53 protein-coding genes and 1 tRNA gene are annotated in these 57182 nt (G+C 67.1%); 39 read left to right on the forward strand and 15 right to left on the reverse strand.

Annotated features, from left to right (window positions below):
- The coding region (locus tag B447_RS12020; RefSeq protein ID WP_232431616.1) for a DUF3047 domain-containing protein at positions 1–1213 on the reverse strand (1213 nt) is incomplete at its 3' end.
- 171 nt (positions 1214–1384) lie between these two features.
- Between B447_RS12020 and B447_RS12025 the strand changes: the two genes are divergently transcribed.
- Complete coding sequence (locus B447_RS12025) at positions 1385–2836, forward strand: sensor histidine kinase (protein WP_002940302.1); 1452 nt, start codon at positions 1385–1387, stop codon at positions 2834–2836.
- Positions 2833–3462: a response regulator gene (locus tag B447_RS12030; protein WP_002940303.1), complete on the forward strand. Its 630-nt coding sequence runs from the start codon at positions 2833–2835 to the stop codon at positions 3460–3462. Before B447_RS12025 ends, B447_RS12030 begins: the two co-directional genes overlap by 4 nt.
- Before the next feature lie 34 nt (positions 3463–3496).
- Here B447_RS12030 and B447_RS12035 read toward each other — a convergent pair whose 3' ends face one another.
- Positions 3497–3985, reverse strand: a complete 489-nt coding sequence (locus tag B447_RS12035) for a tetratricopeptide repeat protein (protein ID WP_002940304.1) — start codon at positions 3983–3985, stop codon at positions 3497–3499.
- Entirely contained in the window at positions 3982–4833 is an 852-nt protein-coding gene (locus B447_RS12040) for a tetratricopeptide repeat protein (protein ID WP_002940306.1), read from the reverse strand. Before B447_RS12040 ends, B447_RS12035 begins: the two co-directional genes overlap by 4 nt.
- A 309-nt stretch (positions 4834–5142) precedes the next feature.
- Between B447_RS12040 and B447_RS12045 the strand changes: the two genes are divergently transcribed.
- Together B447_RS12045 and B447_RS12050 are read left to right on the forward strand one after the other, a co-directional pair.
- On the forward strand, positions 5143–5823 hold the full coding sequence (locus tag B447_RS12045; RefSeq protein WP_002931285.1) for a DUF3334 family protein: 681 nt from the start codon (positions 5143–5145) through the stop codon (positions 5821–5823).
- Positions 5824–5965: 142 nt separating this feature from the next.
- On the forward strand, positions 5966–6388 hold the full coding sequence (locus B447_RS12050) for a hypothetical protein (RefSeq protein WP_002940307.1): 423 nt from the start codon (positions 5966–5968) through the stop codon (positions 6386–6388).
- Between the two features lie 128 nt (positions 6389–6516).
- On the opposite strand, the gene B447_RS12055 is transcribed toward B447_RS12050, so the two are convergent.
- Positions 6517–6900 (reverse strand): hypothetical protein, encoded by a 384-nt coding sequence (locus B447_RS12055; protein ID WP_002931277.1) that lies wholly within the window; start codon positions 6898–6900, stop codon positions 6517–6519.
- A 255-nt stretch (positions 6901–7155) separates the two neighbouring features.
- Here B447_RS12055 and B447_RS12060 point away from each other — a divergent pair, with 255 nt between their 5' ends.
- From B447_RS12060 to B447_RS12070, 3 genes are all read left to right on the forward strand, one after another.
- Complete coding sequence (locus B447_RS12060) at positions 7156–8271, forward strand: patatin-like phospholipase family protein (RefSeq protein WP_002940308.1); 1116 nt, start codon at positions 7156–7158, stop codon at positions 8269–8271.
- Between the two features lie 64 nt (positions 8272–8335).
- The gene (locus tag B447_RS12065; RefSeq protein WP_002940310.1) at positions 8336–11311 is read left to right on the forward strand and encodes a hypothetical protein; all 2976 of its coding nucleotides are present in this window, start codon (positions 8336–8338) and stop codon (positions 11309–11311) included.
- Between the two features lie 11 nt (positions 11312–11322).
- Positions 11323–12438, forward strand: coding sequence for a ComEC/Rec2 family competence protein (locus B447_RS12070; protein WP_002931271.1), 1116 nt, complete (start codon positions 11323–11325; stop codon positions 12436–12438).
- 29 nt (positions 12439–12467) lie between these two features.
- Here B447_RS12070 and B447_RS12075 read toward each other — a convergent pair whose 3' ends face one another.
- Positions 12468–12950, reverse strand: coding sequence for an acyl-CoA thioesterase (locus B447_RS12075; RefSeq protein ID WP_002931268.1), 483 nt, complete (start codon positions 12948–12950; stop codon positions 12468–12470).
- Positions 12951–13131: 181 nt separating this feature from the next.
- Positions 13132–14178, reverse strand: coding sequence for an AraC family transcriptional regulator (locus B447_RS12080; protein WP_002940314.1), 1047 nt, complete (start codon positions 14176–14178; stop codon positions 13132–13134).
- Positions 14179–14337: 159 nt separating this feature from the next.
- Here B447_RS12080 and B447_RS12085 point away from each other — a divergent pair, with 159 nt between their 5' ends.
- The 12 genes from B447_RS12085 to qhpG all read left to right on the forward strand — a co-directional run bounded on the left by B447_RS12085 (position 14338) and on the right by qhpG (position 27988).
- On the forward strand, positions 14338–15519 hold the full coding sequence (locus B447_RS12085) for an isovaleryl-CoA dehydrogenase (protein WP_002931264.1): 1182 nt from the start codon (positions 14338–14340) through the stop codon (positions 15517–15519).
- Between the two features lie 14 nt (positions 15520–15533).
- On the forward strand, positions 15534–17141 hold the full coding sequence (locus B447_RS12090) for a carboxyl transferase domain-containing protein (RefSeq protein ID WP_002931262.1): 1608 nt from the start codon (positions 15534–15536) through the stop codon (positions 17139–17141).
- A gap of 9 nt (positions 17142–17150) precedes the next feature.
- Entirely contained in the window at positions 17151–17942 is a 792-nt protein-coding gene (locus B447_RS12095; protein ID WP_002931260.1) for an enoyl-CoA hydratase/isomerase family protein, read from the forward strand.
- 68 nt (positions 17943–18010) lie between these two features.
- On the forward strand, positions 18011–20014 hold the full coding sequence (locus B447_RS12100) for an acetyl/propionyl/methylcrotonyl-CoA carboxylase subunit alpha (protein WP_002931258.1): 2004 nt from the start codon (positions 18011–18013) through the stop codon (positions 20012–20014).
- A 210-nt stretch (positions 20015–20224) separates the two neighbouring features.
- A complete protein-coding gene (locus B447_RS12105) occupies positions 20225–21916 on the forward strand; it encodes an AMP-binding protein (protein ID WP_002925631.1) in 1692 nt (563 codons plus the stop codon).
- A 16-nt stretch (positions 21917–21932) separates the two neighbouring features.
- A complete protein-coding gene (locus tag B447_RS12110; protein WP_002940316.1) occupies positions 21933–22874 on the forward strand; it encodes a hydroxymethylglutaryl-CoA lyase in 942 nt (313 codons plus the stop codon).
- Between the two features lie 66 nt (positions 22875–22940).
- On the forward strand, positions 22941–23141 hold the full coding sequence (locus tag B447_RS22190) for a DUF1289 domain-containing protein (protein ID WP_083485734.1): 201 nt from the start codon (positions 22941–22943) through the stop codon (positions 23139–23141).
- Complete coding sequence (locus tag B447_RS12115; protein WP_002940317.1) at positions 23138–23332, forward strand: DUF1289 domain-containing protein; 195 nt, start codon at positions 23138–23140, stop codon at positions 23330–23332. Before B447_RS22190 ends, B447_RS12115 begins: the two co-directional genes overlap by 4 nt.
- Positions 23329–24249 (forward strand): MBL fold metallo-hydrolase, encoded by a 921-nt coding sequence (locus B447_RS12120; protein ID WP_002925637.1) that lies wholly within the window; start codon positions 23329–23331, stop codon positions 24247–24249. Before B447_RS12115 ends, B447_RS12120 begins: the two co-directional genes overlap by 4 nt.
- Positions 24250–24252: 3 nt before the next feature.
- Positions 24253–25974 carry an ABC transporter ATP-binding protein gene (locus B447_RS12125; protein ID WP_002940325.1) on the forward strand — a complete coding sequence of 574 codons (1722 nt, stop codon included), beginning with the start codon at positions 24253–24255 and terminating at the stop codon, positions 25972–25974.
- On the forward strand, positions 25975–26667 hold the full coding sequence (gene qhpE / locus B447_RS12130; protein WP_002940327.1) for a subtilisin-like serine protease QhpE: 693 nt from the start codon (positions 25975–25977) through the stop codon (positions 26665–26667).
- Positions 26657–27988, forward strand: a complete 1332-nt coding sequence (qhpG, locus tag B447_RS12135) for a flavin-dependent monooxygenase QhpG (RefSeq protein ID WP_002925640.1) — start codon at positions 26657–26659, stop codon at positions 27986–27988. Before qhpE ends, qhpG begins: the two co-directional genes overlap by 11 nt.
- Positions 27989–28052: 64 nt before the next feature.
- Here qhpG and B447_RS12140 read toward each other — a convergent pair whose 3' ends face one another.
- Complete coding sequence (locus tag B447_RS12140) at positions 28053–29039, reverse strand: helix-turn-helix domain-containing protein (RefSeq protein WP_002940329.1); 987 nt, start codon at positions 29037–29039, stop codon at positions 28053–28055.
- 322 nt (positions 29040–29361) lie between these two features.
- Here B447_RS12140 and peaA point away from each other — a divergent pair, with 322 nt between their 5' ends.
- The 13 genes from peaA (at position 29362) to B447_RS12205 (ending at position 44588) form a co-directional block, all read left to right on the forward strand.
- On the forward strand, positions 29362–30945 hold the full coding sequence (gene peaA / locus B447_RS12145) for a quinohemoprotein amine dehydrogenase subunit alpha (RefSeq protein ID WP_002940340.1): 1584 nt from the start codon (positions 29362–29364) through the stop codon (positions 30943–30945).
- Positions 30946–31015: 70 nt separating this feature from the next.
- Positions 31016–32446, forward strand: coding sequence for a quinohemoprotein amine dehydrogenase maturation protein (gene peaB / locus B447_RS12150; protein ID WP_002925647.1), 1431 nt, complete (start codon positions 31016–31018; stop codon positions 32444–32446).
- The gene (qhpC, locus tag B447_RS12155) at positions 32443–32769 is read left to right on the forward strand and encodes a quinohemoprotein amine dehydrogenase subunit gamma (protein WP_002925648.1); all 327 of its coding nucleotides are present in this window, start codon (positions 32443–32445) and stop codon (positions 32767–32769) included. Before peaB ends, qhpC begins: the two co-directional genes overlap by 4 nt.
- A 10-nt stretch (positions 32770–32779) precedes the next feature.
- On the forward strand, positions 32780–33916 hold the full coding sequence (gene peaD, locus B447_RS12160; protein ID WP_198291797.1) for a quinohemoprotein amine dehydrogenase subunit beta: 1137 nt from the start codon (positions 32780–32782) through the stop codon (positions 33914–33916).
- Between the two features lie 113 nt (positions 33917–34029).
- A complete protein-coding gene (locus B447_RS12165) occupies positions 34030–35346 on the forward strand; it encodes an alginate export family protein (RefSeq protein WP_002940347.1) in 1317 nt (438 codons plus the stop codon).
- Between the two features lie 70 nt (positions 35347–35416).
- On the forward strand, positions 35417–36919 hold the full coding sequence (locus tag B447_RS12170) for an aldehyde dehydrogenase family protein (RefSeq protein WP_002925651.1): 1503 nt from the start codon (positions 35417–35419) through the stop codon (positions 36917–36919).
- 94 nt (positions 36920–37013) lie between these two features.
- Positions 37014–37880 (forward strand): hypothetical protein, encoded by an 867-nt coding sequence (locus B447_RS12175; RefSeq protein WP_002940353.1) that lies wholly within the window; start codon positions 37014–37016, stop codon positions 37878–37880.
- The gene (locus tag B447_RS12180; protein ID WP_002940360.1) at positions 37877–38890 is read left to right on the forward strand and encodes a U32 family peptidase; all 1014 of its coding nucleotides are present in this window, start codon (positions 37877–37879) and stop codon (positions 38888–38890) included. Before B447_RS12175 ends, B447_RS12180 begins: the two co-directional genes overlap by 4 nt.
- Position 38891: 1 nt before the next feature.
- The gene (gene ccsA, locus B447_RS12185) at positions 38892–41090 is read left to right on the forward strand and encodes a cytochrome c biogenesis protein CcsA (RefSeq protein WP_002940372.1); all 2199 of its coding nucleotides are present in this window, start codon (positions 38892–38894) and stop codon (positions 41088–41090) included.
- A 93-nt stretch (positions 41091–41183) separates the two neighbouring features.
- On the forward strand, positions 41184–42638 hold the full coding sequence (locus B447_RS12190) for an alanine/glycine:cation symporter family protein (protein WP_002925655.1): 1455 nt from the start codon (positions 41184–41186) through the stop codon (positions 42636–42638).
- Positions 42639–42710: 72 nt separating this feature from the next.
- Positions 42711–43655, forward strand: coding sequence for an RNase adapter RapZ (gene rapZ, locus B447_RS12195; protein WP_002940374.1), 945 nt, complete (start codon positions 42711–42713; stop codon positions 43653–43655).
- The gene (locus B447_RS12200; protein WP_002925657.1) at positions 43652–44041 is read left to right on the forward strand and encodes a NusG domain II-containing protein; all 390 of its coding nucleotides are present in this window, start codon (positions 43652–43654) and stop codon (positions 44039–44041) included. The genes rapZ and B447_RS12200 overlap by 4 nt, the downstream gene beginning before the upstream one ends.
- Positions 44022–44588, forward strand: coding sequence for a Gx transporter family protein (locus B447_RS12205; RefSeq protein WP_232431617.1), 567 nt, complete (start codon positions 44022–44024; stop codon positions 44586–44588). The genes B447_RS12200 and B447_RS12205 overlap by 20 nt, the downstream gene beginning before the upstream one ends.
- Positions 44589–44843: 255 nt before the next feature.
- On the opposite strand, the gene B447_RS12210 is transcribed toward B447_RS12205, so the two are convergent.
- The 3 genes from B447_RS12210 to B447_RS12220 all read right to left on the reverse strand — a co-directional run bounded on the left by B447_RS12210 (position 44844) and on the right by B447_RS12220 (position 47041).
- The gene (locus B447_RS12210; RefSeq protein WP_002940379.1) at positions 44844–45734 is read right to left on the reverse strand and encodes a dienelactone hydrolase family protein; all 891 of its coding nucleotides are present in this window, start codon (positions 45732–45734) and stop codon (positions 44844–44846) included.
- 196 nt (positions 45735–45930) lie between these two features.
- Entirely contained in the window at positions 45931–46197 is a 267-nt protein-coding gene (infA, locus tag B447_RS12215; protein ID WP_002925671.1) for a translation initiation factor IF-1, read from the reverse strand.
- Positions 46198–46594: 397 nt separating this feature from the next.
- Positions 46595–47041 carry a YaiI/YqxD family protein gene (locus B447_RS12220; protein ID WP_002925673.1) on the reverse strand — a complete coding sequence of 149 codons (447 nt, stop codon included), beginning with the start codon at positions 47039–47041 and terminating at the stop codon, positions 46595–46597.
- A 285-nt stretch (positions 47042–47326) separates the two neighbouring features.
- On the opposite strand from B447_RS12220, the gene B447_RS12225 reads away from it, so the two are divergent.
- From B447_RS12225 to B447_RS12255, 7 genes are all read left to right on the forward strand, one after another.
- Complete coding sequence (locus B447_RS12225; protein WP_002940381.1) at positions 47327–48718, forward strand: tyrosine-type recombinase/integrase; 1392 nt, start codon at positions 47327–47329, stop codon at positions 48716–48718.
- 100 nt (positions 48719–48818) lie between these two features.
- Complete coding sequence (locus B447_RS12230; protein WP_002940383.1) at positions 48819–49556, forward strand: hypothetical protein; 738 nt, start codon at positions 48819–48821, stop codon at positions 49554–49556.
- Between the two features lie 90 nt (positions 49557–49646).
- The gene (locus B447_RS12235) at positions 49647–49853 is read left to right on the forward strand and encodes a hypothetical protein (RefSeq protein ID WP_002940386.1); all 207 of its coding nucleotides are present in this window, start codon (positions 49647–49649) and stop codon (positions 49851–49853) included.
- On the forward strand, positions 49854–50222 hold the full coding sequence (locus tag B447_RS21845) for a hypothetical protein (protein WP_002940388.1): 369 nt from the start codon (positions 49854–49856) through the stop codon (positions 50220–50222).
- Positions 50223–50337: 115 nt separating this feature from the next.
- Entirely contained in the window at positions 50338–52329 is a 1992-nt protein-coding gene (locus tag B447_RS12245) for an AAA family ATPase (protein ID WP_002940391.1), read from the forward strand.
- Between the two features lie 160 nt (positions 52330–52489).
- Positions 52490–52864, forward strand: coding sequence for a hypothetical protein (locus B447_RS12250; protein WP_002940394.1), 375 nt, complete (start codon positions 52490–52492; stop codon positions 52862–52864).
- On the forward strand, positions 52861–53055 hold the full coding sequence (locus B447_RS12255; protein WP_002940396.1) for a hypothetical protein: 195 nt from the start codon (positions 52861–52863) through the stop codon (positions 53053–53055). Before B447_RS12250 ends, B447_RS12255 begins: the two co-directional genes overlap by 4 nt.
- A gap of 630 nt (positions 53056–53685) precedes the next feature.
- On the opposite strand, the gene B447_RS12260 is transcribed toward B447_RS12255, so the two are convergent.
- The 5 genes from B447_RS12260 to ybgF all read right to left on the reverse strand — a co-directional run bounded on the left by B447_RS12260 (position 53686) and on the right by ybgF (position 57172).
- Positions 53686–53761 (reverse strand) — tRNA-Lys (locus B447_RS12260).
- Between the two features lie 88 nt (positions 53762–53849).
- Positions 53850–54959 carry a YeeE/YedE family protein gene (locus B447_RS12265; protein ID WP_002940402.1) on the reverse strand — a complete coding sequence of 370 codons (1110 nt, stop codon included), beginning with the start codon at positions 54957–54959 and terminating at the stop codon, positions 53850–53852.
- 79 nt (positions 54960–55038) lie between these two features.
- Positions 55039–55731: a 7-cyano-7-deazaguanine synthase QueC gene (gene queC, locus B447_RS12270; protein WP_002925677.1), complete on the reverse strand. Its 693-nt coding sequence runs from the start codon at positions 55729–55731 to the stop codon at positions 55039–55041.
- 44 nt (positions 55732–55775) lie between these two features.
- Positions 55776–56447 carry a 7-carboxy-7-deazaguanine synthase QueE gene (queE, locus tag B447_RS12275; RefSeq protein WP_002940405.1) on the reverse strand — a complete coding sequence of 224 codons (672 nt, stop codon included), beginning with the start codon at positions 56445–56447 and terminating at the stop codon, positions 55776–55778.
- Between the two features lie 5 nt (positions 56448–56452).
- Positions 56453–57172 (reverse strand): tol-pal system protein YbgF, encoded by a 720-nt coding sequence (gene ybgF, locus B447_RS12280; RefSeq protein WP_002925682.1) that lies wholly within the window; start codon positions 57170–57172, stop codon positions 56453–56455.
- Positions 57173–57182 lie beyond the last annotated feature (10 nt).

Consider the following 57182-nt stretch of genomic DNA (forward strand, 5'->3'; position numbering starts at 1 on the left):
GGCGCATGAAGAGCGAGTTCGCGATCAGCCAGATCCTGACGACGCGGGTGGCCTGGCCACCGACCAGACGCTGATAGTCGCGGAACAGGTCGCAGCGCTCGTGTAGTTCCTGTCCCAGCGTGTCCGTCCCGCTGCGCTGCACGACGTGCGTCTCGATGGCGTTCCAGCCCGGGATCGGGCAACGGAAGGCCGTGCCGACCGGCAGGGTCGAGCTCCACATGTAGGTGATGTCCTGGCCGTCGTCGAACTCGACGGCGATCGACAGATAGTCGTGGTTCAGCAACGCGTCCTCGGGCAGGGCCGAAGGCAGGCGGTCGACCACCCAGGTCCATTCCAGCTGCAGCCCGGGGCGTAAAGGCTGGTCGGCGAGCGGGTACTGCAGGATGCCGACGTTCTTGTGTGTTTCGCATGCGATGTCGCCCCTTGGCGCCTCGCTGAAGATTCCGCCATCGCCAAAGGCGAAGAAGTTGTGCCAGCCCTTGGGCATCAGGCGTTCCTGGCGCATGCGCTGCAATTCGGAACGAATCATGCCATGCGCGTCGCCGCGCGCAGACAGGGCGAGCAGGCCTTCATGCGCGTCGCCGCTCCATGCGATGGCGACGCCTTCCACCTGGCCTTGAGCCGCGAGGTACTGTTCGAGCGGCACCCACAGTTCGCCCTGCGGGCTTGCAAACTCGCCGACGGAGCGCGCGATCTGCAAGGTTCCGGCCCTGTCCGCGGTCAGTGTTCCGGTGTTCTGCATGCAGTTGTGGATGGCGCTGTTGCCCGTTGTTCCAGCTACGCGGGCGAAGAACACGAAGCCCGGCTCCAGCCAGCGTCCATGATCCTTGCTGAACCACCACAGCCCATCGAGGAAAAAGGACACCTGTTGCCCGGCACCAAGCAGCCCCAAGGCCTGCGTCCAGGGCAGATCGGCTGGCGTGATGGTGAACGGCTCGATGCGTGCTACGGCGGAAAGGCCCTCGGCGAGGCTGGTGAAGCGGGCCGCCATCGCCGCTGCGCTCAAGGCGGGCCCCTCTTGAGGCTCGAGGCTGCCAGCATAGGCTTGCACGCAGGGCCCAGCCAGGAGTGGCGCGGCGACCAGCCCCTTCGCCCATTGGCGGCGGCTCGCACTGACGAGGCCGTGGCGGGCATGGTCGTGAGTGCAGGGCTCATGCGCGCGCCCATGTGTCTGGGCGGCTGACGGCGGGGCGGTGTTCGCGTGCAGTGGCATCATGTGTCTCCTGGGCGTGGGCTCGGTCCTAGTCGGTATGCATCCGAGGTGGCGCTGATCATAGCGTCGGGCCGGTGGGCCGTGCCCCGCACGGCCTGCGGGCGGGCAATTTGCCTGTGCTGCGCCGGTAGCATTGGGCGCCGATGCCGATCAGGGGGAAAATGACGCACCATGCCGCCCGAAGCCGAATCCACGAATCGACTCGATAGGACACCGCCGCCTGCGCCGGATGCGGCCAGGCCGCTTGTCGGCCCCACCCGGGCGGCCCTCGATCTGCAGCGGAGCCTGCTGCAACGGCTACTGGCCTTCGCATGCCTTTTGACGCTGCTGTTGCTGGCAGCGCACGGCTGGCAGATCCGGCAACAGGCGCTGGCGGACACGCCCGACACTGCAGCCGTCATCCAGCAATTGCTGAACCAGGATCAGCCCCGCCAGGCCGATGTGTTCAACCGAGAATCCATCCGGGTGGATCTTGCCGTGCTGGAACCCCTCGCACGTCGGCTGGCGTTCTGTGTGCAAGTGGAAGACCTGTGGTCGCGGCAGATTGGTGCTGCCTGCGTGCGCCCCGCGCCCCCTCGCTCAGGCGCCGGGGTCCTTGCCCGCTGGCTGGAGGCCCTGCATACACCAGCTGACACCAGCGTCCGCCCCTTGCTGCGTGCGCCCGGCGTCGCGGTGGGCCATATCCATGTCCGCCCGGACTGGCACACCGAAGCCTCACACTGGCTGTCGTCGATGTATCTGGTGCTGGTCGGCTGGGCCGCATTGGCGATGCTGGCAGCGGTGATCGTGCGCCCCGTCCGCCGCGCCTTGCGCCCCGCCGACCAGATCCTTGCCGCCATAGGCCGGCTCGAGGGCGGCGACACCACGGTGCGCCTGCCCGCCTTCGAGCTGGATGAATTCCGCCGGATCGCAAACGAGTTCAACAGTCTTGCCGCCCAACTGGCCACGACCCGAGCCGCCGAGCGCAGGCTTGCAACACATCTGCTCGATGTCCGCGAGGACGAGCGCCACTACCTGGCCCGCGAACTGCATGACGACATGGGGCAACACCTGACCTCGCTGCGTGCCGACGCCGCCTACCTCAGACAGTCGCTAGCCGCGTCGACCGCTCACGCCCCGCTGACGTCCGTGCTGGACAGCCTGGGCGAAACCCTCGCCCGCATGCACGAGAGCATCCAGAACATTGTTCACCGTCTACGTCCGCCGAGGCTGGAGGCCTTCGGTCTGATCGCCGGACTGGAGCAACTGATTGCCGACTGCAAGCGCATGCACAGTGGCACGCCCAGCATTCAATTCCATCATCAGGGCCTGTTCGACACGCTCGAACCGACGCTGACCATCCACCTGTACCGCATCGTTCAGGAAGGGCTGACCAATGCCCTTCGCCACGCCGATGCCAGCCAGATCGAGATCGATCTTCAACGCAATGGCGAGCGCTTGAGCCTGTCCATCCGCGATGACGGCAAAGGCGACACCGCCGGTCCGGCACCGGAGGGCCATGGGCGACTGGGTATCCGCGAACGGGCTTCCGCACTGGGCGGCACGGTGGAGTGGATCAGCGCGCCGGGACGAGGCACGCAGTTACGGGTCGAACTCCTGGCAGGCACGCGGGGCGCCACATGATCCAGTTGCTGCTGATCGACGACCATGCCGTCGTCCGGCAAGGGTATCGCCGCTTGCTGGAACTGCAAGGCACGATGACGGTGATTGGTGAGGCGGGTACCGGCGAAGACGGCATGCGCCTGTGGCGTGAGCGCCAGCCCGACCTCTGTATCGTCGACCTGGCGCTGCCCGATCTTGGCGGATTGGAAGTGATTGCGCGTATCCGCCAGCGCGACCACACCGCCCGCCTGCTTGGCTTCAGCATGCATCGTGATGCACTGTGGGCACTCCGTGCGCTGGAGGCCGGCGCTCTGGGTTATGTCACCAAAAGCAGTCCGCCAGAGGTATTGCTACAGGCCGTCAACACCGTGGCCGGACGGCGCACCTTTATCAGCCCCGACCTTGCGCAGGAAGTTCGCCAACTGCGCGGAGAGGGCGAACGCGGTCCTTCCGACCAACTGACACCACGCGAAAGCGAGATCCTGCGCCTGCTGCTGGACGGCCGGTCGGTTGCCGACATCGCCACCACCTTGTCACTCAGCCCCAAGACCGTGCATAACACCCACTATCAGATCAAGACCAAGCTCGGCGCTGCCAACGACTTCGAACTGGTCCGCCTCGCCCGTCGCATCGGCTTTGGCAACTGACGGGCAGATCACGCGGATACCGATCCGACCGCGCTCAATCCGCTTCGCCCCAGCGCAGCAGGGCGTCTGCGGCCAATAAATCGCCCTCGTCCGCGGCGCGCTGCAGCCAATGTCTTGCGCGTGCCGGGTCGGCATCCACGCCTCGTCCCTGCGCCAATGCCATCCCCCAGTGATAGCGCGCCAGGGTCGCATAGCCACCCACCTCATCGCTCATGGCCCCGCGCTCCATGAGCCGCGCGGCACGGGCTTCGTCGCGGGCAACCCCTACGCCCGATTCCAGCATCTGTGCCAGCCAGATCATCGAATACACATCGTTCCAGCGCGCAATGCAGTCCTCGAAAATCCTGACTGCAGATACGTGGTCGCCCGTTTTTTCGGCGACGTAGCCATACAGACACTTGATCCGACGTGGGCTGTCCACAAAGTGGCGGTAGCTGAGATCCCCCTCATCCTCGGCCAGTGCGACGGGCGCCTGCAGCAACAGCAACCACGCAAGCACGCCACGCAGGGCAACGGTTTTCATGGCCGCAGTTCTACGAAATCCGGGTCACGGAACAGGCGTCCATCGATGCGTCGCCATGCTGAATGCGTGCCGGTTCGCAGAAACTCGTCCGCCGCACTGTCACCAAGACTTGCAGCCGTCTGGAACAAGGCCAGCGCGCGGGGCCGATCCACCGGCACGCCAACACCAAAATACAAGGCCGTGGCGTACAGCGTCTTGGCACTGATGTGATACTCGGTATTGTCTGCCGAGGCCGCCCGCGCCAGAAAATGCGTCGCACGTTCTGCGCGCCGGGGCACGGCGGCACCGATCTCGTATAGCTGGGAAATACGCACCAGACCACCTGCATGATTCTGATGCGAACACAGGCTGAGCAGCTTCAGCGTGGTCTCATGATCGCCACATTTCTCCAGTTCGAGCAATGCGGACGAAAAATTGCCAGTGCTCAGCCCGCAATCGGTCGCGGCCTCGAGGCTCGGTTCCGGCACCTCGTCATGACGCGGATCGGGCTGCAGACCACGACAGTAGCGGTTACGCTGCACCTGCTCCAGCGCGACCCGCTCAACCCCCTCGACCCACCGCCGGAATCCGTCGGAATCTGCGGACGCCCCCATCCCCGCCAGGCGCGTGCCTCCGTCCACCTCATCCCAATCCACCGATACGCTCACTGGCAAGGCGTCGTCCAGCACAATGGTCGCCTCAAAACGCTCATGATCGACCGCCAGCACGGGCACCCCGCTGCCCAGGACCGCAGTCCACACACGCGCCGGTCCGGCGCTCAGCGTACGCTCCACCGTTGCCGCGCCAACCGCCTGCGTCAGCATGGACAACATCGCACCCAGCACCCCTGCCACCTTGATTGCCTTCATCGCCGCCTCCCTGGATCGACGCACCGATTCTAGGAAGCCGCACCGCGTCACGTCCCGGGCAAATCGCCCGCACAATACCTCCCGGCTTCTGGCCCCGCTTCATGGTGTGGATAGGTCATGGCCCTGACGGAGCCAGCCTTTTCGTCGTCATGCCGCCAGCAGTATTTGTTCGCCGATAGCGTCGCAATACACCTGGTCGGGAGTGCGTCTCTGGTGAGCGCCGTGACGCCGCCCATCCGAACCGCTGACAGCTCGTGCAGTGTGGTATAGAGTGGGTTTCGCCATTCCATGCGCACAAGGATGCCACCGATGAGCAGATCTCGAGACAACGCCGTCGTTTTCGGTACCGAAGACCTCCTGAAAAGCCTGTGCGATTCGGTCGCCAAGGTGCTCACGGCGGCGACGCAAAGCGAGATCCGCTACTCCGGGATGGTCCAGCGCATTTCCAAGACCTGCCTGAAGCCTGACATCGGCTGTTTCGTGCTCTTCGATGGCGGTTTTTCCGGTTTGGTCGTCATTAATTTTTCGGCTCCGGCAGCCATGGAGCTGTACCAGAAGTATCTGCTCAGCATGGGAATGGCGTCGAGCGAACTCGCCGCATCGCACACGTCGGACGAGGTCAGCAATGTCATGGGTGAGCTCATGAACCAGATCGTCGGCGACTTCACCGGCAAGGTGGGGCGCCAGCTCCAGACCCATATCACGCAGAACCAGCCCAAGATGCTGGTGCTCAACAAGCAGGTCATTCTCAGCGTCGACACCAAGCTCGACAACCCGGAGGCACGCCGGGTCACCTTCTACACCGGTGGGCACAACGTTTTCTACCTCGAGCTTGCCGTCGATCGTGCGGAGTTCATCCAGCTCAACGACTTCGATGCCCACGAGGTTCTTGATCCGGATGCGCTGCTCGAGCAGGCTGCGCAGCCTGCCCGCGTTCCGGTTGCGCCCGCGAATGATCACGACGATTTGTTGAAGTCGCTGGGCATGTAGTGCGCAGTGACCGTGACGCCCTTATCGGTCACGGGCGTTCGCGATATGTCACACTGGTAACACATGTTCCTGGGCGCGCGCCTGCCACGAGCGGGCCGGGCATTCGAAGTGCAGGGAAGCAGACTACAGGAGGGGGTAGGCCATGGATGCGATCAATACTGCGACGGGACTCGCCGTCCGCGATGCAGCACGGCTTCCCGAACTGCGCCAGGCGCAAGCCATGCCGCAGGAAGGGCAGGCTGGGCGTGCCGCCGATGCCGCGTTGGCAGATGCCGCCAGAGCCAGTTCCCCAAGCGCCGTCGTGTCCCTCAGTGCCGAGGCACGAAGCGAGGCTGTTCGCCAGTCGGCGCCCAGCCCGGACAACGGCACCCAGGAGGCGCGTACGGTTGAGCAGGCGCGCGCCGCCGCCGCGAATGCCGATATCCGCAACAACTATTCGGCCCAGCGGGCGTTGTCCAGCTATGAAGCGATGGCGCAGGTCGGTGCAAACGCGGCCGCGCGTCCGGCTCCGCCCGAGCAGACGACGGCGCCGGGCCAGCAGGACCCGAGCGTGCTGCGTACCTGATTCCTGCGCCTCCGGGCGGTACGCCTGGTCCTGAGTGCGGCCATCCTTTGCCCGTCGCCGCAGACGCTTGAAACGCAGTGCCGCGCCCTTGGTGGCGCGGCACGCTTGCGATCAGGCTGGCGCGTCCCTCAGACGGGGCCACCCGAGCCTTCGCCGCCCGAGCCTTCCCCACTCGGCGCGGCGCTGCGGCGCTTGCTGCGTGTGTCCACATAGCCGCCGCTGACGACCGGCGATTTCAGCAGCACGTCATAGCCCACGATTGCCGCCGCGTCCTTCCACTGGTAGCCGACGCCAACCGGCAGTCCAACCTTGCTGCCGGTGGCGAACGGGTGGTAGCTGAGGCCGGCGGCCAGGATGCCGCGGTCCTGCTTGCGCGTCGAAGTCGCCTGCACGGTAAAGCCAATACCTTGATTCGAGCCGAAGGCATAGGTGATGCCGACGAACGCCCCGACATCGGCTTGCGCCGTCCCGGTGGCGAGAACGAATGCGCTGGCGAGGAAGACTCTTTTCATGATCACTCCTTGTCATGGTCGATGGGAAACGCTGCTGACCGCCACTACGCCATGGTCGTGCCCAGAAGGCCCCCAGGCGTGTCGGCAAATACCTAAGCTCTCATGTCCAGCATAGACCTGCCGTCGCCCCATGTCATTGCCTGGCCGCTTTGCACGGCGCCGTCTTACTGCTCGTGCTGACGCGGCGCCTGGGCGGGCCTATATTGGATCGAGGCGCGGGCGCCTGCCGAGCGCTGCAGCCAGGAGGGGACGGAGATGAGCAGGGGAGACGAAGCAAGGGTGGGGCTCGCCCTATCGGGCGGGGGGTTTCGCGCAACGCTGTTCGGCCTCGGGAGCCTGTGGAGGCTCAACGAAGCAGGCCTGCTCGGGCGCCTGGCGCGGGTCACGAGCGTTTCCGGCGGGTCGATCCTCGCGGGCGTGCTTGCCCACCGCTGGCGCGCGCTCGCGTTCAGCGAGGGGCGCGCGGACAACTTCGAGACCGTGATCGCTCAGCCGGTGCGTGCCTTCTGCAGCCAGTCCATCGACGTCAAGACGGCCGCGCTGGGCCATCTCGTACCTTTCGTCACCTCGGGAGACTTCCTCGCCCGTCGCTACGCCAAGGACCTGTTCGGCGACACGCTGCTCAGGGAGCTGCCGGATCCAGCGCTGGAGGCTGCGCCGCGTTTCATCTTCTACGCCACCAACATGCAGACCGGGCGGAGTTTCCGCTTTCGCCAGGACTACATCGCCGACTACTACCTCGGTCTGTCGCGCAGTACCGACGTCAGACTGGCGGAAGCCGTTGCTGCATCGAGCGCCTTCCCGCCGATCTTCTCGCCGGTGGTGCTGAAGTCCGACCCTGCCACCTGGGTGCAGCCCGAGCGCGAGCTGCCGAACCTTGAGGCACTGCGGCGGCGAATTGTGCTCGCAGACGGCGGGGTGTACGACAACATGGGGCTGGAGGCCCTGCTGCGCGAGATCGACCTCATTCTCGTGAGTGATGCCGGGGCGCCGTTCGAGATCGACGAGTCGCCGTTCGAGGACGATCTGCTGCAGCTCGGTCGCGTGCGTGACATCCTCATCGACCAGACGCGCGCGCTGCGCAAGCGCTGGCTGGTGGAAGATATCCAGGCCGGTCGCCGCCGTGGTGCCTACTGGGGGATCGGTACCCGGATCGGCGATTACAAGGATCCACGGGCATTGGTTGCCGACAACACCCTCACCACGACGCTCGAGCACATTCCTACCCGGCTCAAGAAGTTCGAGCCTCGCGACCAGGGCCGCCTGATCAACTGGGGTTATGCGCTGGCCGATGTTGCCCTGCGCATGCGGGCAGGGCTCGCCATTCCCGCCGCGCAGGGCTGGCCCGTACCGGAGTGGCCGCTGGGCTGAACGCAGCGGCCGGTGCGCCCGCTGGCGCCGGTCGCATTGCAGTTACTGACAGGAGCGCGCCGCCATGATCGATCGCGATCGCCTTGCCGCCTGGGGCTTGGGGCTTGATGACGACGACTTTGCGCGAGCGTGTGCGGCCCTCGGGGCGCTCAACGCCGCACAGCGCCGCTTGCGTCGCCGCGTATCGGCGCAGCGCGTGTCCGCGGGCGGCTCGTTTGCGCGGCCGAGGGCGGCCGAATGGTCGATTGCCCAGGCGGCGGACCGCCGCGATGGAGCGCCGCTGGTGGCGTGGGAGCTGCCAGCCCTGCAACGCCTGCCCGCCTTCCCGGCGGCGCTCGAACTTGCGCAAGCCTGGCAACGCTACCTCGACGACGCGCCCTGGGGTACTCGGCTCGCGGTGTATGGCCGCGGACGGGACTGGCAAGCCCTGCTGCCCTTGCTGCGCGTCCTGCAGCAGCCCGCGGTGAGTGCCGCGGCAGTCTTCGTGGCCGACGCCTTCGCGGCCGACGGTCGCGTGGACTGGGCCTTGCCTTTCCGCCTCTGTGTGCTGGCTGATGATCCGCTTGCCAACGCCTTCGGCGCGTTTCGCGCGCACTGGAGGGAGCCGTGGCCCTACCGTTTCATGCGTGCGGATCGCGCCGTACCAAGGGTGGAGGTGATGGTCTTCAGCGGCTCGCTGCGTGCAGTGGCGGCTCGACTGCTGGCCCGGGGGGCGCCCTGTCGTGCGGCGTTTGCGCTCGTGCTTGGGGGCACGGATGTCGAGGGCGGGCAGGACGGAGGCCAGCTCGAGCGTCTGGTGCGCGTCGTGGCGGACGTGCTGGCGGCCGAGGGTGTTGCCTGCGTGCGCTCGCTCGGCACCGCCGGCGTGGATGTCGAGCAGCGCATGCCTGCCCTGGTACGCCTGGGCGATGAGCTCACCCACAACCTGCCGCTCGATATAGCGCTGCGGCAGGCCTTCGGTGCCGATGTCTTGGCCTTTCTCAATCGCGACCTGATCCGACTCAGTCATCTTGCCAGCGCAGTCGACCGCCTTGCAGGGCGGTTGAAGGCGGCTCCCGCCCACGCCTCGCTGGCGCTCAGCGAGCGTACGCTGGCGCAATTGATCGGTACGCCGGGCGTGGTCGAAGCGCTGGAGCAGGTTCGCCCCAGCCAGGCCCGCGGTCTGGGGCGGGTGGCGCAGGCTGTTGCGGGCGCGGGCGAGAACTTGCGCAGCGTGGCGCCACGGGCGCTCGCGCGTGGCATCGATGCGTCGCGCGAGCGCTACCGCTACGTCCGTGAGTCCGACGAAGCTTCATCCCTCACCGAAGCTGTGGCTGCGCTGGCTGCCGTGGAAGCCGTGCAGGCGGCCGAGCAGCCCGAGACACGCTACGTCCAGCACGGCTTCTGGCGCCGGGAGGGTGAAGGTCTCGTCGAGGAGCACGAGTGCCTCAGGGTTGGCGAGCAGGTGCTGCTGCGGCTGCGCATCGGCCCGCCGGGTGAAGGCTGGCAGACCGCTTCCGAGGCCTTTCCCGCACATGAGCTGCCGCCCCGGCGACGGCGCCACCGCCTGCAGGTGGTCTTTCACGAGCCGCTCCAGCTCGATGCGCCGCTGACGGGTGTGCTTTGGTTGCCCCGTTCCGGGCCGAGCAGCGTGCTCGAGTTCGTGCTCACGCCGCGCATGGCGGCGGCGTTCGAAGGCCGTATCAGCGTGCTGCACCGTGGGCGTGTGCTGCAGACGGTGCTGATCCATGCCCAGGTGGTCGAGCAGGGGGGGCTGACCGGTCCCCGCCCGGCAATCACCCAACAGGTCGAGGCGCGGGTGCGCGAGCATTGGAGCGACCTCGGTTCGCGGCGGCGCTTCGATGCGTCGTTCGTGCTCAATCACACGCATGGGGCACGCCCGCTGCTCACCGGCATCGCTGGCCGGCGTGCATGGGCGACCGACCTCAGCGGCATCCAGGAGCCGGTCGATGCCATCAACCGACTACTCTCCGAGGTTGCCTACAGCGTGGCCGACTACAGCGCCGGACTGACCACGGGTGACAACCTCACGCTGTTCTTCAGGCTTGCCCGGCTCGGGGGCGACCTCTACTCCGCGCTGGTCATCGACCATCTGCAGGCCCTCAATAGCGGTGGCATGGATGTGGACGAGGCGACCCACATCCAGATTGTCAGTACGCGCGCAGATGCCGTGGTGCCCTTCGAGTTCATCTACCAGTATGTGCCGCCGGACGATGAGGGCGATGTGCGCTTCTGTCCCGACGCGCTCGAGGCCCTGGCCGCGGGCGCCTGTCCGGGCCATTGCGCGGGCCAGCAGGACCCCCGCCGGCATGTATGCCCGATGGGCTTCTGGGGGCTGCGCAAGGTGATCGAACGCCATGTCTTCAATCCCGCGCTGGGCCGGCCGGGAGATGCCGAAGTGCTCGTCCAGGCCGAACCGGCGGGTGACCGCCTGCGCCTGCAGCTCGACCGCTCGGCGCTGGTGGGCTATAGCGCGGAGCTGCGGCAGGAAGAGGTGGGGCCGCTCATCCGCCTGCTCGAGGGCAGGATGCAGGGCGCGGTGCGCGAGGTGAAGGATTGGGACGAGTGGCGGGCTGCGGTCGGCGGGGAACATCCAACATTGCTGGTGGCGTTTCCTCACAACACGGGCGACAAGCAGGATGTCGCGCTCGAGATTGGTGGCAAGCCGTTCAAGACCTTGCGCCTGCCGCGCGAATACGTGCACATCGATGGACCCTACCCGCTGGTGCTGCTGCTGGGGTGCGATGTCGCCAGTACGGCGCAACAGTACGCCAGCCACATACGCTATTTCCGTCAGGCCGGTGCGGCGGCCGTCGTGTCCACCATCGCTACCGTATTCGGTCCGCATGCCGTCAAGGTGGGCGAGAAGATCCTCGATGGCCTGCTGGCCGCGGCCGCAGGGCTGGATGAGGGCGGGGGTGCCGAGGGCTCACGCTGCCTTGGTGAAGTGCTGCGCGCGGTCAAGCGCCAGGCCCTGCTCGACAGTCTGCCGATGGCGCTCTGCGTGGTGGCGTTCGGCGACGCCGACTGGCGCTTGTGAGCCTGCAACCCATGAGCGCCGCACCATTCTTTCGCATCGAGATGCTGCCGGCACGACACGGTGATTGCCTGTTCGTCGAGTACGGCGATGCGTCGCGCACACGGCGCATGTTGATCGATGGCGGCCCGATCGCGACCTATCCTCACCTGGAGGCCCGCCTGGATGCGCTGCCGCAGGGTGACAGGCGCTTCGAGCTGGTCGTGATGAGTCACGTCGACACCGACCATGTCGAGGGGCTCGTGCGCCTGTTCGCCAACAAGCCCGTACCGGTGCGCGTGGTCGACATCTGGTTCAACGGCTGGAGTCATCTGCAGGCAGGCGGCCGCGTGCTGGGCGGCAAGCAGGGCGAGTTCCTCAGTGCGCTGATCGTGCGACGGTTCGACGCCGGACAGTGGAACAGGGCGTTTGCTGGCAATGCGGTGGTGGTGCCCGATACGGGGGTGTTGCCGGAATGCACCCTGGCTGACGCGCACGGCATGCGTCTTACCCTGCTGTCGCCCACCCGGGCCAAGCTCGACCGCATGCGGGAGCGCTGGAAGAAGGATCTCGGCGCCGACATCAACCCCGGCGACCTCGAGTCGGCGTGGACGAGCCTGTCCAGGCGCAAGGCCTACCTGCCTGGCCAGGGCTTGCTGGGCACGACCGCGGAGCTCGACGCGGTGCTCAGGCGCCAGCTCAAGGTCGACAAGGCTGCCGCCAACGGCAGCTCGATTGCCTTTCTCGCCGAGTTTGGCGGCAAGTCCTGCCTGTTTCTCGCCGACGCCCATCATGATGTGATCACCGCCTCGCTTCGCCGCCTGCTCGCGCAGCGCGGCGAAGCGGTGTTGCGCGTCGATGCGGTCAAGGTGTCGCACCACGGCAGCGCGGGCAACATCAGCGACGAGCTCCTCGCCCTCATCGACAGCCCGCGCTTCCTGTTCAGCACCAATGGCAGCCAGTTCCGCCACCCCGATGCCGAAGCCGTGCAACGCATCATTGCGCGTTCGGTGCATCAGCCGCCAACGCTGTGCTTCAACTACGAAAGCCAGACGACGCTACGCTGGGCTCCGGCGGAAAGGCAGGCCGGGCTCGGCTACATCGCCGAGTACAACCCGACCCCAGGGGAGCCCTACGTGATCGAGCTGTGAGGGGGCAGCAGGCGCCGATCGGGCTGATCTCATTCTCCGCCGCGCACCTCGGCGAACTTGCGCTCCATCTCGCGCCGCATCGCGCGGCGCACTTCGGCTTCGGCGAAGCGGCGGCGTTCGTCCGGCGTATGGGGTTCGAGCGCCGGCACCTTGGTCGGCCGGCCTTCGTCGTCGACCGCAATCATGGTGAAGAAGCAGCTATTGACGTGGCGTACGACCTTGGCGCGGATGTCCTCGGCAACGACCTTGATGCCCACCTCCATCGACGAGTTGCCGGTGTGGTTGACCGAGGCGAGGAAGCTGACCAGTTCGCCAACCTGGATGGGCTGGCGGAACATCACCTGGTCGACGCTGAGGGTGACGACATAGTGGCCGGCGTAGCGCGCAGCACAGGCGTAGGCCACCTGGTCGAGCAGCTTGAGGATGGCGCCGCCGTGAACCTTGCCTGAGAAGTTGGCGGTGTCGGGCGTCATCAGGACGGTCATGGTGAGCTGGTGGGCGGGGAGGTCCATTGCAATGTCTCGCGCTTGAGTGGCTGATCGGGTAGGGGCAGTGTCGGCTTCGGCGAAACAGGGTGCAAGGCTAGAATGCGTGCCCCGAGCCAGCCCGTCCGCACCGATGCACAAGACCCTCACTGCTTTCGCTCACGCTGTTCGTGAGGTGAGGCGAGATGGGCTGCGCGCTGCGTGCCCGCTATGCTGCGGAGCCTGCGCCCGTTCGATAGGCACTTGGCGCAGCCCCTGTCCACTCGCGGAATGCCCGCGCAAAGCTCTTCTCGCTGTCGAAACCGACGGCCGCCGCGACCTGCTTGACCGGTTTGCGGGTCTGCAGCAGCAGCCGGGTCGCGTGCTCGCGCCGGGCTTCGTTCTTGAGCTGTTGCAGCGACACGCCTTCCTCCTTCAGTTGCCGGTGCAAGGTTCGTACCGACAGGTTCAGCTGTGCAGCGACGTCCTCGGCGGTGTGTGCGGCCGCTGGCGTGGCAGCAAGGAGCTGGGCGACGCTGTGCACGAGCAGGCGGTCGCGGCGGTATTGCAGCACGGTGAGCGGGAGCGCGCGTTGCAGCATGGCCTGCAGCGCCTTCTCGTCGCGGCGTACCGGCAGGGTGAGGTAGCGGGCGTCGAAGCTGATCGCTGCAGCAGGGGCCGAGAAGCTTGCAGGCCCGGCGAACAGGTAGGCGTAGGCGTCGGCATGCGCCGGGGCGTCGAAGGGGAAGGCGGCTGCGGTCAGTGCGATACGCGAGTCGACCAGCCAGCAGGCGTAGCCGAGCAGGTAGCGCAGCGTGCTGACCAGGCAGAACTCGCGCAACTCACCCAGTTCGGTGTGTTCGGCAACCCGGATAGTCGCCACGCTGCGCTGGGGCACGAGCTCGAACACGATGTCCTCGGTCAGCAAGCGGTGGTGGCGGCACCAGCGTTTCAGCGCTACCTCCAGCGTCGGCGAGGTGAGTGACGCCCGGCACAGCATGCCATAGCTGCCCCAGGGCAGGCGGCGCGAGAACCAACCCAGCGCTTCGTCGTCGAGCGCCTGCATGGCGATTCCCGAGAGCAGTTCCATCTGTGCAGCGGTGACCCGTGCTGCAGGGTCTTCCAGCACTGCTGCCGGGATCTGCGCCTGCGCAAGTGCGCTGGCCGGATCCATGCCCCGCAGCCGGTACCCGAGGACGATCGCACGGATAAAGGCGATCGGCGTGGCGGCGCGGCCCCGAGTGAGGTCGGCGGGTGAGGGGGCGAGGATCTTCATGTGCTGGAATGCTAGCGGGCATGGCACGAATTGCAACCTCGATGGCACTCGGCGGGCGCACGCTGCGCTTAATCTCGTCCTATCTTCGGGCATGCGCCGTCCATAATGGATCTGCGCACTGCCCGCCGCGCCAGGACAACCTCGAGAAGGAGACACCCCATGAACGTGCCCAGCCTGAACTTCAACCTCGGCGAGACCATCGACGCCCTGCGCGACACCTTGCAGGCCTTCTGCGCTGCCGAGATCGCACCGCGCGCGGCCGAGATCGACCGCGTCAACGAGTTCCCCGCAGACCTGTGGAAAAAGCTCGGCGACCTCGGCGTTCACGGCATGACGGTGAGCGAGGAGTACGGCGGTACCGACATGGGCTACCTCGCCCACATCGTGGCGATGGAAGAGATCTCGCGTGCCTCGGCCTCGGTGGGCCTCTCGTACGGCGCGCACTCCAACCTGTGCATCAACCAGATCCGCCGCAACGGCACCGAGGCGCAGAAGCAGAAATACCTCCCCAAGCTGATCTCGGGCGACCACGTCGGCGCGCTGGCGATGTCCGAGCCCAATGCCGGCTCCGACGTGGTGAGCATGAAGCTGCGCGCCGACCGCAAGGGCGACCATTTCGTGCTCAACGGCGCCAAGATGTGGATCACCAACGGCGGCGACGCCGACACCCTGGTGGTGTACGCCAAGACCGACATCAATGCCGGCCCCAAGGGCATCACCGCCTTCATCATCGAGAAGGGCATGAAGGGCTTCTCCTGCGGCACCCACCTCGACAAGCTCGGCATGCGCGGCTCCAACACCTATCCGCTGTTCTTCGACGACGTCGAGGTGCCGGTCGAGAACGTGCTCGGCGGTGAGGCCAACATCGGCCGCGGCGTGCAGGTGCTGATGAGCGGCCTGGACTACGAGCGCGCCGTGCTGTCGGGCGGCCCGCTCGGCATCATGGCGGCGTGCATGGACGCGGTCGTGCCCTACATGCACGAGCGCAAGCAGTTTGACACCCCGATCGGCGAGTTCCAGCTCATGCAGGGCAAGATCGCCGACCTGTACTCCACCTGGAGCGCCTGCCGCGCCTACGCCTACGCCGTGGGCCAGGCCTGCGACCGCGCCGACCACGCGCGCACGCTGCGCAAGGACGCCGCCGGCGTCATCCTCTACACCGCCGAGAAGGCGACCTGGATGGCGGGCGAGGCGATCCAGGCGCTGGGCGGCGTGGGCTACACGAACGAGTATTCGGTGGGCCGTCTGTGGCGCGACGCCAAGCTGTACGAGATCGGCGCCGGCACCAGCGAGATCCGTCGCATGCTGATCGGTCGCGAGCTGTTTTCCGAAACCCGCTGAGCGGAGCGTCTGCGATGAGCGTGATCAAGTCCAGCATCAACACCCGCAGCGAAGACTTCCAGGCCAACGCCGCAAGCCTGCGCGCCCAGGTCGAGGATCTGCGCGCCAAGGCCGCCCAGGTCAGCCTCGGCGGCGGCGAGGCCGCACGTGCCAAGCACACTGCGCGCGGCAAGCTGCTGCCGCGCGACCGTGTCGGTCACCTGCTCGACCCCGGCACCCCCTTCCTCGAAGTCGGCCAGATGGCCGCGTACGGCATGTACGACGACGAGGCGCCGAGCGCCGGCGTGATTACCGGCATCGGCCGCGTGCAGGGCGTCGAATGCATGATCGTGGCCAACGACGCCACGGTGAAGGGCGGCACCTACTACCCGATGACGGTCAAGAAGCACCTGCGCGCGCAGGAGATCGCCGAGCAGAACAACCTGCCCTGCATCTACCTGGTCGACTCGGGTGGCGCCTTTCTGCCGAAACAGGACGAGGTCTTCCCCGATCGTGACCACTTCGGTCGCATCTTCTTCAACCAGGCCAACATGTCGGCCAAGGGTATCCCGCAGGTCGCGGTGGTGATGGGCTCGTGCACCGCAGGTGGCGCCTATGTGCCGGCGATGTCGGATGAGACCGTCATCGTCAAGAACCAGGGCACCATCTTCCTCGGTGGACCGCCGCTGGTGAAGGCGGCGACCGGCGAGGTGGTGAGCGCCGAGGACCTGGGCGGCGGCGATGTGCACACCCGACTCTCGGGCGTGGCCGACCATCTGGCCGAGAACGACGCCCACGCGCTCTACATCGCGCGCCGCATCGTCTCCAACCTCAACCGCACGAAGCCGATCAACATGGCGCTCGGGCAGGGCGAGGCGCCGCTTTACGACCCGGAAGAGATCTACGGCATCATCCCCACCGACACCCGCAAGCCCTTCGACGTGCGCGAGATCATCGCCCGCGTGGTCGATGGCTCGCGCTTCGACGAGTTCAAGGCGCGTTACGGCGCCACCCTGGTGTGCGGCTTCGCCCAGCTCCACGGCTACCCGGTGGGCATCGTCGCCAACAACGGCATCCTGTTCGGCGAATCGGCGCAGAAGGGCGCGCACTTCATCGAGCTGTGCGGCCAGCGCGGCATCCCGCTGCTGTTCCTGCAGAACATCACCGGCTTCATGGTCGGCCGCAAGTACGAGAACGGCGGCATCGCCAAGGACGGCGCCAAGATGGTGACCGCCGTGGCGACCGTGCAGGTGCCCAAGATCACCATGCTCATCGGCGGCTCCTTCGGCGCGGGCAACTACGGCATGTGCGGCCGTGCCTACTCGCCGCGCTTCCTGTGGATGTGGCCCAACTCGCGTATCAGCGTGATGGGCGGCGAGCAGGCGGCGAGCGTGCTGTCCACCGTGCGCCGCGACGGCATCGAGGCCAAGGGCGGCAGCTGGAGCAAGGAGGAGGAAGAGGCCTTCAAGGCGCCGATCCGCGACCAGTACGAGTTCCAGGGCCATCCCTACTACGCCACCGCGCGCATGTGGGACGACGGCGTGGTCGACCCGGCGCAGTCGCGTCGCATCCTCGGCCTGTCGCTGTCGGCCGCCCTCAATGCACCGATCCAGCCGACCAAGTTCGGCGTGTTCCGGATGTAAGGGGGCGAGATGAGCTACGAGACCCTGGAGATCGTCCGCGCGGGTGGTGTGGCGACGATCTGGATGAACCGTCCGGACGTGCATAACGCCTTCAACGCGCAGCTGATCGCCGACCTCACTGCCGCCTGCATCGAGCTCGATGCCGACAACGCGGTGCGCGCGGTCGTGCTGGCGGGACGCGGCAAGAGTTTTTCGGCCGGCGCCGACCTCAACTGGATGAGGGCCGCCGGCGAGGCGAGCGAGGCGGAGAACTTCGCCGATGCGATGAAGCTCGCCGGCATGCTGCGCACCCTGGCGGAGATGAACAAGCCCACCATCGCCCGCGTGCATGGTGCGGCTCTGGGTGGCGGCATGGGGCTGGCGAGCGCCTGCGATATCTGCATTGCCGGTGACAAGGCGGTGTTTGCGACTTCGGAGGTCAAGTTCGGGATCATCCCGTCGGCGATCAGCCCCTACGTGATCCGTGCCATCGGCGAGCGCCAGGCCTACCGCTACTTCCAGACTGCCGAGCGCATCAATGCGACACGCGCGGCCGAGCTGGGGCTGGCCCATGAGGCAGTCGCCGCCGAGGCGCTGGATGCCAAGGTCGAGGAAGTGGTCGATGCGCTGCTGCAGGGCGGCCCCAAGTCGCAGGCTGCGGCCAAGGATCTGATCCGTGCGGTGGCCAACCGGCCGGTGAGCGATGCGCTGGTGATGGATACCGCAGGCCGCATCGCCAGCCTGCGCGCCACCCCGGAGGCCAAGGAAGGCCTGGCTGCCTTCCTCGACAAGCGCCCTGCAGCCTGGATCGCGCAGGGCTGAATGCCGGAATTGGGCCGAAATTGCGCCTGGCCTCGCGCCGAACCGACACAAGACACGCTGGAGACAACATGTTCGACAAGATCCTGATTGCCAATCGTGGAGAGATCGCCTGCAGGGTGATCAAGACCGCCCGCCGCATGGGCATCAAGACCGTCGCGGTGTATTCCGAGGCCGATGCCAACGCCCGCCACGTACGCCTGGCCGACGAGGCGGTGCTGATCGGCCCCGCGGCGGCGCGCGAGAGCTACCTGGTGATCGACAAGATCATCGCTGCGGCCAAGCAGACCGGCGCCCAGGCCATCCACCCGGGCTACGGCTTTCTGTCCGAGAACGAGGACTTCTGCCACGCCTGCGAGCGCGAGGGCATCGTCTTCATCGGCCCGCCGGTGTCGGCGATTCGCGCCATGGGCTCGAAGTCAGAGGCCAAGAAGCTGATGGAAGCGGCCGGCGTGCCGCTCACCCCCGGCTACCACGGCGACGAGCAGGCGCCGGCTTACCTGCACCAGCAGGCCGACGCCATCGGCTACCCGGTGCTGATCAAGGCCGCGGCCGGCGGTGGCGGCAAGGGCATGCGCCTGGTCGAGAAGTCGGAGGACTTCATCGACCTGCTCGCCTCCTGCAAGCGCGAGGCCATCTCCAGCTTCGGCGACGACCATGTGCTGGTCGAGAAGTACATCACCAAGCCTCGCCACATCGAGATCCAGGTCTTCGGTGACACCCACGGCAACGTGGTGTACCTGTTCGAGCGCGACTGCTCGGTGCAGCGCCGCCACCAGAAGGTGCTGGAAGAAGCGCCCGCGCCCGGCATGACGCCCGAGCGGCGTGCGGCGATGGGCAAGGCGGCGGTCGATGCGGCCAAAGCGGTGGGTTACGTCGGTGCCGGCACGGTGGAGTTCATCGCCAACCAGGACGGTTCCTTCTACTTCATGGAGATGAACACCCGCCTGCAGGTCGAGCACCCGGTCACCGAGATGATCACCGGGCTGGATCTGGTCGAGTGGCAGCTGCGCGTCGCCTCGGGCGAGAAGCTGCCGCTGGAGCAGGAGCAACTGCAGATCCGCGGCCATGCACTCGAGGCGCGCATCTACGCCGAAGACCCGGCCAAGGGCTTCCTGCCCTCCACCGGCAAGCTGGTGCACCTGGCGCCGCCCGCCGAGTCGCTGCATGTGCGCGTCGACACCGGCGTCGAGGAGGGTGATGAGATCAGCCCGCACTACGACCCGATGATCGCCAAGCTGATCGTATGGGACATCAACCGCGACCGCGCGCTCGCCCGCATGCTGCAGGCGCTGGCCGACTACCGCGTGGTGGGTGTCGCCAACAACATCGAGTTCCTGTCGCGCCTGACGGCCTGCCCGGCGTTCTCGGGTGCCGACCTCGACACCGGCCTGATCGAGCGCGAGAAGGCCTATCTCTTCCCCGCCGACGTCGGGGTGGCGGACGAAGTGCTGCAGATTGCCGCGCTCGCCGAGCTGCTGCGCGAAGCGGCCCTGGCCGACAAGCGCGCGCAGCGCACGGCGGATGCGCGCTCGCCCTGGCATGCGCGCGACGGCTGGCGGATGAACGCCACCGCACGTCGCACGTTGCTGTTCCGTCATGCCGATACCGACCACGCCGTCGATGTCGCCTACCTGCCGGGGGCCTGGCGGCTCTCCATCGACGGTCGCAGCGTCGAGGCACGCGGTGAGCTGAACGAGCGCGGGCTGCTGCGCGTCGAGCTCGACGGCACGCGCATGGACGCCACCGTGATCGCCGCCGCCGGCCGCCGCCACGTCTTCGCCAAGGGACGCGCCTGGCAACTTGCTGCAGTCGATCCGCTGCACCACGGCGGCGAGGGTGGCGGCGCCGAGGGCGGCCTGCTGGCGCCGATGCCCGGCAAGGTCATCGCGCTCGTTGCCGCTGAGGGTGCCAAGGTAGAGAAGGGCGCGCCGCTGCTGATCCTGGAGGCGATGAAGATGGAGCACACCATCACCGCGCCCGCCGCCGGCACGGTCAAGGCCTTCCGCTTCGGCGTCGGCGACCAGGTGGGCGACGGCGCCGAGCTGGTGGATTTCGAGGCCGCCGCGGCCTGATTCACGCAAGGCCGATTGCTGTAGGAGCGGCGACAGCCGCGAGGGGTTGAAGGCGATGGCGTACGGGTCAGGTGCTTTAAAGGCTCGCGGCTCGCGCCGCTCCTACGGCAAGCCCCGCACGCCTGCGCCCTCCCTGCAGGAGCGGCGCCAGCCGCGAGCCTTTTGTAGTCGAAGTGGTACGCACACAAGAACAGGAGCGAGGACGACACGATGAGCAGCACCGCAAGCTATGTGCACGGCGCATCCGAAAAGCAACTGATCGGCCAGACCATCGGCCGCTTCTTCGACGAGGCCTGCGCCTCCCATGCCGAACGCGAGGCGCTGATCGTGCGCCACCAGGACGTGCGCCTGACCTACGCCCAGCTCAAGCTCAAGGTTGACGCGCTGGCCTGCGGATTGATGCGGCTTGGCCTCGAACCGGGCGATCGCATCGGGATCTGGTCGCAGAACAACATGGAATGGGCGCTGACCCAGTTCGCCACCGCCAAGGCCGGGCTGGTGCTGGTGAACATCAACCCGGCCTATCGCCGCTCCGAACTCGAGTACGCGCTCAACAAGGTCGGCTGCCGTGCGCTGATCCTGTCGCCCGCTTTCAAGACCAGCAACTACCTCGAGATGATCGCCGACCTCGCACCCGAGCTCGGCCACTGCGAGCCCGGCCTGCTGCGCAGCCACCGCCTGCCCGCGCTCGAGATGGTGATCCGCATGGGCGCGGACAGGTCGCCCGGCATGCTCAACTTCGACGAGCTGCTGCGTGCGCCCGCTCGCGAGGAGTTCGCTGCGCTGGCTGTATTGTCCGAGAGGCTGCAGTTCGACGACCCGATCAACATCCAGTTCACCTCCGGCACCACCGGCCATCCCAAGGGCGCGACGCTGTCGCACCACAACATCCTCAACAACGGCTACTTCGTCGGCGAAGCGATCAAGCTCGTGCCGGGCGACCGCCTGTGCATCCCGGTGCCGCTGTACCACTGCTTCGGCATGGTGATGGGCAACCTCGGCTGCCTGACCCACGGCGCGACCATGGTCTACCCGGCCGAGGCCTTCGAGCCGCTGGCCGTGCTGGAGACGGTCGCGCAGGAGCGGTGCTCCGCGCTTTACGGCGTACCGACGATGTTCATCGCCGCGCTCGACCATCCGCGCTTCGCCGAGTTCGATCTCTCCAGCCTGCGCACCGGCATCATGGCTGGCAGTCCGTGCCCGATCGAGGTCATGAAGCGGGTGATCGGCAAGATGAACATGTCGGAGGTGACCATTGCCTACGGCATGACCGAGACCTCGCCGGTGAGCTTCCAGAGCGGTACCGACGACCCCATCGACCGCCGTGTATCGACCGTCGGCCGCGTCCAGCCCCATCTGGAAGTGAAGATCGTCGATACCGACGGCCGCATCGTGCCGCGTGGCACGCCGGGCGAGCTGTGCACGCGCGGTTACTCGGTGATGCTTGGCTACTGGGGCGACGAGGCCAAGACCCGGGAGGCGATCGACGCGGGCGGCTGGATGCATACCGGCGACCTTGCGATCATCGACGACGAGGGCTATTGCAACATCGTCGGTCGTATCAAGGACATGGTGATCCGCGGTGGCGAGAACATCTATCCGCGCGAGATCGAGGAGTTCCTCTACGCTCACCCCAAGGTGCTCGATGTCCAGGTGGTCGGCATTCCCGATCAGAGGTTCGGCGAGGAACTGTGCGCCTGGATCATCGTGCGCGAGGGCGAGGGCCTGACCGAGGACGAGGTGCGCGCCTATTGCCAGGGGCAGATCGCGCACTACAAGATCCCGCGCTACATCCGTTTCGTCGACAGCTTCCCGATGACGGTGACCGGCAAGATCCAGAAGTTCCAGATCCGTCAGAAGATGAAGGAGGAACTCGGCCTCGACGAAGCGAAGACCGCCTGACCAGGAGCGTGCATACATGACCACACCGAAGCTGCCCAACGCCGTGCGCATTGTCGAGATGGGGCCGCGCGACGGCTTGCAGAACGAGAAGCAACTGGTTCCCACCGAGACCAAGGTCGAACTCGTGCGTCGTCTTGAGCGTGCCGGGCTCAAGGCGATCGAGACCACTTCCTTCGTGTCGCCCAAGTGGGTGCCGCAGATGGGTGACAACGCCGAGGTACTCGCGCGCGTGCTCGCGCAGCCAGCGGCTGGTGTCGCGTATCCGGTGCTGACGCCCAACCTCAAGGGCTTCGAGGCGGCGCTTGCTGCCGGGGCGAAGGAGGTGGCGGTGTTTGGCGCCGCGTCCGAGTCCTTCAGCCAGAAGAACATCAACTGCTCGATCGCCGAGTCGCTGGCGCGCTTCCGTCCGGTCACCGAGGCGGCGCACGCGGCCGGCGTGCGCGTGCGCGGCTACGTGTCCTGCGTGGTCGGCTGCCCCTACGAGGGTGCAGTGGTGCCGCAGGCAGTGGCCGAGGTCGCGGCCACCCTGCGCGACATGGGCTGCTACGAGATCTCGCTTGGCGACACGATCGGTGTCGGTAACCCGGCGAGCATCCAGCGCATGCTCGAGGCCGTGGCGATGCGTGTGCCGGTCGAACTGCTTGCCGGCCACTATCACGACACCTACGGCATGGCGGTCGCCAACGTGCATGCCTCGCTGCAGATGGGCGTGGCGGTGTTCGACGCTTCGGTTGGTGGCCTGGGCGGCTGCCCGTATGCAGCGGGGGCATCGGGGAACGTTGCGACCGAGGATGTGGTCTGGCTGCTGCACGGCCTGGGCATCGATACCGGCATCGAACTCGACGCCCTCGTCGACACCGCGGCCTGGATCAGCGGTCAGCTCGGCCGCGAGCCGGCATCGCGCGTGGCGCGTGCGGTGCTCGCCAAGCGCGCGCAGCGCGCGCCGGCTGGTCCATAATCCAGGCTTTGGATCATGAGCCTGCCCGCACGCACGGGCGGCCGACCTGCCAACAGAGAGCTTCGCATGAGTGTTCCTTCCCCCTGTATCAACATCTGCCGCATGTGTCCGGACACCGGCTGGTGCGAGGGCTGCCAGCGCACGATCGACGAGATCACGCGCTGGAGCCGCAGCAGCGACGACGAGCGCCGCACCATCCTGGCCGCGGTTGCCGAGCGTCGTGAATGGCTGGGTGCGACTGCGCCGATAGCGGAGACACGTGCATGAGCGGCGACGCCCTGTGTGTCGGCGTGTGCATGATCGACTGGGATTCCGGCGTCTGCCTCGGTTGTGGGCGCACCGCCGACGAGATCAACGGGGTGCCGGTTGTACCGCCGCCGCCGGCACTCAAGGCCGATGACGCGCCGGTACCGCTGCCGGCCAATGTCGCCGCCGAGCTCGGGGAGGGCAGCGATTGACCCAGCGCCCCCGTCTGCCGCGTACGCTGCAGGTGCTCGAGCGTGGCTGGCTGTCGGCGAACAACGTGGTGCTGGTCGACGGCGACGAGGCGACGCTGGTCGACTCAGGCTACGTGAGTCATGCCGCGCAGACGGTAGAACTGCTGCGCGACGCGCTCGATGGCCGCAGGCTGGGTCGGCTGCTCAACACGCACTCGCATTCGGACCACATTGGCGGCAACGCCAGCGTGCAGCGTGCCTTCGGCTGCTCGATCACCGTGCCCGTCGGCATGGCGCCGGCGGTGAATGAGTGGGACGAGCAGGCCTTGCTGCTGAGCACTGCAGCGCAATCGGGCGAGCGCTTCCATGCCGATGCCACGCTCAGCCCGGGCGAGCGCTTCGTCGCCGGCGAACTCGAGTGGGAGGCGATTGCAGTCCCTGGGCACGACATGGATGCGCTGGCCTACTACAACGCCGAGCGCCGCATCCTGATGTCGGGCGACGCGCTGTGGCGCGACGGCTTCGGCATCCTGTTCGCGGACGTGCTCGGCACCGGAGACGGCCTTGGCGAGGCGCGGCGGACGTTGGAGGAGATAGGCCGGCTGGCGGTGGATGTCGTCATCCCCGGCCACGGCGCACCGTTTGCCGAGTTCGACGATGCGCTCGGACGCGCCTTCGCCCGCTTGCGCGCCTTCGAGGCCGACAGCGCGCGCATGGCGCGCAACGCCATCCGCGCATGCATGACCTTCAAGCTGCTCGAGGTGCGCAGCATGGCGCTCGACGAGTTGCCGCGGCATCTTGCCGAGACGCCGCTCTACCGCGAGGCCAATGCGCGTTTTCTTGGACTGGACCCGGATGCGCTTGCTGCCTGGCTGGTGAAGGAGCTGGAGCGTGCCGGCGTTGCCCGCCGTGAGCATGGTGAGCTGGTTGCGCACTGAGCCATGCTTGCCCGCCTGATCCGCTCCGATCGGCCCGACGAACTGCAGCGCGGCCTGCGCTGGCTCTACGGTTTCGTGCGGCCGCAGCGACGCGCGATCGCGGGCCTGCTGTTGCTGTCGTTCGCAGCGACGCTGCTCGTGCTGCTGCAGCCCTGGCTGATCAAGCTGCTCATCGACGAAGGCCTGCTCGCGCGGGACTACGGCATGCTGCTGGCCGTCGCCGGGACGATGGTCTTGGTCGGCATCGTCGGCACCGTCCTTGCCGGCATCAACCGGCTGCTCCACACGCGGCTCTCCGGCACCATCCTGTTCGCCTTGCGCAGTGATCTCTACGGCCACCTGCAGCGCCTGTCGCCCGCATTCTATGGTCGTCAGCGCATGGGCGACCTGATGTCGCGCATCGATGGCGACGTCGCCGAGATCCAGCGCTTTGCGGTCGATAGCCTGTTCGCGGCCGTCAGCAGTCTGATCGGCCTCGCCGGGGCGGTGTTGCTGATGCTCAGCCTGTCCTGGGAACTGTCCTTGCTTGTTCTGGTGCTGGTGCCGCTCGAGGTGGTATGGCTGCGCTGGATGCGGCGCAAGGTGGAGGTCGATACGCGGCGCGTACGCGAGCGCGCTGCCGATGTGTCGAGCTTCCTGGTCGAGACCCTGCCGGCGATGAAGTTCATCCAGGCCTCCAGCCGCGAGGCCGACGAACGCGCACGTTTGGACGCGCTGGGCGCGCACTACCTGGGCGGGCTGCTGCGTCTGCAGCGCACCGAATTCCTGACTCATGCCGTGCCGGCGACCCTGACCTCGCTGACACGCGCTGCCGCATTCGTGATCGGCGGCTGGTGGGTGATCAACGACGCCTGGCAGCTCGGCGCGCTGATTGCGTTCTCGACCTACCTCGGCATGGCGACCGGCCCGGTCAACAGCCTGCTCGGCCTGTACGTGGCAGTGCAGCGCATGAGCGTGAGCCTGATGCGGGTGAGCGAGTTGCGCGAGGCGCCGGTGGACGTCGAAATGCGCGTCGGGCTGCGTGCGCCGGACGCCGCATGGCGGGGCGGGATCGAGCTCGACGGTGTGGTCTTTCGCCACCCTGGGCGTCAGGAAGCCGTGCTCGATGGCGCTTCGGTGAGCATTCCGGCCGGCAGCAAGGTGGCGCTGACCGGCGCCTCGGGCGTGGGCAAGTCCACGCTCATCGATCTGTTGCATCGCCATTACGATCCTGCCGCCGGTGCAATCAGGATCGACGGCGTGGACCTGCGCGCGCTCGCCCTCAATGAGCTGCGTCGCGCGGTGGCGGTCGTCAGCCAGGACATCGTGCTGTTCCGCGGCTCGCTCGCGGCCAACATCCGCTATGCCGCGCCGCAGGCCGACGATGCCGCTGTACGCGAGGCGGCGCGGCGGGCGCAGCTCGATGTGCTGATCGCGCAGTTGCCGCAAGGGCTCGATACGCCCTTGGGCGAGCGCGGCCAGCAGTTGTCGGGCGGCCAGCGCCAGCGTATCGCGATCGCCCGTGCGCTGTTGCAGGACCCCTGCGTCCTGGTCCTCGACGAGGCGACCTCGGCGGTCGACGAAGCGACCGAGGCCGCGGTGATCGCCGAGGTCGATGCCCTGTTCGCTGGGCGTACGCGCATCCTGATCAGTCATCGTGCAGCCACGCTGTGCGGGTGCGATCTGCGCCTGCGCCTGGAGGGCGGCCGGATCGACGTCCTCGACCTGCCTGCGGAGCTCGCCTAGGTGGCGGCCGCGGCGCTGCGGGTGGCGTTCGTCGATAGCGGCTGCGCCCCCAGACACCAGAATTGCGTTGCGGCCGCGGCAGCCTTCGTGCTCGATGACCGCGGCGTGCGGCGCATCGAAGCGGCGCCCGACGCGCTCGGACACGGCTGCCGCGTCGCCGATATCCTGCTGCATTGCGCACCCCGGATCGACCTCCTGGTCGCCCAGGTTTTCCGCGAACGTCTCGGTACCACGCCGCTGCAGGTGGCTGCCGCGATCGACTGGGCGGTCGAGTGCGGTGCCGGCCTGATCAACCTCAGCCTTGGCCTGCGTGAGCCGCGCCCCGTGCTCGCCGCCGCCTGTGCGCGCGCGCGCGCCGCGGGCGTGGTGCTGTGTGCGGCTGCACCGGCACGGGGCCCGGCGGTGTATCCAGCAGGCTTCGCGGGTGTGCTGCGGGTGACCGGCGATGCGCGTTGCGCGCCGTCCGAAATCGCGGCCCTGGGCGCGGAGCATGCCGATTTCGGCTCCCATGTGCGGCCGCTAGACGGCACACTGTCCGGCGCCGGCGCCAGCATGGCTTGTGCCTGGCTGAGTGGCCTCGCTGCCCGTCACCTGGCGGCGGCAGGCAGTGCCGACCAGCTGCATGCATGGTTGCGTGCGCAGGCTCGCCACCATGGTGTGGACAATCCGGGGAGCAGGACGCATGAGCAATGAGGGAATCGTGGTCATCGGCGCCGGGCCGGCGGGTGCGGCGACCGCGCTGGGGCTGGCCCGGCTCGGCGAGCCCGTCGTGCTGGTCGGCGAGCCGCGTCGGTTTGCCGCTGTCGAGGGGGTGTCGTCGCGGGTCATCGAGGCCCTCCGCAGTCTGGGTTTCGAGCGCGCGCTCGATGCCTTCGCGCCGCCCTCCCCGCGGCGAGCGAACTGGAACGGGGTGCATGCCGAGGCCAACTCCGAGAGCCTCGTCGATCGGCAGTGCTTCGATCGCGCCATGCTCGTGGATCTGGAGCGCCTGGGGGTGCAGGTGGTGCGCGGGCGCGTTACCGCCGTGCACGCGGAGCAGGGGCGCTACCGGATCGGCGTGGACGCCGCCGATCGCCGTCTTGCCCTGGCTGCGGACTTCGTGGTCGAGGCCCGTGGCCGTGCTGCCCCTGCAGGCGGGCGGCCGCGGCTGCGTGGGGTGGAGACGGTGTCGCTGCTGCAGTACTGGAGAGGCCCGGAAACCTCACCGGGTTCGACGGTGCAGAGCTGCGAGGATGGCTGGATGTGGATGGCTGCACTGGCAGATGGGCGGCGCTATCTGCAGCTGACCCTGGATGTCGCCACCGCAAGCCTGCCTGCCAAGAAGGCGCTCGGCGACTACTGCCGTGCGCGCTTCGAGGCTGTCGACGCGGCTGCAGCCTTCATGGCCGATGCGGCGCCGGTCGGCGAGCCCCATGCGCGTACCAGCACGGCCGTGCTCGGTGGCGAGGTCGCCGGCGACGACTGGCTTCGCGTCGGCGATGCGGCGATGGCGGTCGATCCGCTATCGGGCAACGGCATCTTCCAGGCGCTGTCTTCCGCCTTGCAGGCGCCGGCGGTGGTGGCGACGCTGCGCCATGACCCCGAGCATGGCGGACTTGCCCGGCGCTTCCACCAGCAGCGCATCGAACACCTTTTTCACCGCTTCGCCCGCATTGGCCGGGACTTCTACGCGCAGGAGTCGCGCTGGTCCGATGCGCCATTCTGGGCGGCGCGGCGCAGCTGGCCCGACGCCGCACCAGTGCACGCGGCGGTGACGCCGGAGACGGTGGGCATCGACAGCCGTCCGGTGGTCAAGGACGGCCGCATCGTCGAGCGGACGGTGGTGGTGACGCCCGAGCAGCCGCTCGGCGTGTGGCATCTGGACGGGGTGGAGCTTGCGCCGGCGCTGTGCGCGCTGCGTGCGGCGGGCGCGGGGGTGTCTCCTGAGGCGGTGCTGGAGGCCCGGCTGGGCCTTGCCGCGCCCCGGGCTTCGCAGATCGTGGGCTGGATGAAGGGTCAGGGGTGGATTTCCTGAGGCTGCGCGTTGCCAATTTGGGCTAATGGGCGTAGCAAAAAAACTAATTGGCGTGCAGCCAGAGTCAGATCCGGCGCTTGAGCGTTTCGGAGGGCAGTTCGTCGAACATGGCCTTGTACTCGGCGGCGAAGTGCGACAGGTGCCAGAACCCCCAGCGTGCGGCAATGTCCGCGACCGTCTCGCGGCCGTTCGCGTCTGCGCTCTTGAGTGCCCGCCGCACGGCGTTGAGTCGGATCGCGCGCAGGAACTTGACCGGGTTGAGGTTGAGCACGTCCTGGAAGCTGTACTGCAGCGTGCGGCGCGATACGCCGAGCTCGATGCACAGGTCGGCCACCGTGATCGGCTCGTCGATGTGGGCCTCCATGTAGGCGCGTGCTTGTGCGACCACGAGCTGGCGGGTGCGACATGATGCGGGGCTGGCCGATGCGGTGGTGGCGGACGCAAGGGTGTCGAGCAGCGTGGCGAACAGGGCTTGCTCCATCGCCTTGCGCATCTGCGCGTGGTGGAGGAGCGCAGGCGTGGCCCGCAGGCTTGCCATCATCGTCGCCAGCAGCTTGCCGAGGGCGGTGACCTGCTCGGGGCTGGCGGGCGCAATGCTGCGTGCCGCGAGTTCGGCCTCGATGTTGCGGTGATCGACCTGCTGCGCGTAGTCGCATAGTGCCCTGGCGTCCGCCGTACAGGCCAGGATCTCGAGCCGGCGGGGAGTGCGGAAGTCCAGCTCGTCGGAGCCGCCCAGCGTCAGCATCGAATGCGCGTCATAGACCTCGCCGCCAAACCAGCCCGTGCCTTCGATCACAACCGGTACCGCGAAGGTGCGCGATCCAGGCCAGGCGATCCCGGATTGGTGAACGGACTGGTTCAGCCCCTCGCGGAACAACTGAACGTTGCCGAAGCAGAATTCCTCGAACACGCCGGAAAAGCTGCCGGCGCTCAGTTGATCGTAGCGCTGTTGCCAGTTGCTCAGGCATGCGGCGTGATCGTCCGCGTCTTTCGTTTCGCGTGAGGAATGCGAGTAGGGGAGGCGGTCCGTCCTGGTGGCGGCCGGGCTCATTGCCGGTACTCCCCCGGGGGGCTCCCGGTGGTGCTGGCCAACATGTCTCTTCCTTGTCCGATCGGTGTGCGATCGCCATTGTCGTTATGTGATCCAGTCAGGGGCGGGCGTGGCCTTCACCGCAGCCTTGCCCCCGGTCTGTGCCTGGAGCATGGCACGTCGGTGTCCGCGATGGCAAGCCGGAGCCCGAGCCTGCCCTTGCCGTTTTCGGATAACAGGACCGGCGGTCCGACGCCTAGGATGAATCGAACCCTTCACAGGAGCCCGGCGGCGATCGGGTGCGGCAAGGGCTTCATCAGAGGACACAAGAGGAGATCCGGTCTTGAAGATCAAAACGATTACGGCTGCGCTGGGCAGCCTGGCGGCCCTTGGTGCAGCGCTGGCGCCGGCGCCGGCCCTGGCATCGGCCGAGGCGCTGATACGTGCGAAGTGCCTGCCCTGTCACACCGAGGGCAATGAGGGAATCAGTCGTATCAGTCAGCAGCGCAAGAGTCCCGAAGGGTGGCTGATGTCGGTGGCACGCATGCAGATCGTCCATGGCCTGAAGGTCACGGACGACGAGCGGCGCACCGTGGTCAAGTACCTCGCCGACACGCAGGGCCTGGCGCCCTCCGAGACCGACGGCGTGCGTTACGCGCTCGAGCGACGCTTGAATGCGGTCGAGCAGTTCGAATCCGAGCAGTTCACCCAAATGTGCGCGCGCTGCCATTCCGGCGCCCGGGTGATGCTGCAGCGCCGGCCTGCGGAAGAGTGGGAGCATCTCGTGCATTTCCATCTCGGTCAGTACCCGACTACCGAGTACCAGGCGCTGGGGCGTGACCGCGACTGGTTCGGCATCGCGCTCAAGGAAATGGTCCCCGAGCTGGCGCGCACCCTGCCCTTGCAGACGGAGGCCTGGACGCAATGGCAGGCGCGTGCACCGCAGGTGGTGAAGGGCGAGTGGAGCATGAGCGGCCACATGAGCGGGCGCGGCGGCTTCTCGGGTGTCATGAAGGTCAGCGCCGCCAAGGGCAAGGACCTGTACGCGCTGAGCTTCGACGGGCGCTGGGATGACGGCAGTGCGATGAGCGGCAAGGGGCAGGCGCTGCTGTACACCGGTTATGAGTGGCGCGGCGATCTGGTCGTCGATGGCACGCCGATGCGCCAGGTGTTTGCCCTCGAGGACGGCGTGCTGCGCGGACGCATGTTCCTGCGGGATCAGGACGAGATCGGCGCCGATGTCGTGGCCAGCCTGCAGCAACCCGGCAACAGCCGTGTGCTGGCGGTGCACCCGGCCCACCTCAAGGCCGGCATGGCGGCCGAGTTGCGCATCGTCGGTTCCGGCCTGCAGGGTGAGGTGAGCCTGCCCCCGGGGGTGCGCTTGCTGGAGACGATCCGGCGCTCCAATGCCGAAGTCGTGTTGCGCGTGGAGGCGGCGGATGACGCGCGTGGCGTGCACCAGGTCGCAGTGGGTGAGGCGCGTGGCGGCACGCTCGCTGTGTATGACAGCATCGCGGCGGTGAAGGTGATGCCGGCGTTCGCGGTGGCCCGCATCGGTGGCAATGGCACACCGACGGCGAAGGTGGAGGCCCGCTTCGACGCCGAGGCCTGGGCGGCCGGGCCGGATGGAAAGATCGGTACCGAGGACGACTTCCGCATCGGTTTCGTGCCGGCGAACTGGTCGGTCGAGCCCTTCGACGAGGTTGCCGTGCGCGACGAGGACGTCAAGTTCGCCGGCTTGATGGACGCGGCGAGCGGCGTGTTCGTGCCGGGTGACGCCGGGCCCAATCCGGCGCGCCGGATGTCGGCCAGCAATGTGGGCAATCTCAAGGTCGTGGCCGAGGTGGCTCAGGGTGCCGAGCGCCTGCGCGGCGAGGGCCAGGTGATCGTGGCGCCGCCGCGCTGGAACAACCCGCCGATTCCGTGAGCGGGTCCGCTGTCCGTGCCTGCAGGCGTTTGCCTGCACCCCGAAACCCGCGATTCACGAGGAGTTCCCCATGAGTGCGGTCCTGAATCTCGTGCATGACAACCTGCACGAAGTGCGCGTCGATGGTACGCGCATGCTGTTCCATATCCCGAGCAGTTCGCTGTTCGCGCTCGACACGCTGACCGCGGCCTTGCTCGACCGTATCCGCCGCCAGAGCCTGAGTGCCGAGGCCCTGATCGACGGCCTGCGTACGGAGTTCGAGGCCCATGAGGTGGCCGAGGCGATCCGCGAGCTGGTCGCGCTCGAGCTCATCGACGACGGCCGCCCGGCCGGCGCCACCGCGCTCGCGCACACCTTCGAGCGTTTCCCGCTCACCACGGTGGTGCTCAACGTCAACACCGGCTGCAACCTGAGCTGCACCTACTGCTACAAGGAAGATCTCGACAAGCCCTCGGCGGGTCGCAAGATGGCCTTCGAGACCGCACGCGACGCGATCGAGATGATGCTGCGCGAGTCGCCCGACGAACCCCGCTACACCGTCGTCTTCTTCGGCGGCGAGCCACTCAGCAACCTGCCGCTGATCAAGGACGTGGTGGCGTACTGCGAGACGCGCTTCCCCGAGCTCGGCAAGCAGGTCGATTTCGTCATGACGACGAACGCCACGCTGCTTGCAGACGACACCATCGACTGGCTCAACGCCCACCGCTTCGGTCTGTCGATCAGCATCGACGGTCCCAAGGCGATCCATGACCGCAACCGGCTCACGGTCGGCGGTCAGGGCACCTACGAGACCGTGCGCCGCAAGGCCGAGCGCCTGCTGTCGCGCTATCGCGCGCGGCCGGTCGGCGCGCGTGTCACGCTGACCCATGGCACCACCGAAGTCGAGCGCATCTGGGATCACCTGTTCAACGAGCTCGGCTTTGCCGAAGTCGGCTTCGCGCCGGTGACCTCGGGCGACATCAGCACCTTCAACCTCACGGGCGAGGAGCTGGTCGAGGTCTTCGCCGGGCTCAAGCGGCTTGGCCAGCGCTACCTGGAGGCAGCGCTGGAAGGTCGCAACATCGGCTTCTCCAACATGCACCAGCTGATCACCGACCTGCACGAAGGCCACAAGAAGGCGCTGCCCTGCGGCGCCGGGCTGAAAATGCTGGCGGTCGATCACAAGGGCGAACTGAACCTGTGCCACCGCTTCACCGGCTCCACGCTGCCGACTTTCGGCGATGTGAAGAACGGCATCAAGCGCGAGCAGCTCGGCGACTTCCTGTCCCAGCGCCTGGATCGCACCGATACCGGCTGCGCCAGCTGCCGCATCCGCAACCTGTGCTCGGGCGGCTGCTACCACGAGAGCTACGCGCGCTACGGCGATCCGGCACACCCCACCTACCACTACTGCGATCTGATGCGCGACTGGGTGGACTTCGGCATCGAGGTCTACAGCCGCATCATGGCCGGCAACCCGGCCTTCATCGAACAGCATATTTCCCCGAGGAGGGCGTCATGAAACATCTCAAGGCGATCAATAACAAGGCGCGGCTGCTGGACAAGGCGGTTGCGGAGGACCGGATCGAGGAGGTGGTGGCGATGAGCGCCCTCGCCGGCTGCACGGCGACGGTGGACCCGGGCTGGGAAGTGGACGCCTTCGGCGGCGTGGCCTCGCTGTGCCAGCCGATGGAGTCCGACCTCTACGGCTGTGCTGATCCGTGCTGGTGGCCGGCCCAGGTGCCCGATGTGATGAACACCTACCCGGATTGGAACAAGGACGCGGCCAACACCCGCGAGGACTGGCGCAATCTCGGCTCGGTCTTCCCGGGCGACAAGCTGTAAGGGGGCGGACATGAAGACAACGATGACCGGCGGCGCGCTGCGCCGCACCGCGGCCGCGCTCGCCTGCCTGGCCGCCAGCGCCCTGCCTGCGGCTGCAGGCAACGAGGCGCTGGCGCTCAAGCCCGGCAACGAGTACCTGATGGTGGCGAACTATCCGAACAACCTGAACGTGGTCGACCTGGCCAGCGACAGTGTCTACAAGACCTGCAAGCTGCCCGACGCCTTCGGGCCGGGGATCACGCAGATCGCACCTGACCGCCGCACGGCCTATGTGCTCAACAACCGCTTCGGCACGATCTACGGCGTAGACCTCGATACCTGCAAGGTGACTTTCCGCGCCGAGATGTCGCAGGGCGAGAACGAACGCGCCAAGTCGATCGGGTCGTTCACCATCAGCCCCGACGGCAAGGAGCTGTACGCGGTGCAGAACCCCACCCGGATCAACCGCGACCACTATCGCGTCGGCGAGCCGCGCTTCGTCGCCTATGACACCCAGGCCGGTCTTGAGGCCAAGCCGGTACGTACGTTTCCGGCGCCGCGCCAGCTCAACATCATGCTTGCAGGTGACGACGGTGCCGTCTATGTGGCGGGTCCCAGCCTCTACAAGGTGGATGTGAAGACGGGCGAGATGACGGTCGCGCTGCCGATCCGCGACTGGCAGCGGCCCACCCATGCCCCGCTCGACGTGCTCTACCTGTGGCCGGTACAGACGCCTACGCGCGACTTCACCATCCTCTACACCACGGCGAAGTTCCAGGACGACAAGCAGGACATGGAGACGGCCGAGTACCAGTACGGCTTCCTCAACGTCGACCTCAAGAGCGGCGAGACCGAGGCGCGCGAATTCGGCCCGCTGACCGAGATCTATTTCACCGGGATCCGCTCGCCGAAGGATCGCAACATCATCTACGGCCTGCTCCATCGCCTCACCAAGTACGACATCGCGCAGCAGAAGCTGGTGGAGGCGACCGAGCTCGATCACACCTACTACACGTTGCTGACCAACCAGGCGGGGAGCCGGCTGTATCTCACCGGAACCTTCAACGACATCTCCATCCACGACGCCGACACGCTGGCGAAGGTCGGCCAAGTGAAACTGCCAGGCGGCGACATGTCGCTCGGCACCGGGCAGGTCTTCGTGCGCTGAGTCCGCACACCCAAGCACTGATCCGCTGATCCGCGAGGCGGGGCGTTCATCGGGACCTCACGGGTCCTGAGGGGCCCCCGCACGCCAAAACAATCAATCAGGAGACGAACATCATGCGCATTCACACGACCGTGGTCGCCTTGCTCGCAGGGCTGGCCACACTGGGCAGCGCACAGGCCGCCGACTTCTACGAGCGCGACGGCACCACCCTGGGCTTCAACGTCGACGGCATGGCGGGTGCCTTCTCGACACGCGAGGACTACCTCGGCGAGGGCGGCAAGAAGTGGCGAGAAGCCTTCGTGCACGGCGTCCTGGTCGGCAAGACTCGCGCCGGCAACGGTGAACTGTACGGCGGGTTGGGCGCGATCGCCCAGGGCTCCTGGGGCGACGGCGATGCTGGCGGCTATACCACCGGGCGTGAGCGCGACATCGACCTCGAGGATGCCTACCTCGGCTGGCGCAGCGCCGGCGGCCTGCTCGACTTCTCCTTCGGCCGCCAGCAGTTCCAGCTCGGTGACGGCTTTCTGATCGCGGGCGACCGCATCAACCTCGGCAAGGGCCTCGACGTACTCGGTGTCGATGTCGATCGCGGCGGCGCCTACTACCTTGCTGCGAAGAAAAGCTTCGGCAATACCGCCATCCTGCGTGTCGACCCCGACGGCCCGTTGCGCGGCGACGCGTTCTGGCTGCAGTCGGACAACCCCTATCACCAGGACACCGAGCTCGGCGGCCTGAACGTGGAGTACGTGTCGGAGACGCATGGCACGCTTGGCCTGAGCTGGATGAAGGTGCTCGATGTGGACAAGGGCACGGGGCTGGGCATCTTCGACCGCCGCGATGGCATGCGCATCACCAGCGTTCGCGGTCAGGGCAGCCTGGGGGTGGAGAACCTGTTCCTGTCCTTCGAGTACGTCGACCAGCGCGGTGGCAGCACGGATGTGAAGAACGACGCCGACGCGTGGACCGTCGAGGGCGGGTGGACCTTTGCCGATCTGCCGTGGAGTCCGACGCTCAACTACCGCCATGCGCGCTTCTCGGCCGACAAGGCCGGAACGGCCCGCAACGAGGCCTTCGATCCGCTGTTCTTCGGTCTCAGCCGAGGCCTGGGGACCTGGTTCCAGGGCGAGGTTGCCGCCAACTATGCCGGACCGGCCAACAGCGGCAACAAAGTGGACCGACTTGAGCTGACCCTGTCGCCGCGTGCCGATCTGTCGGTGACCCTCCAGTACTGGGACATCAAGTCCATCGGTGATGGCGCCGAGCTCGATGGGCGCGAAATCGACCTCTTCGCCTTCTGGCAGATCAACGACAACTTCACCTTTGTGCCGCTGCTCGGCCTCTATGAGCCGCGCGGCGGGGACGTGAAGGCGCTGCAGGGCAACGACCGCCGCAATGTCTATCTGCAGGCCGTGCTGCTGTTCAACTTCTGAGCGCGCCGCAGTTCGCGCCCAAACCGATACCTGATCAAACCAGACCCAAACCTACATACGGAGACGAACGATGGATCGATACAAGGGTGAGTTGCTGAGTGCCAACACGCGCCGCTTCCTGGCCCAGCCCAAGCGCATGCTGATTGGCAGTGAGTGGCTGGAGGCCGTCGGCGGTGGTGTGCTGGAGGTGGTCGACCCGGCCAGCGCACAGGTGTTTGCCAGCGTGCCGGCCGGCGAGGCGGCCGATATCGACCGCGCAGTGGCAGCGGCGCGCAAGGCCTTCGAGCAGGGGGAGTGGCCGCGCATGCGTCCGGTGGACCGCGAGCGCCTGCTGCTGCGCCTGGCCGACCTGGTCGAGGCGAACGCGCAGGAGCTGGCCGAGATCGAGGCCCTCGACAACGGCAAGCCGGTGACCATGGCGCGCGCGGTCGACGTGGCGCTGGTGGTGGATTTCCTGCGCTACATGGCGGGCTGGGCGACCAAGCTGGAAGGCTCGACGATGGAAGTCTCGGTGCCGCTGGTGCGCAACCGCGAGTTCTTCGGCTTTACCCGGCGCGAGCCGGTGGGGGTGGTGGGTGCGATCATCCCGTGGAACTTCCCGCTTCTGATGGTGGCCTGGAAAGCGGGGCCGGCGCTGGCCTCGGGCTGCACCATGGTGCTCAAGCCGGCCGAAGAGACGCCGTTGTCGGCGCTGCGCTTTGCAGAGCTGGTGCTGGAGGCGGGCTACCCGGCCGGCGTGTTCAACGTGGTCACCGGTCATGGCCATACCGCGGGCGCAGCGCTGGCCTCGCACACCGGCATCGAGAAGGTTGCCTTCACCGGCTCGACCGAGATCGGCAAGCTGGTGGGCAAGGCGGCGCTCGACAACATGACGCGGGTGTCGCTGGAACTCGGTGGCAAGAGCCCGGTGATCGTGCTCGACGACGCCGATCCGGCGGTGGCGGCGGCGGGTGCGGCGCAGGCGATCTTCTTCAACCAGGGGCAGGTGTGCTGCGCGGGTTCGCGCCTGTATGTGCACAAGAGCCGCTTCGAGCGCGTGGTCGAGGGCCTGTCCGAGATCGCCGCCGGCATGAAGCTCGGTGCCGGCATCGATCCCACGACCCAGATCGGTCCGCTGGTGTCGGCCACCCAGCAGCAGCGTGTGCTCGGCTACATCCGCAGCGGTTTCGAGCAGGGCGCGCGCGCCCTGGCGGGCGGTGCGGCAGGCGAGGGCGAGGGCTACTTCGTCAAGCCCACCGTGCTGGTGGACACCCGCGACGACATGAAGGTGGTGCGCGAGGAGATCTTCGGTCCGGTGGTGGTGGCAATGCCGTATGACGACCTCGACGAGGTCGCCCGCCGCGCCAACGACACCCCGTTCGGCCTGGGCGCCAGCATCTGGTCGAACGACCTGTCGCGGGTGCATCGGCTGGTGCCGAAGATCAAGGCCGGAACGGTGTGGGTCAACTGCCACAACATCCTCGACGCCTCGATGCCCTTCGGCGGCTACAAGCAATCGGGCATCGGTCGCGAGATGGGGCGCGCGGTGCTCGATCTCTACACCGAGAGCAAATCGGTGATCATGGCCCTGTAAGCACCCTGTGCGCCGTCGGCCTTGCCGCGGCGCACAGGACGGGGGCCTGCGGGCTGGTTGCCCGCGACCCCTGCGGCCGCGAGGAGGAGCGGGAATGAATGCCCCTGAACTGGCGGTGGCGGTCTGCCATGCGCTCGATCTGGCGTGGACAGCGGCTGCAACTGCGGAACGCGCAGAACACTGGCAGCGTCTCCATGGCGATGCGGAGCTTGCGACCTGGCTGGCGCCGCTGCAGCCCACCCATCTGTATTTCGGCAGCGAGTTCTGCGAGCACCTGCTGCCTTCCGCACGGGCGTTGCGCGAGGCCCTGAGCCAGGCTAAGAGCGCCGGGCTGCGTCTGGTCCTGCTCACTCCAGTGGCCTCGCCCGAGGTTCTGGCGCAGCTCGATGTGCTGCTGCCGACGCTGCCCGCCGGCAGCGAGGTGGTGGTCAATGACTGGGGTGTCGCACACGAGCTTGCGAGCCGGTTCGGGGACTTGCGTCCGGTGGCCGGGCGCGTGCTGTGCCGCATGACCAAGGATCCCCGTATCGACGCGGGCTGGGCGGGGCGCTGCGGCCATGGCCTCGCCGCACCGACGATGCACGCCCTTTTCTCGCGCCTGGGCATTCGGCGCCTGGAGATCGACGTGCCCTTGTTCGCCGATGAGGAAGTATTCGCCGACCTGCCGCTGCCTGCCGCGGTACATCTGCCCTACGTCTATGTGGCCAAGGGCCGGATGTGCCGGGCGGGTTCGCTGTCGGTGACAGGAACGGAGCGCTTCGCCGTCGGGCGGCGCTGCCAGAAGGAATGCCTGCGCTTTTCGGCGCTGGCGTCGCGGCCCGGGCGGGCGGATGCGGCTGCCAGCGTGCAGCTTGGCAACACCTTGTTCAGCCGCCATTCGGCGGCGATGGCGAGCAGTCTGCGGCAGGCGGTCGACAGCAAGCGTGTCGCCCGCCTGGTCGTTCCGGGAGCGCCGCTATGAGGATCGTTGCCCCGGTGTCGCGCGTTGCCGAGATCGAGCCGCTGGCGCAGGCGGGCGCCAGCGAGTTCTACTGCGGCCTGGTGCCGTCCGATTGGCTCGGCCGTTTTCACGCCATCAATGCCAATCGTCGCCCGTCGGGCAACCTGACTCGCTACGAGGACCTGGCGCGTGCGATCGACATTGCCCACGCCCATGAGGCCACCGTGTCGCTCGTGCTCAACGCCCAGCACTATTCCGCCGCCCAGATCGGTGCCGCGGAGGATATCGCCGGGCGCTTCGCGGCGCTGGGCGGCGATGCGCTGATCGTCAGCGATCTCGGCCTGCTCCATGCGCTGGCGCTGCGCTTTCCGGCGCTGCGCATGCACGTCAGCTCGGTGGCGACCTGTCGCAACGCCGGTGCGGCGCGGCTGTGCCGCGAGCTCGGCGCGCAGCGCCTGATCCTGCCGCGTGACGTCACCCTGGCCGAGGCCGCCAGCATTGCCGCCGAGGTCCCTGACATCGAGATCGAAGCCTTCGTACTCAACGACGGCTGCATCTTCGAGGAAGGCGCTTGCCACACCATTCACCTGCCGGGCCAGCTCGGCGGCCCGATCTGTCTCGACCGCTTCGAATACCGCTACCGCCGCCGCGATGGCGGGGCGGTGTCGCCGCGGCTGGCGGCGCGCCTGCAGCAGAATGACGCAGAGTACGAGCGCTGGCTGTGGTACCGCTTCTCCTGCGGCTTCAGCACCACGCCCGAAGGCCTGCCCTACGGGCCGTGCGGCCTGTGTGCGGTGCCGGTGCTGCGGCGCGGGCGGGTGGCGGCGATCAAGATTGCCGGGCGTGAAGCGCCCACCGCGCGCAAGCTGGCGAGCGTGCGCATGGTCCGGTCGGTGCTCGAGCGCGTGCGTGCGGGCGAGGACGATGCGGCGGTGCGCGCGTTCGCAATCGGGCTGCGGCCTTCCGAGTCGCACTGCGCAACGGGCTACATGTGCTATTACCCCGAAGTGCTGTGCGCGGAGGGGCGCTGAGATGGACGCCATCTCCCGCCGCACGCCGAGCGGGGCGGTCATGGCACTGGCCGCGCTCGCGGTCGCGATCTGGCCCGAACTCGGCCAGCCGGTTCTCGCAGTAGTGGTGGCGCTCGCCGTACATGCCGCGCTGAGGCCGCGTGGGCGGGCTCTTGCGTTGACCCTGTCGGCGGCGCTGGCGTGGGCGTGTGTGTTGGCCCTCGGCTGGCATTTTGCCAGCGACCGTTTCGAGGTGCGCTATGTCTGGCTGTACAGCAGCGCGGAACTGCCGCTCCACCTCAAGCTCGCCAACCTGTGGGGCGGTGATGAGGGCACGACGCTGCTGCTCGCAGCCCTGTGCATCAGTCTCGCGGCAGGCGGTGCGCTGCGTGCGCGCGTCGGGCCCAACCTGTCGCCGACCGCGGCGATCTCGGCGTGGCTTGTGTTGACCGCGCTGTGGCTCGCGCCCTTTGCGGAGACACCCCCGGAATGGTTGGTGCAATCGGCATCGCAGGGCATGAATGCGCATCTGATGAAGCCGTGGATGCTGTTCCATGCGCCCCTCGTGCTGGCAGCCTACGCCTGGACGCTCGCACTTGCGGAGCCGGCGCTCGAGGCGCTGTGCGGTCGCCCGGCGCCATGGCCGATGCTGGCCAGAACGCGGGCGCGGCGGGCGTGGGTGGTGCTTACCGCCGGCATTGGCTTCGGCATGCTGTGGGCGTTCGAGGATGCGATGTATGGCCAGGTCTGGCACTGGGATCCGGTGCAGACTGCGGTGTTCTGCACCTGGTGCCTGCTGGGCGCTCACCTCCACGGATTCGGGGGCTGGGCAGTCGGACGGCGGCGCTGGCAGGTCATGCCGTGGGCGGCGGTGCTTGCCGCAGTCACGATACCGCTTGCGATGGCCGTGACGCGCAACCCGCTGCTTGCGAGTTCGCACCGTTACGTGGGTGCAGACTCGTGGGTCAGCCATGTCGTTCTCGCTTCGATCCTGCTGCTGGCGGCGGTCGGCGCGGGGATTGCGGGCAGGCGGGGCCGCGCCGACCGCCTGCCGGCTACCGACCGTGGCACGCAGCGGCTGGGGATGTGGCTTGTGCAGATCTGCTTTCTGGGCGCGGCCGCGATTGCCGCTGCGCAACTCTTGCTCGCTTTCGGCGCTACCGCGCTTGATCTGCCACGAGCGGAACATCACAAGCCCTTCCTCGCGATGCTTGCCAACCTGACTACCGGTGCCGAGCTCGCGGCCCTGCGCGCGGCCTTCGAGCAGTGGGATGTCGACGGTCACGCCGTTGGGCGCATGCTGTCGCTCCCGCTCGTGGCCGTGGGGCTGATCGGCGGCTGGTACTTCTGCCGCCGGGCATCTGCGCGGGTGGCTGCGGTGTCCTTGCCGCTTGCGGTCGCGGTGGTGGCAGGAAATGCAGTGTCTGGCGGTCTGCTGACGGGGGGCTACCAGGGCACGGGTGTCCTGTCGCAGCAGATCGTCGCCGTCCTGCCCTTCCTGGATGCCGGATTGGCCAGTGGCGCCTACTTCGCGCTCGGGTGTGGCGCCTGGCTGCTGGCGAGTCTGCGCCGGCAGGGGGCAAGGGGGGTGTCGGCAGCATTGCCCGTGGTCGCGATCCATGCCGGGCTGGTTCTTGCACTTTGGGGCGGGCTGCTGGCAACCGCGCTCAACAGCTACACGCAGCATGAGATCGTCTTCGCTGGCGAGCCGACGGAGTGGGTTCGGGATCGCCATGGCCTTGCCTTGCGCCTGACTGGCCTTGACATGGCACCGCTGCGCGATGGCGGGGTCGGAACGACTGGCGGTGTGCATGCGCTTACCCGCATTGAGCTGCGCGAGCCGGGAGGTGCGCTGGTGGATGGGCAGACGCTGTATCGGGACAGTCGTGCGCCGCCCGAGCGCTACGATGGCCCCCTGCGCCAGGTCTGTGAATTGCTCGACTACCGCTATGCGCGCCATACGGCAACGCCGGGTTACCTGTTGCAGCCCCTGGTCGACCAGGGCTTGTGGCGCACGACCCAGTTCTGGATTGCCCCGGGTGCGGTGGTCGAGTCGCTGGCTGCGGGCGGCAGCGGCGGGGAGGTCATCGTCGTGGTGAAGACCTTCCCCTTCCTGTCGCTGCTGTGGGGAGGGCTGTTGATCATGCTGGCGGGCAGCGCCTGGCTCGCTTTCCGCACCCCTGGCACGGATGGTCCGACGCCACAGGCGCGGCCGAGGTGATCGCATCGTCGTAAGCGCCGTCGATAAGAAGCCTTTTCATTGACCTGCAACAAGCGGATACAATCGAGCCTTCAATTTTTGGCAAGCGTGGTCATGCAAGAATCCGTCGATTGGATCAATGGCTGGGTGTGGAGCCCGGCCCTAGTGTATCTGTGCCTTCTGGTCGGGCTTTACTTCTCGATCCGCACGCGCTTCATGCAGGTTCGCCATATCGGTGAGATGGTGCAGGCGATGTTCCGCGGCAAGAGCTCTGCAGCCGGGGTGTCGTCGTTCCAGGCCTTGACGATCGCGCTGTCGGGCCGTGTTGGCACCGGTAACATCGCCGGCGTGGCGACGGCGATCGGTTTTGGCGGTCCGGGAGCGATCTTCTGGATGTGGATGGTCGCCTTCCTGGGCGCGGCGACGGCCTATATCGAGTCTGCACTCGGCCAGATCTACAAGACCGAGCAGCATGGGCTCTACCGCGGCGGACCGGCCTACTACATCGAGAAGGGGCTGGGCTGGCGGGTGTATGCGATCGTGTTTGCCGTCGCCACGCTCTTTGCCTGCGGCGTCCTGCTTCCTGGGGTGCAGACCAACAGCATCGCAGCGGGCATGCAGAACGCCTTCGGCGTTGCGCCTGCAGTGACCGGCACCATCATCGTCATTCTGCTCGGCCTGATCATCTTCGGTGGCGTGCGTCGTATCGCGCAAGTGACCCAGGTGGTGGTGCCCTTCATGGCGCTGGGCTACATCCTCGCTGCAGCGGTGGTGGTCGCACTCAATGTCGAGAAGGTGCCCGAGGTCGTGCGCCTGATCGTGTCCTCGGCCTTCGGTCTGGAGGCTGGGTTCGGCGCCATGATCGGCCTGGCGATCCAGTGGGGCGTCAAGCGCGGCGTGTATTCGAACGAGGCCGGCCAGGGCTCCGGCCCGCATGCCGCAGCCGCGGCCGAGGTGCCCCACCCGGCGGCGCAAGGCCTGGTGCAGGCCTTCTCGGTCTATGTGGATACCTTGTTCGTATGCTCGGCAACCGCCTTCATGATCCTCGTGACTGGCACCTACAACGTGATGGGCGCGGACGGCCAACCGGTGTTCACCGGGCTTGCCAACATCGCCGCCGGTACCGGCTACACCCAGGCCGCGATGGAAGCCGTACTGCCCGGCTTTGGCGCGGTGTTCGTCGCCGTGGCGCTGTTCTTCTTCGCCTTCACGACGGTGCTTGCCTACTACTACATTGCCGAGACCAATCTCGCCTACCTCACCCGCAACCTGCGCTCGGATGCACTGATCTTCGTGCTCAGGGTCGCGCTCATCGGCTCCGCCCTGTACGGCTGCGTGCGCACCAGCGACCTGGCCTGGGGGCTTGGCGACATCGGCGTGGGCATCATGGCCTGGCTCAACATCGTTGCGATCCTGGTGCTGCAGAAGCCGGCCCTGCTTGCGCTCAAGGACTATGAGTCGCAGCAGGCCAAGGGCCGGCTCGTGCCCGAATTCGATCCGCGCCCGCTCGGTATCGAGAATGCCGATTTCTGGGTGCGGCGTGCGGAGCGGCGCAAGCACGAGGGCTGACACCCAGCCTCAGGTTCAGGCCCGCCCTCACTGCGCTATAGTGTCGGCGGGCCTTTTCACATGTGCAGGACCATGCAGATCGTACTCATCAGCGGCTTGTCCGGCTCGGGCAAGAGCATCGCGCTCAACGTACTCGAGGATGCGGGCTATTACGTCGTCGACAACCTGCCCGCAGCATTGCTGCCGCAGTTGGTGGCACACCTGCGCGGAGCAGGGTGGCGGCGGGTGGCGGTCGCGGTGGACATGCGCTCCGGCGCCAGCATCGCGGCGCTGCCGCAGCAGGTGGAGGCACTGCGCGCCACGGTGCGCGACCTGCGGGTGATCTTCCTGGAGGCACGTGACGATGCCTTGATCGCGCGCTTTTCCGAAACGCGGCGCAGACACCCGCTGGCAATCGACGACGTCAGTCTCGAGGAGGCCATCCAGCGCGAGCGCGATGCCCTCGAGCCCATCGCCGCGCTTGGTCACCGTATCGATACCAGCGAGCTGCATCCCAATACCCTGCGTGCCTGGGTGAAGGATTTCATCCAGATGTCGGCGGGCGAGGGCATGACGCTGATGTTCGAGTCCTTCGGCTTCAAGTACGGCATTCCGCTCGATGCCGACCTGGTGTTCGACGTGCGCTGCCTGCCCAATCCCTACTACGATCCCAGGCTGCGCCCACTCACCGGGCGTGACCAGCCGGTGGTGGATTTCCTCGAGAAACTGCCCGAGGTCGAGCGCATGGCGGGTGATATCCGTCGGTTCATCGCCGACTGGTTGCCGGCATACATGCGTGACAACCGCAGTTATCTCACCGTGGCGATCGGCTGTACCGGCGGCCAGCACCGCTCGGTGTATCTTGCCGAGTGGCTGGCCGTACAGTTTCGTGACCAGGTGGACGTGCTCGTGCGCCATCGTTCGGCGGCGCGCCGCGCCGCGGATCGCGCGGCGGGCAGTGTCCATGACGCGGCGTCTGGCGCAGGCGATGCCCGGGGAGGCGGGGCGGCCGGGGCCGTACGCGGCGCCAGCGTGTGAAGCGCAAGCTTGGCGACTGGTGGGCGCTGCTGCGTCCGGGCGATGTGCTGGTCGTGCTTGCCGGCCTGATGGTGTGCGGGCTCGCAGTGCGCAGCCTGTGGCAGGGCGGTGCGCCGGATGGCGCCGTGGTACGCGCCGGTGGAAGGGTCGTGGCCGAGGTCGACCTCGGGCGCGAGCGCTTGATTGAAGTGCCCGGCCCGCTCGGAGTGACGGTGATCGAGATCCAGCCCGGCCGTGCCCGCGTGGCTTCCGACCCGGGGCCGCGTCAGTACTGCGTGCGTCAGGGCTGGCTGACCCAGGCCGGCGCTGTTGCGATCTGTGCGCCCAACGAGGTCAGCCTGAGCCTTACGGGGCGCTCGGCAAACTATGACTCCCTCAACTATTGAACTGACGCCGACGCCGGAAGATCGACGGATCGCGCGCCATGCTGCTGCCGCGATCGTGCTCACCGTGGCCGAGGCCGCCATTCCGCTGCCCCTGCCGGGTGTGAAGCCAGGGCTGGCCAATATCGTCACCCTGGTGGTGCTGGCACGCTGGGGTTGGCGCGAGGCGGTGTGGGTGTCCTTGCTGCGCGTGCTCGCCGGTAGCCTGCTGCTCGGGCAGTTCCTTGCACCCGGCTTTTTCCTCAGCCTGTCGGGTGCAGTCGCCAGCCTGCTGGTGCTGGGCATTGCAGTGCGCTTGCCCAAACGGTGGTTCGGGCCGGTGAGCCAGAGCATCCTTGCCGCTTTCGCCCATATTGGCGCCCAGCTCGTCGTGGCCCGTCTGTGGCTTGTGCCCCATGATGGTGTGTTCTATCTGTTGCCCGTCTTTGCGCTCGCAGCGGTCGTGTTCGGCTTGGTCAATGGCCTGATTGCAGCTCGATTGCTCAGGGAACTGGAGGCGCGCTCGAGCAAGGGTGGGGCCGGCGCGACGGGCGAGGACGTGGAGAAATAGCCGGAACGCTGCCGCCGCGTTTGCGTCCAACATCGCGTCTGAGCCCCTTGCGGGCGAAAACCATGGGCGCGGAGGAGAGATGCGGGGAAGCTGGTGGCGATGGCTGAGTGCGCTGCTTGCGACGCTATGCGGGCTTGCCTTCGGCTGGGTTGCCGGCATGGGGCTGGTGAATGCCGCCGCGCATGCCGATCACCCGTCCGGGACCGTAATCGGCGCTGCGATGGGGCGGCCGCTGCCGCCCGTGGGGTGTGATGCTCAGCCGAGGTGGGAGGAAAGCCACTCGAGCAGCCGTTTCCAGCCGTCCTCCGCCTCTTCCCGGCGATAGCTCGGCCGGTAGTCGGCATGGAAGGCGTGGGGTGCGTCCGGGTAGATGTGGATCGTGCTCGGGCTGCCGGCCTTGCGCAGCGCTTCCTGCATCATCTGCACGCCCTCGAGGGGAATGCCCTGGTCCTGTCCGCCGTAGAGGCCCAGCACCGGTGCGTTCAATCTGTCGGCGACGTCGATCGGTTGCAGGGGCGTATTTGACGACGGGGTGCCGACCAGGCGGCCGTACCAGGCAATGCCCGCGCGAACGCGGGCGGTATGCGCCGCGTATAGCCAGGTGATGCGGCCGCCCCAGCAGAAACCGGTGATCGCGAGCTTTTCAGGGTCTCCGCCCTGAGCTGCAACAGCCCAGTCAGCGCAGGCGTCGAGGTCGGCCATGACCTGGGCGTCTGGGACCTTTGCGACGATTTCCTGGAGAATCTCGGCCACGCTCTCGAGCTTGCTCGGATCGCCCTGGCGGAAAAAGAGTTCGGGAGCGATGGCGAGGTAGCCCTGATGTGCAAGCCGGCGGCAGACGTCGCGGATGTGTTCGTGGACGCCGAAGATCTCCTGCACCACGAGCACGATCGGGAGCCTGCCAGTGGCCTCCGCCGGGCGGGCGAAGTAGATTGGAAGGCGGTCACCGTTGACGTCGATGGTTTCGTCGCCGGTCGTGAGCTTGCTGTCATCGGTGGTGATCAGCGTGCTTGCGTGCACCGGCTGAACCGCGAGCGCAAAGCCTGCCGCGGCAAGCGTGGTGACGAAGCCGCGGCGGTCGAGGCGGGCGGCTGGAAGCAGGCTGTCGAACTGCGGGTTGTCGTGTCGGGTGTCGGGCGTCGTCATGCTCTCGTCTCCTGAGTCCGGGGGGGGCTGTCAGGTGGGCGGCGGGGCAGGAGGCTCCGCGCTACGCAGCCTGGTGAAAGGAGACAACGCATCGAGCTGGCATGTTCCGCACGGTCGAGCGCATCTGCAGATGCAACAACGCCCGCTGCGGCCTTATGGCACGGAGCGGGCGTGTCGTGCGATGCGCTGTCGCGCTTCAGCGGCGACGGGGAGGCGGCGCAGCCGCTGCGCCGGCCGGCCGGCCAGGCAGGTGGCGGAAGGTGATGCGGCCCTTGGACAGGTCGTAGGGCGACATCTCGAGCGAGACGTTATCGCCGGCGATGATGCGGATGTGGTGCTTGCGCATCTTGCCGCCGGAGTAGGCAATGAGGTTGTGGCCGTTGTCGAGGGTTACGCGGTAGCGGCCGTCGGGCAGCACCTCGGTAACGGATCCGTGCATTTCGATGAGTTCTTCTTTGGCCATGTTCGGGCTCCTTGTCGTTGTTCCGGCGCTGCACGGTGAGCAGGGTCGGGCTGTTTCGCCTCCGCCGGGAGCGAATCGGGGACCAGGGCGTAGCGCGCAGCGTGCGCAAGGGCCTGGAGAAATCGGCGCGATGTTCGGCGGACCGGTGGGTGGAACTCGCAGTGACGATCCTGCGCGCAGGGCGAAGTGATCTGGGCGAGTACGTGGCGTGGGGGCGGAGGCGTGTCGGCGGTGACGGGGGAAAGCCCCTGTCCGGACGCAAGCGTGCTGCTCCTGACCCATGAGTGCCGAATCAGGACCGCGAACTAAAAAACCGTGAGCGCAAATTCGGCGAAACGTCAATCGGAGACTATACGCGATTCGATGGGGGGCGTCCATCGTTCAGACGTCTGCTCCGTCAACGTCGTACTTGCAGCAGGCGATCGAGGCGGTTTGCGAATGCTTTGCTGTCGGCGCTGCTGAATGCTGCAGGCCCGCCGGTGTCGATGCCTGTGCTGCGCAGCGTATCCATGAAATTGCGCAGGTCCAGCAGCTCGCGGATGTTCTCGCGGCTGTAGCGCTCGCCGCGTGGCGAGAGCGCCTCGGCGTTTCGTTCCACCACGGCAGCGGCAAGCGGAATGTCGGCCGTGATCACGAGGTCGCCGGGTTCGACATGCGCAGCGATGTACTTGTCCGCCTCGTCGAAGCCGCCCGGCACCTGCACCATGCGGATCAGCGGCGATGGGGGCGTGCGCAGGAACTGGTTGGCCACCAGGATCAGCGGTAGCCGGGTGCGTTCGGCGGCACGGAACAGGATGTCCTTGATGACGACAGGACAGGCGTCGGCATCGACCCAGATCTGCATGGAAACGCATCCTGTAGAAAAGGAAATGCCCCAGCCGTGGCTGAGGCATTTCCCCGTTTTCTTGGTAGGCCGTGCTGGATTCGAACCAGCGACCAACGGATTAAAAGTCCGCAAGACACGGCATTTTTCGATGTTGAGCGGTATGCAGAGAAAACGATAAGCGCCTTGAAAACAAAGGAAAAGGTGATTTACTGCGTTGCTTGACGTTGAGCTGTGTTGCTAGAATCGGGTTACAAAAGGCTTACATGGAATCCCATGTAACCCGCCGCCACGGAGCCCGAGAACATGGCACGCACCAAACTGACCGCCGGCCGCATCCGGGAATTCACCTGCCCGACCGACAAGGCCCAAGCCTTCCTGTGGGACACCGAAGCGCCCGGCCTTGCCTTGCGCGCGACACCAGGAAGCGAGGCCCGCGCCTTCATCTTCCAATCGAAGCTGAACGGGAAGGCCCTGCGCGCGACGATTGGCGACGTGCGCACCTGGAACCTCGACGACGCTCGCGCCGAAGCACGCCGCCTGCAAACCCTGATTGACCAGGGCACCGACCCGCGCGAACAGAAGCGCGAGCGCCTTGCCGCCGCTGAAGCCAAGCGCGAGGAGGCCCGCCGCATCGAAGCGCCCGCCCTGGAAGCCTGGGCAACCTACCTTGAGGCCCGCCGGCCGAAGTGGGGCGAAACCAGTTACCGGAACCACGTCACCCTGAGCAAAGAGGGGGGCGAGACCATCACCCGAGGCCGCAAGACGACCGAGGACGGCAAGACGCAACCCGGCCTGCTGCGCCCGCTGCTGGTGCTGCCGCTGGCGAAAATCGACGCCGCCCGCGTGCAATCCTGGCTGAAGGAGGAAGCCGCCAAGCGCCCGACGCAAGCCGCGCTAGCCTTCCGCCTGCTGCGTGGCTTTCTCAACTGGTGCGCCGACCGCCCCGAGTACCAGAAGCAGATTCATGCCGACGCCTGCGCATCAAAGGCGGTGCGCGAGGAACTGCCCAAGCGCCAAGCCAAGCGAGACGCGCTAGAGCGCGAAATGCTGCGCCCTTGGTTCGAGCAAGTGCGCGCCATTGCCAACCCGGTGCAGGCCGCCTATCTGCAAGTGGCGCTGCTGACCGGAGCCCGCCGCGAGGAAGTGGCCGAAATGCGATGGGATGACGTGGATTTTCGGTGGCGCAAAATCATCATCAAGGACAAGGTTAGTTCCGAGCGCACCATTCCGATGACGCCCTATGTCCACCAACTGCTGCTAGACCTGAAGCGCCGCAACGATACGCCCCCGCCCGAATTCCGCATCCTTCACGGTAAGCGCATCCGCAACGACCTCGACGCATGGGAGCCTTCGCCCTGGGTATTCGCCAGCAAGACCGCCGCTTCTGGCTACCTGCAAGAGCCGCGCATTGCGCACAACCGCGCCTTGAGGGACGCCGGCCTGCCGAGCATCACGATTCACGGCCTGCGCCGCAGTTTCGGGAGCCTGTCCGAGTGGTGCGAGGTGCCCGCCGGCATCGTGGCGCAAATCCAAGGCCACAAGCCGAGCGCGACCGCAGAGAAGCATTACCGAGTCCGGCCTATCGACCTGTTGCGCCAGTGGCACGAGCGCATAGAGGCGTGGATTCTGGAACAAGCCGGCATCGAACAGCCGACCGAGCAAGAGGCCGCCCCCGCGCTGCGCGTGGTGGCCTGACCGAGCAATGCCGCGCCTAGGACGGCCATCCGAAAAGGGGGATACCTTCGCCCCCCTGGCGCGGCACCCAAACGAAGGAGCGCAAGAAGGAGCGCAACCGATGCACAAGCCGATTACGGTACTGACACCGCCCGCGCCAAGGGCAGGCGACTACCTCGACACCCTGGAGCAATGGGGAAGCCTTCCCGAATTCCTGCCGCTGCCCGACGCCGCGCGCCTTATCGGGCACAAGTGCCGACAGAATCCCGCCGCACTGCTGAAGATTCTTGAGGAAGCCGTTCTGAGCGACGCGATACCCTTTGCTGGCCTGGATTCTTCCGGGGAGTGGGTACCGGACATGGTGCGAGTCTTTCACCGCTACCAGAGCAAGCCCCGCATCAAGCCAACCGAGGAAGGGCCGCACATCCTCGCCGTTCTGGAGTCCGCCGGCCGCCTGCATTCCGAGGCAATGGCCGTGCGGGTTGGGGATGCCGTGGCCTTACTGGCGAAGCGCGGCCGCAAGATTCCCGAGGAGCTGCGGCACCTGTTACCCGACGCGCCGCCAGTGCAGGCCAAGCCCGCAACGGGAGACAGTGCGCGCACCCGCCACGATGACATTCAAATCGAGATTGACGACGCAACGGCCGCGCTGGAGGGTGAAGGCAGGAGCGCGACGCCAGCAAAGGTTATGGCCCGGCTTAGGGAGCGCGCCGGCAAGCCGGATAGCTGCATTTCCGAGGCCGCCCCCGATGGCGTGATATGGACTCGGGGCAGCAATGGCAAGACTGAAAAACTGACTTTGGGAGCCCTGAAGGGGCGCATCAGAAGGGGCGCGAAAGGTACGCGAAAGGGATGCTAAGGACGCCAAGGGGACGCCAAGGACGCTAACCCGAGCCGATGAATTCCGTTGCATACCGTGGGACCCGTCCACAACGACGGAGCCCCCGCGATGCAAACCCAAATCACCCCGAGCGCCGCCCGCACCCTCTCGACCGAGCAGGCCGCCGCCGCCCTTCACATCAAGCCGCAAACCCTGCGCGCCGCAGTTTGCAGAGCCGGGCACTATGCCGGCATCCGCCCGCACAAACTGCCTTCCCGCTTCCTGGCGTGGCCTGCCGAGGCTATCGAGCGCCTGACCGCTGGCGAGGTGGCCTAAATGCGAAGCGCCCGCCACACCGAAGTGCAAGCGAGCGCCTTGGAACCGCGCCGCAATGATACCCCGGCCGACCTTTTCCCGGACACCTTGCCGGCTGCAATCCCGGCTATCTGGCCGACCGCTGGCACCCGCAAAGCCGACGCCCTGCGAGCCCTGATTACAGGCCCGCAGAATCAAGCCGACTACTGGCCCGGCTGGCGATTGGCCGCCTATGTCAAAAGCCTGAAGTATGACGGCTGGGGCATCCGCTCGCGCCTTATCTCGCATCCGCACTGCAAGCCGCTGATTGCGGAATACACCCTTGACCGGCAAGACCCGGCAACCGCCGCCGCGCTGGCGCTGCGCAACGAAGGAGGCCGCCATGTTTAAGGCATTTTTCGACGAAGTGGCCCGCGCCGCGCCGCTGGTGATGCTTGGCATGGTGCTGGCCGCCGTGGGCGAAGCCATCGGCCGCGCCGCCGGCTGGCTGTGAGGTGTCCGCGCCATGAACAACGGACACGACCACGAGCGCGCCCGCTCCGCCCTGTGGAGCCTCGACGCTGGAGCCGAGCGCGCCGAATGGGTGCGCGCTGCGATGGCAGCAAAGGCCGCCGGCCTGACGCTGGAGGACTTCACCGCCTGGAGCGAAACGGCCGGCAACTTCAAGAGCGCCGCCGACTGCGCCAGCGTGTGGCGTGGCATCAAGGAGGACGGCCCTATCAAGGCCGGCACCCTGTATGCGATGGCTCGCGCCGCCGGCTGGCAAGACGAGCGCCGCGCCCCGCATCACGCGCCGCAGATGCAGAGGCCGCACCAAGCCGGGCAGAAGCCCGCACAAGCGCCGCAGCAGCCCGAGCAAGGCAAGCGCCCGCCGTTCGACGTGGAGGCCGCCTGGGAGGCCGGAGAGCATGCGACAGAGGCGCACCCGTACATCACCAGGAAGGCAGGCAACTGCGCCGGCCTGCGTGTGTATCGAGGCCCGGAGCGCATCGCCGGGCAAGACCTGGACGGTGCGCTGATGGTTCCGGCCTGGGACTTCGCCGGCAAGCTGCAAACGGTGCAGTTCATCCCAAACCAGGGGAAGAAGCTGAACGCCCCCGGCCGCCCGGTGGCCGGTGCTTTCGTGGTGGGACGCATCACGCCGCCGGGCGAAGGGCAGAGCATCGCCGTGTGCGAGGGCATCGGGCAGGCATGGAGCTGCAACGCCGCCGCCGGCATGGCCGCTGTGGTGGCCTTCGGTTCCGGCCGCATGGAAAAGGTGGCCCGAGACTTCGCCGCCCGCTATCCGGCCGCCCGGCTGGTGCTGGTGGCCGACGCCGGCAAGGAGGCGCACTGCGCCAAAGTGGCAAAGGAGCTGCGCTGCGCCTGGGTAGAGATGCCCGCCGGGAGTCCGCCGAACTTCGATGCAAACGACCTGCACCAGCAAGCAGGCCCGCAAGCCCTGGCCGAACTGCTGCGCAACCCGAAAGCGCCGCCGCAACGGTTCCGCCTGATGACAGCCGACGAACTGGCCGCCCTTCCGCCTGTGCGCTGGCGCGTGCGTGGCGTGCTGCCGCAAGAGGGCATCGCCGCAATCTACGGCCCGCCCGGTTCCGGGAAATCGTTTCTGGCCCTCGACATGCTCGCCGCCATCGCTGCCGGCCGGTGGTGGTTTGGCTACCGGGTGCAGGCCGCGCCTGTGCTGTACGTCGCCCTAGAGGGCGAAGCCGGCATTGCGCAACGAGTCCAAGCGCACCAGGCCCGACATGGTGGAGCCGAGCGCATGCGCTTCCTTGCCGCGCCCCTCGACGTGCGCCAGCCGACAGACCGCGCCGACATCGTGCGCGCCGCGAAGGCCGCCGGGCTGGCTGGTGGCGTGCTGTGTATCGACACCCTGGCCGCGAGCGCGCCGGGCATGGATGAGAACACATCCGCCGACATGGGCGAGGTCATCGCCGGCCTGAAAGCCCTGCAATCGGAGCTTGGGGGGCTGGTGCTAGCCGTACATCACAGCGGGAAGGACCAGACGCGAGGCATGCGAGGCCATTCAAGCCTATTGGGTGCGCTTGATGCCGTAATCGAGGTGAGCCGCAACGACGACCGCCGCGAATGGCGCACCGCCAAGAGCAAGGACGGGAGCGACGGAGATGCGCACCCCTTCCGCCTCGACGTGGTGGAGCTTGGCACCGACAGCGACGGAGAGCCGCTTACATCGTGCGCAATCGAGCCGACGGAGCGCCCCGCCGAAGGCATCCGCCGCGCCGCCCTGCCCGGTGGAGGAAATCAACGCCTGGCATATGACGCAATCGCCGCCGCGCTGAAGGACGTGCGCACCTATGGGCAGGCATCCGCCCCGCCTGGCCGGCCTTGCATCGAACTGGAGGCCGCAGTTACCGCCGCCGCCACTGCGCTGCCGTGTGAGCAGAAGCGCCGCCGGGAGCGCGCACAACAAGCCGTTACCGGGCTGGTGAGCCGGGGAAACCTGAAGCACCAGGAGGGCTGGTTGTGGCTTCCGTGACTTTCCCGAAATTCCCGAAACGGGAAAAAATAGGAAACGCCGGGTTTTCCCGAAATTCCCGCGCCCCCTTTATAGGGGGCGGGAAGAACGGGAAGGGAAAAACGGGAACCCAACAGACCGCAGCAGGGAGCCAAGCCGCCCCCTTCTGGAGCCCTGAACGATGAGCGCACAAGCCGACACCCTGGAGCGCGCGACCTGCGACGAATGCGGGGACGACTTCACCCGCACCGCTGGCGAGGACTGGAAGCGCCTTTGCCTGCCGTGCTGGAAGGCGAGCCCGGCCGCGAAGAAGTCCGCCCCCGACCGACTGGCGCAACTGACCGCCGAGCTTGCCGAGGCCCGCGCCGAGGCCGCCCGCCTGCGCCTTCGCGTGCTGGCGCTAGAGCTTGCCGACGCCCCGCCCGCCATCCCGCCCGACATGCTGCGCCGGCTGGTGCGCCTGTGCCATCCCGACCGACACGGCCAGAGCGAGGCCGCGAACCAAGCGACAGCGTGGCTACTCGCGCAACGAAACCGAATGGAGAACCGCGAATGACCCTAGAGCTTTTCCGCGCCGTGGAAGCCGCCCGCGCCCTGTTGGACGAAGGGCACCCGCTCGCGCGAGCCTCGACCGTGGCCGCCGCTGAATTTGGCGTGAGCGCCGAGGACGTGGCCCGCCTTGCCAGCGAAGCGCACGAGGCATGCGCCGCCGCTCGCGCTGACCTTACGAAACCTGACGGAACGTGACAAAACGTGAGTAGTCGCGCGGTTACCAGTCCGGTTACCAGCAACCCGAGGCGCTGGTTAGTGCGCCGGTTAGCGCGGTATCCAGCGAACCGGCACCCTGACCAGCGGGAGGGGCGGGTTCAATCTCTAGACGACACCGACCTGGGGACCGCGCCCCAAAGCGAATTTCCACGCCCGCGAAATTGCAACTTTCCGAGGCGGCCGCCGGGAGCGAGGCCGAGGGGGTAGCCCCCGCGAAAGTTTCAGAATCGACACCCCTGGAAACCGCGCCCCAACCCACGCGGAGAAAAAATCCCGGTTTAGGGCATGGTTCATTCTGAGCCGGCCGCGCGCTAGTCGATAGGCCCGGCCTGCGACCTTCCAAACGAGCCCACGCGCCCCGAGCGCACCCGCTGGAAGGCATCGCCCCATCCGCCGACCCTGCGCCGCCCTGGCGCGTTTCCTGAGCTGAAGCAACCAAATTGGTTGCATCCGCGTTACCTGCCGCTTGCGGTAACGGCCGCGTAACGTTTCATGCGTGCAACGTGCGGCCGTGCGCCTGACCTTTCGCTGGCGCTTACAAAAGGCTTACATGGAGCCGAGAAGCAAAAACGCCACTTCCGGGAAAGTGGCGTAAGTGCTTGATTTTCTTGGTAGGCCGTGCGGGATTCGAACCTGCGACCAACGGATTAAAAGTCCGCTGCTCTACCAGCTGAGCTAACGACCCGAAAAGCGAGGCAAGATTTTAGTTCGGCTGGCCTGTCGCGTCAATAGTGGCTCGCAGTTGTGGCGTTTGTCCCGGGGCGGCATGTGACTCAGGCTTCGCGCATCAGCAGCCAGTACTGGATCTTCAAAGTGACGGCCGAGCCGGCGATGATGGCGATCGTGGTGAGCACCGAGCCCAGGGCGAGGGTGGACAGCCCGGTGATGCCCTGGCCGATCGTGCAGCCCATGGCCGTGACCCCTCCGAAACCCATGAGCAAGCCACCAGTCATGTGACGTACCAGGTCGCCGCTGTCGCGGAAGCTTTCGATGCGAAAGCCGCGGCTCGCCACTGCATGGGCCGCCGAGCCGACGATTACGCCGAGTGCGCTGGCGATGCCGAAAGTCACCACGCGGCTGGTGTCGCTCCACAGCATCAGGAGTTCGAGCGTATAAGCGAGGGGGGCTACGAAGGTCAACGATTCGGCGCGCCCGCTGTTGGTGGCTATGAAGGCCTCCTCCAGCGTCTCCGGGTGTTCGGCGACATAGCCGAGATGGGCGGAGACATACCAGCCGGCCACCACCGTTGCGCCGACGACCACGCCGCCGACCAGGACGTCGCTGCGCCAGGCCTCCCGGTCGGCCAGCGCCCAAATCAGCAGGCCGCCGCCCACCACCAGCGCGCCCACGAGCAAGGCTGAAGCGGGCGCCATGCCGGAAGCCGCGCTCAGGAATGCGGGGATATCCTGAGTGTGGGGCAGCACGGTGGACACGGTGTCGATGTGGCGTACCCGCCAGACACCGAACAGGCCCCGCATTGTCATGTAGGCCCCGATGGCGAGGAAGACGAAGACCACGATCGATTTGAGGTTGCCGCCACCGATGCGGATCAGTGTCTTGCTGCCGCAGCCCGACGCCAGGGTCATGCCGATGCCGAACGCCAGGCCGCCGACCAGATTCGACAGCCAGATCAGGCGATTGCCGGTATAGAAGGACTTGCTGGCATCGAACAGGCCAAGGGCCTGCAGGGCCGTCGTGCCGAGGATGGCGATGGCGATGGCAAGTGCCCACATCCGCATTCGGCCCCAGTCGCCCATATTGACGACATCCGCTACCGCGCCCATGGTGCAGAAGTTCGTGCGGTTGGCGACGAAGCCGAACACCGCGCCGATGGCGAAGGCGAGCCAGACGATGGTCGAGGCGGAGACCAGGGGTTCTTCCATGATTTTGGCCAGGGGGCGAGGGGGAGGCCGAATTCTAACTGCAAAGCGCGATGTGGCCGGGTTGTCGCCGCGGGAGGCGTCAGTGCGCGTGCGCCTGATAGGGCGTGGGATCGGGTACACCTGCAGCCTCGAAGCCTGCGGCACGCAGGCGGCAGGCTTCGCAGCGGCCGCAGGCCCGACCACCATCGTCGGCCTGATAGCAGGTTACGGTAAGGCCGTAATCAACCCCCAGTGCGATGCCGCGGCGGATGATGTCGGCCTTGGTGAGTTCGATCAGCGGGGCGTGGATGCGCAGTCGTGCGCCTTCGACGCCGACCTTGGTCGCCAGGTTGGCCATCGTCTCGAAGGCCTGGATGAATTCGGGGCGGCAATCGGGGTAGCCCGAGTAGTCCACTGCGTTGACGCCGACGAAGATGTCATTGGCGCCGAGTACCTCCGCCCAGGCGAGTGCGATGGACAGCATCACCGTGTTGCGGGCGGGGACATAGGTGACCGGGATGCCTGTGTTCTCCTCATCGACCGGCACGGCAATGCCCGGGTCGGTGAGCGCCGAGCCCCCGAACTGGCCCAGGTTGACCCGTGCCAGGCGGTGCTCGCGTGCGCCAAGCGCTTCGGCGACCCGTTTCGATGCGGTCAGCTCGGCCGCGTGGCGCTGGCCGTAGGCGACCGAGAGTGCGTAAGTCTCGAAGCCCATGTCACGGGCGATGGCAAGGCAGGTGGCCGAGTCGAGGCCACCTGAAAGCAGTACGACGGCGCGGGCGGTGGAGGTCATGGGCAATCCGGTTCGAGACGGGGTGGTCTGCGGGCGAGCAGTGCTCAGCGCCCGCGGGCGTCGTTCCACAGCACCTTATGGAGCTGGAGCTGGAAGCGCACGGGCAGGCGGTCGCGGACGATCCATTCGGCGAGCTCGGCCGGGTCGAGTTCACCCGCCACCGGGGACAGCAGCACGTTGCAGCGTTGGTCGAGTCGATGGCGTGCGATCTGCTCGCGCGCCCAGTCGTAGTCGCCTGTGTTGGCGAGCACGATCTTGAGCTCATCGTGTGCGGTGAGCTCGGCGAGGTTCTCGTAGCGGTTCTTGTCGACCTCGCCGGATCCGGGCGCCTTGAGATCCATGATGCGCGACACGCGCCGATCGACGCCGGCAATGTCGAGCGCGCCACTGGTCTCGAGCGAGACCTCGTGGCCGGCGTCACACAACGCTTCCAGCAGTGCCAGACAACCCTTCTGGGCGAGCGGTTCGCCGCCGGTCACACAGACATGGCGCAGGCCATGGCTAGCCACCTCGGCGAGGATGTCATCGAGCGCGCGCGTGTGGCCACCGGTGAAGGCATAAGCGGTGTCGCACCAGGTGCAGCGCAGCGGACAGCCGGTGAGGCGGACGAACACGGTGGGCAGGCCCACTCGGCTCGATTCGCCTTGAACGGAGGCAAAGATTTCGGTGATGCGAAGGCGGACGGTCGCGGCCGTCCGCGTGGCTTGCTGCGACATTGCGCTCAGCGCGCGTTCAGGCGCTGGCGTGCGACCTGTGCGGCGTTGCTTTGCGGGTACCGTTCGACGAGCCCCTGCAGGGTGCGGCGGGTGGCGGCTGCATCGCCCAGTGCCTGTTGGCTATTGGCCAGGCCGAGCATGGCGTCGGGGGCGACGTCGTCGTTGGGCCACTTCTGCAGCACGGCATTGAAGTGCTTGGTCGCGGCGGCGACATCGCGCGCCTGGAGCGCAGCGTTGCCGGCCCAGAAATGGGCGCCTGCAGTGAAGCCGCCCGCGGGGTAGCGGGTCACGAAGGTTTCGAAGGCGGCGAGGGCGTCCTTCTGCTTGCCGTCCTTGAGCAGGCCGAGTGCGGCCTGGTAGTCGGCCGACTCTGCGGCAGGATCGCCGGAGGCGGCCACCCCGGGGGCGCCGCCGCCAGTCTCGATCTGGCGCAGACGTGCGTCCAGGTCGACGTAGAAATCCCTCTGCCGCTGCTTGAGCGTCTCGACCTCGTTCATCAGCAGTTCGATCTGGCCACGCAGGCGCGCCACTTCGGCGCGCAGTTGCTCGTTCTGCATGGCCAGTTCGAGCTGGCCGCGACCGGCGGTCTCGAGCTGGCCCTGAACATCCTGCCTGAGCTGGATGATCTGGTTGCGTGCCTCGGTGTCACCCCCGAAGAGTTGGGCGTGCGCCGGTGCTGCGGCGACGAGGGCAAGCGATGCTGCGAGCGGCAGAAGGCGTTTCATGACGTCTCTC

The organism is Thauera sp. 27, from assembly GCF_000310125.2.
Taxonomy (GTDB): Bacteria; Pseudomonadota; Gammaproteobacteria; order Burkholderiales; family Rhodocyclaceae; genus Thauera; species Thauera mechernichensis.

Bases quoted from the DNA above. Each gene is read 5' to 3' on its own strand.
- B447_RS12250 (WP_002940394.1), top strand. From the start codon at position 52,490: ATGAGCGCACAAGCCGACACCCTGGAGCGCGCGACCTGCGACGAATGC.
- peaD (WP_198291797.1), top strand. From the start codon at position 32,780: ATGAAGACAACGATGACCGGCGGCGCGCTGCGCCGCACCGCGGCCGCG.
- B447_RS12110 (WP_002940316.1), top strand. From the start codon at position 21,933: ATGACCACACCGAAGCTGCCCAACGCCGTGCGCATTGTCGAGATGGGG.
- B447_RS12230 (WP_002940383.1), top strand. From the start codon at position 48,819: ATGCACAAGCCGATTACGGTACTGACACCGCCCGCGCCAAGGGCAGGC.
- qhpG (WP_002925640.1), top strand. From the start codon at position 26,657: ATGAGCAATGAGGGAATCGTGGTCATCGGCGCCGGGCCGGCGGGTGCG.
- B447_RS12190 (WP_002925655.1), top strand. From the start codon at position 41,184: ATGCAAGAATCCGTCGATTGGATCAATGGCTGGGTGTGGAGCCCGGCC.
- infA (WP_002925671.1), bottom strand. From the start codon at position 46,197: ATGGCCAAAGAAGAACTCATCGAAATGCACGGATCCGTTACCGAGGTG.
- B447_RS12140 (WP_002940329.1), bottom strand. From the start codon at position 29,039: ATGAGCCCGGCCGCCACCAGGACGGACCGCCTCCCCTACTCGCATTCC.
- B447_RS12175 (WP_002940353.1), top strand. From the start codon at position 37,014: ATGAATGCCCCTGAACTGGCGGTGGCGGTCTGCCATGCGCTCGATCTG.
- B447_RS12035 (WP_002940304.1), bottom strand. From the start codon at position 3,985: ATGAAAACCGTTGCCCTGCGTGGCGTGCTTGCGTGGTTGCTGTTGCTG.
- B447_RS22190 (WP_083485734.1), top strand. From the start codon at position 22,941: ATGAGTGTTCCTTCCCCCTGTATCAACATCTGCCGCATGTGTCCGGAC.
- B447_RS12180 (WP_002940360.1), top strand. From the start codon at position 37,877: ATGAGGATCGTTGCCCCGGTGTCGCGCGTTGCCGAGATCGAGCCGCTG.
- B447_RS12045 (WP_002931285.1), top strand. From the start codon at position 5,143: ATGAGCAGATCTCGAGACAACGCCGTCGTTTTCGGTACCGAAGACCTC.
- queC (WP_002925677.1), bottom strand. From the start codon at position 55,731: ATGACCTCCACCGCCCGCGCCGTCGTACTGCTTTCAGGTGGCCTCGAC.
- B447_RS12265 (WP_002940402.1), bottom strand. From the start codon at position 54,959: ATGGAAGAACCCCTGGTCTCCGCCTCGACCATCGTCTGGCTCGCCTTC.
- B447_RS12070 (WP_002931271.1), top strand. From the start codon at position 11,323: ATGAGCGCCGCACCATTCTTTCGCATCGAGATGCTGCCGGCACGACAC.
- B447_RS12210 (WP_002940379.1), bottom strand. From the start codon at position 45,734: ATGACGACGCCCGACACCCGACACGACAACCCGCAGTTCGACAGCCTG.
- B447_RS12165 (WP_002940347.1), top strand. From the start codon at position 34,030: ATGCGCATTCACACGACCGTGGTCGCCTTGCTCGCAGGGCTGGCCACA.
- queE (WP_002940405.1), bottom strand. From the start codon at position 56,447: ATGTCGCAGCAAGCCACGCGGACGGCCGCGACCGTCCGCCTTCGCATC.
- B447_RS12080 (WP_002940314.1), bottom strand. From the start codon at position 14,178: ATGAAGATCCTCGCCCCCTCACCCGCCGACCTCACTCGGGGCCGCGCC.
- B447_RS12105 (WP_002925631.1), top strand. From the start codon at position 20,225: ATGAGCAGCACCGCAAGCTATGTGCACGGCGCATCCGAAAAGCAACTG.
- ccsA (WP_002940372.1), top strand. From the start codon at position 38,892: ATGGACGCCATCTCCCGCCGCACGCCGAGCGGGGCGGTCATGGCACTG.
- B447_RS12235 (WP_002940386.1), top strand. From the start codon at position 49,647: ATGCAAACCCAAATCACCCCGAGCGCCGCCCGCACCCTCTCGACCGAG.
- B447_RS12090 (WP_002931262.1), top strand. From the start codon at position 15,534: ATGAGCGTGATCAAGTCCAGCATCAACACCCGCAGCGAAGACTTCCAG.
- B447_RS12115 (WP_002940317.1), top strand. From the start codon at position 23,138: ATGAGCGGCGACGCCCTGTGTGTCGGCGTGTGCATGATCGACTGGGAT.
- B447_RS12205 (WP_232431617.1), top strand. From the start codon at position 44,022: ATGACTCCCTCAACTATTGAACTGACGCCGACGCCGGAAGATCGACGG.
- B447_RS12040 (WP_002940306.1), bottom strand. From the start codon at position 4,833: ATGAAGGCAATCAAGGTGGCAGGGGTGCTGGGTGCGATGTTGTCCATG.
- B447_RS12025 (WP_002940302.1), top strand. From the start codon at position 1,385: ATGCCGCCCGAAGCCGAATCCACGAATCGACTCGATAGGACACCGCCG.
- B447_RS12220 (WP_002925673.1), bottom strand. From the start codon at position 47,041: ATGCAGATCTGGGTCGATGCCGACGCCTGTCCTGTCGTCATCAAGGAC.
- B447_RS12030 (WP_002940303.1), top strand. From the start codon at position 2,833: ATGATCCAGTTGCTGCTGATCGACGACCATGCCGTCGTCCGGCAAGGG.
- peaB (WP_002925647.1), top strand. From the start codon at position 31,016: ATGAGTGCGGTCCTGAATCTCGTGCATGACAACCTGCACGAAGTGCGC.
- B447_RS12050 (WP_002940307.1), top strand. From the start codon at position 5,966: ATGGATGCGATCAATACTGCGACGGGACTCGCCGTCCGCGATGCAGCA.
- B447_RS12075 (WP_002931268.1), bottom strand. From the start codon at position 12,950: ATGGACCTCCCCGCCCACCAGCTCACCATGACCGTCCTGATGACGCCC.
- B447_RS12125 (WP_002940325.1), top strand. From the start codon at position 24,253: ATGCTTGCCCGCCTGATCCGCTCCGATCGGCCCGACGAACTGCAGCGC.
- B447_RS21845 (WP_002940388.1), top strand. From the start codon at position 49,854: ATGCGAAGCGCCCGCCACACCGAAGTGCAAGCGAGCGCCTTGGAACCG.
- B447_RS12065 (WP_002940310.1), top strand. From the start codon at position 8,336: ATGATCGATCGCGATCGCCTTGCCGCCTGGGGCTTGGGGCTTGATGAC.
- ybgF (WP_002925682.1), bottom strand. From the start codon at position 57,172: ATGAAACGCCTTCTGCCGCTCGCAGCATCGCTTGCCCTCGTCGCCGCA.
- B447_RS12055 (WP_002931277.1), bottom strand. From the start codon at position 6,900: ATGAAAAGAGTCTTCCTCGCCAGCGCATTCGTTCTCGCCACCGGGACG.
- B447_RS12100 (WP_002931258.1), top strand. From the start codon at position 18,011: ATGTTCGACAAGATCCTGATTGCCAATCGTGGAGAGATCGCCTGCAGG.
- rapZ (WP_002940374.1), top strand. From the start codon at position 42,711: ATGCAGATCGTACTCATCAGCGGCTTGTCCGGCTCGGGCAAGAGCATC.
- B447_RS12170 (WP_002925651.1), top strand. From the start codon at position 35,417: ATGGATCGATACAAGGGTGAGTTGCTGAGTGCCAACACGCGCCGCTTC.
- B447_RS12245 (WP_002940391.1), top strand. From the start codon at position 50,338: ATGAACAACGGACACGACCACGAGCGCGCCCGCTCCGCCCTGTGGAGC.
- B447_RS12225 (WP_002940381.1), top strand. From the start codon at position 47,327: ATGGCACGCACCAAACTGACCGCCGGCCGCATCCGGGAATTCACCTGC.
- qhpC (WP_002925648.1), top strand. From the start codon at position 32,443: ATGAAACATCTCAAGGCGATCAATAACAAGGCGCGGCTGCTGGACAAG.
- B447_RS12085 (WP_002931264.1), top strand. From the start codon at position 14,338: ATGAACGTGCCCAGCCTGAACTTCAACCTCGGCGAGACCATCGACGCC.
- B447_RS12060 (WP_002940308.1), top strand. From the start codon at position 7,156: ATGAGCAGGGGAGACGAAGCAAGGGTGGGGCTCGCCCTATCGGGCGGG.
- B447_RS12095 (WP_002931260.1), top strand. From the start codon at position 17,151: ATGAGCTACGAGACCCTGGAGATCGTCCGCGCGGGTGGTGTGGCGACG.
- B447_RS12255 (WP_002940396.1), top strand. From the start codon at position 52,861: ATGACCCTAGAGCTTTTCCGCGCCGTGGAAGCCGCCCGCGCCCTGTTG.